This is a genomic window from Sphingomonas sp. CV7422 (assembly GCF_027945725.1).
GTDB lineage: Bacteria > Pseudomonadota > Alphaproteobacteria > Sphingomonadales > Sphingomonadaceae > Sphingomonas > Sphingomonas kyungheensis.
Window position 1 is genome coordinate 2853623 of sequence record NZ_CP115900.1, and the last position, 55328, is coordinate 2908950.

A 55328-nucleotide genomic window follows, 5' to 3' on the forward strand; every position below is an offset into this window, starting at 1 on the left:
CGGTTCCGCCACGCACGGCGAGCGTCGCCGGACGCCAGTTGGCGGTGATCGAACGGTCCTGTCCTGCCTTGCGCTTCATGCGACGCGCTTAGCCGCTGCAGCGCGGACGGTGCAAGGGTCCGCACGTTCCGGCAGGACGCGCGGGCGCTGGCGCGATGCCCGATCCGCCGCGTTTCGGTCTCGTGCCGACCGGGTCCCTCCCGGCTCTTACCGATCCGCGGGAGGGAAATCCTTGGTGTCGGGCGGCGAGGCATTTGCCCCCCCCTGCGCATCCCTCCCCAGCGACCGTTCGCAATTCGCGCCGTCCCGCTATGTCCTCCGCGCCTCCGCAAACCCGCTTCTCCGCGACTTCGCCCGACCCATCCTCGTTCAACCGTACATTCGCCCGGCGAGGATACAAACGGAGGCGCGGGGATTGCGTCGGGAACCGAGACTCGCTGCCGATTAGGAGAAGGAATGCGATCCGGCGGCGCGATGGGTCCGGCGATGCCCCAGCGCCGTTTGCCCCCTCTTGCCAATCGTGCGGGCGGCGGAGACAAGGTCGCGTGCGTCTGCTGTCCCGCCCCCTCCCCGCCGCGCTGACGATCGGGCTCGTCGCCGAACTGCTGTTCTGCTGGCGGCTGACGACGCCGCATATGCTGGTGTTCGACGAGGTGCATTACGTGCCGGCGGCGCGGATGCTGCGCGATCTCGCCGGTCCGGTGAACATCGAACATCCCTTGCTGGGCAAGACGCTGATCGCGCTCGGCATGCTGATCTTCGGCGACGGGCCGCTCGGCTGGCGGGCGCTGTCGACGGTGGCGGCGACCGGGGTGGTGGTCGGCGTGCATGCGATGCTGTGGCAGATCTTCCGACGGGTGCGCACCGCCAATATCGGCGCGGTGCTGGCGCTGCTCAACTTCACCGTCTTCATCCAGGCGCGGATCGCGATGCTCGACGGCTTCATGGCGGCCTTCGTCGTCGGCGGGCTGGCGATGCTGCTGTGGGCGATGCGGAGCGAGGGCGGCGCGGTCTGGCGGCGGTGGCTGGGCGGCACGGTGCTGCTCGGCCTGGCGATCGGCACCAAATGGACGGCGCTGCCCTATCTCGGCATGGCGGGCGCCGCCTTCCTGCTCGTCCGCCGCCGTCATCCGGATCTGTGGCCGGGGCTGCCGACGCTCGCCGGGCTGGCGCTGCTCGGCGGCGTCGCGGCGGCGACCTATTTCGCGACCTTCTGGCCCGCCTTCCTCTACGCCGACCAGCCGCTGACGCTGGCGCGGCTGCTGCCCTTCCAGATCGACATGTACCATCAGCAGACGCAGGTGCTGCCGCCGCATACCTATCAGTCGAACTGGTGGACCTGGCCGTTCGACTGGCGCCCGGTCTGGTATCTCTACGAGGCCGCCGACGGCGCGCAGCGCGGCATCCTGATGCTCGGCAATCCGGTGGTGATGTGGGGCGGGCTGGTCGCGGTGATCGCCTGCCTGATCGCCTGGGCACGCGGCCGCGACGCGCGCGCCGGCGGCATCGCCTTGCTGTGGATCGCCAGCGTCGCGATGTGGGCGCTGATCCCCAAATCGCTCGGCTTCTATTATTATTACTATCTGTCGAGCATCTGGCTGGCGCTGGTGATCGCCGCCGCCTTCGATCACTGGCGCGACCGGCTGCGCTATTGGGACGAGGCGTTCCTGGCAGCGAGCGCGGTGCTGTTCATCCACTTCTATCCCATCCTCTCCGCCGCGGCGCTGCGCGGGCCGCAGTCGTTCCACGGCTGGATGTGGCTCAAGAGCTGGATCTGACCCGGTTCGCGCACCAGCGCGGATCCTAATACCGCCCCCAGACGAACTTCGACGACAAAGCGTAATTCCACACCGCGCCGACGAGGATGCCGAGCAGCGCGGAGGCCGCCGCGCCCTCGTTGTGCACGTCGTGGACGAAGGCGGCGACGCCGACATTGGCGACGACGCCGACCGAGCAGACGACGCAGAAGGACACCCAGCCGTCGACCAGCGCCCTCGCGCCGCGCAGCCGCCGGTCGCGATAGGTGAGCGCGTTGTTGAGGAAGAAGTTGAACGTCATCGCCGCCAGCGCGCCGAGGATCTGCGCGAACAGGAAATGCGCGCCGGCGAGCATCGCCGCGGCGAGCACGCTCATATGCACGCCGACGCCGAGCACGCCGATGCCGGAGAACATCGCGAACCGCACCGGCACGAAGCGGCCGAACATCCGGTCGTAGAGCGCGATCAGATATTCCATCGCGACGACGTGATCGAGCTTCGACTCGCCCTCGCTGCGGCAGCGGAAGGTATAGGGCAGTTCGGCGAAGCGCAGCGGCTCGGGCGCCGCGGTCATCAGGTCGAGCAGGATCTTGAAGCCGATCGCCGACAATTCGGGGGCGAGCCGCCGCGCCTGCTGGGTGCGGATCGCGAAGAAGCCGCTCATCGGATCGCTGAGGTCGCCCTTGAGCACGCGCCGCGACAGGCGAGTGGCGAGGGCCGATTTGGCGACGCGGTCGCGATCCCAGTCGCCGGTGCCGCCACCGTCGACGAAGCGCGAGCCGACGACGAGGTCGAGCTCGGCATCCTGCTGGAGCCGGTCGAGCATCTGCGGCAGCAGCCTCTCGTCATGCTGAAGGTCGCCGTCGATCACCGCGACGACGGGCGCGGCGGTGGCGCACATCCCCTCGATACAAGCCGAGGACAGGCCACGCCGGCCGATGCGGTGGATCACCCGCACGCGGGGATCGACGCGGCCGATCTCGCGGGCAGCCTCGGCGGTGCCGTCCGGGCTGTCGTCGTCGACGAAGATCGCCTCCCAGCCGCGGCCGGCGAGCGCCTGGTCAAGCCGCGCGACCAGCAGCGGCACGTTGGCGCGCTCGTTGAACGTCGGGATGACGACGGCGATCTCGAGCGGGGCGCTCACGCGGGCGCGATCACAGACCGGCGAGCACCGCATCCCCCATCGCGGAGGTCGACATCGTCCCGCCGAGATCGGCGGTGCGCGCGCCGCCGCGGATCGCCTGCGCCACCGCCGCCTCGATCCGGTCGGCCGGCGCGGCCTGCCCCAGCGAATGGCGCAGCATCATCGCAGCAGAGAGGATCGCCGCGCACGGATTGGCCTTGCCCTGGCCGGCGATGTCCGGGGCGGAGCCGTGGATCGGCTCGTACAGCCCCTTGCCCGCGTCATCGAGGCTCGCCGACGGCAGCATGCCGATCGACCCGACGCACATCGACGCCTGATCGGACAGGATGTCGCCGAACAGATTGCCGGTGACGATGACGTCGAACTGACCCGGATCGCGCACCAGCTGCATCGCCGCATTGTCGACGTACATATGGGTGAGCGTGACGTCGGAATAATCGGCCGCGACCTCGACCACCACGTCGCGCCACAATTGCGAGGTTTCGAGCACGTTCGCCTTGTCGACCGAGCAGAGCCGGCCGCGCCGCTTGCGCGCCGTCGCGAAGCCGACGCGGGCGATGCGGCGCACCTCCGCCTCGCTGTAGCTCATGATATCATAGCCTTCGCGCTGGCCGTCGGCGGTGGTGCGGCGGCCCTTGTCGCCGAAATAGACGTCGCCGTTGAGCTCACGGACGATAACGAGATCGATCGCCCGCGCCACCTCGGGCTTGAGCGCCGAGGCGTCCTCCAGCCCGGCGAACAGCGTCGCCGGGCGCAGGTTGGAGAACAGGCCGAGATGCTTGCGCAGGCCGAGGATCGCCTGTTCGGGGCGCAGCGCGCGCTCCAGCGAGTCGCAGCGCGGATCGCCGACTGCGCCGAACAGCAAGGCGTCGGCGCGGCGTGCGAGATCGAGCGTCGCCTCGGGCAGCGGGTGGCCGGCCTGATGATAGGCGACGCCGCCGACCGGCGCCTCCTCGTAGCGGAGGTCGAGGTCGAGCGCGTCGAGCACGCGGCGCGCCTCTGTGATGACTTCGGGGCCGATGCCGTCGCCGGGCAGGAGTGCGATCAATGCCATGGCGCTGCCTAGCCGTGCCGCCGCTACTTACGCAACGGCCCTTTTGAGCATCGCGACCAGCCGTTCGCGCGCGACGAGCGGATCGGCCCGCCGCTCGACCAGCAGGTCGCGGGCGAGGAAATGGCCGGTGATCGCGAGTCCGGCGAGGATATCCGTCCAGTCGGCCGCACCGCCCTCGGTCAGAAAAGCGGGCAGCGCGAACAGCCGCTCCTCATAGCCGAACGCCGCGCCGCGGCTGACCGCACCCCCGCTGCGCGGGCTGACAAAGGCGAGATCGTCGCCGCCGCCGGTGACGACGCAGGCGCTGAGATCGAGGCCGAAGCCGAGCTCGGCGAGCAGCAGCAGCTCGTAGCGCGCCAGCGCGCTCGCCCAGCCGCGCGCCGCAGGCGCCGCCTCCACCGCATCGAGCACCGCGCCCAAGGCGTCGTAGAGCCGCGGATAGGGCTGCGCCTCGGGCAAGGCGGCAGCGGTCAGCGCGGTCAGCCAGGCGAGCGCCGCGGCGGGGAGCGGCTCGCCGTGCAGCGCGGCGCGACTGTGCAGCGGCTCGACGGTGAGCGCGGCGAGCTGTTCGCCGGTACGGGCGCGCCATTCGCCGGCGATGGCGTTGGCGGGCTGGAGCACCGGCCGCAGCTGCCGCGACCGGCCGCCGCGGACATAGCCCGGCTGGACGCCATCACCGCGGGTCAGTGCCCGCACCACCGCGCCATGCTCGCCATGCGCACGGGTCGCGAGGACGATGGCTTCGGCGCGCAGGTGCATTTGGAGGATATAGGCTGCGGAGGGCCAAGAGTCAGGGCGTGTTCCTTCGCCTGCGGTGCCGGCCTGAGAATGCCAGGGCACCGCCCCTGCGGTCCGTCGAATATGGACGGCTTCCGCGCGCCGGCCTATTCTTACCCAGCGGATCAGGAGTCGGATGATGATGCCAATATGGGTCTATGTCGCCGTCGCGTTCGTCATCGCCGGAGCGTCGTTCATCGTAGCGCAAATCATCCCCGGCGCCGGCATGACCTTCGTCACCGCTGCATGCACCATATGGGTCAGCTACGCCATCTGGCGCGGACGCCGTCGGGCCAGACTCGGCTAGCCTGGGGTGTAACCCGGACGAGACCTTGCCGGGCGGAAAGCGATTCGACCCTCGGAACGCCGTTTCTATCGGTTCAGCGATATCGGATATCCGTCATGATGGTCAGAAAACCCGCGGTTGCTCGGCGTCTACCGTCGCACTCTTCTGGCCAGAGCGGCGATGCGCGGATCAACGGCGGCGCGCTTCGCCCGCGCGATCATCCCGTCGAACGTCGCCAGCGCCAGCGCCAGCGCGCGATTCGACAGGGTCGGGCGCAGCAGCAGCAGGTCGACGCAGGCGATGCCGCCGGTGGCGAACTGGCGTTTGTGCTGGCCCTCGCCCTCGGTGAAGTCGAAGCGGGCGAAGCGGTCGCCGAACAGGTCGCGCAACGCCGCGGCGTGCAGCACGGTGCCGGGCGAGAGATCGCCATAGGCCGGATCGTGGCCGACATGATCGTAGCGCAGCGCGCTGCCCTGTGCGGTGCAGCAGAGATAGGCGACCGGTGCGTCGTCGATCCGCATCAGCCATGCGCGCAGCCCGTCTGCCGCGGCACAGGCGGCAAGGTGCGCAACCGCTGCCGGATCGTCGGGCAGGCCGGCGTCGAGCAGCCGCTCCTGATAGGTGGTCGCCGAGACGGCGCGGGCTAGCGGGTGGAAGGCCGCGAAGTCTGCGGCAGTCCGGTAGGCGCGGATCGTCATCCCCGCCGCCTCGGCCTTGCGAACCTTGCGGCGGAGCGTCGCGCGCGTCGACCCCGACAAGGAAGCGAGCCAGGCGTCATGGCCGATGGTGAGATCGGTGTAGAAGCGCGTGTAGCGCTGCCGCACCAGCGCCACCCGGCCGCTGCGATCGATCCGGTCGATCAGCGCGGCGGGAAGCGAGGTGATGAGGTAACCCTCGCCTTCCTGCGGCGGAAGCGACGGCACCGCGCCCGCGAGCGCCGCGTCGAGCGACAGCGCGAGGCGGGTCAGGCTGCGGTGGACGGTGAGGATCGTGCGCGCGCCGATCTGGAACCTCAGCGCGATCCGGCTCATCCGGCGCGTTCCCCCACCCAGTTCGACCAGAGCTGCTCCGCCTGCCGCAGCCGCCGGCGTAGCGCATTGGCGCCGAGCGGGCGGTCGTCGCGATCGAGCGCGAGCGTCGGACGGTCGGCGAAATGCGTCGTCGGCAGCGCCTCGGTGCGCAACGCAAGCAGCCGGCACAGCGTATCGAACCGACGGACATGAACGCCGTTGGCGCGCGTGCCCAGCCGGTTGGCGAGTTCGAAGCCGTGGCTGACGATCGTCACCGCGGCATGATCCTCCGCCACGGCATGATCGAGCGCGGCGGCGGTCTCCGCCCCGGACAGGGCGCACAATTGAAAGGTCCGCCACAGCCCCGGCGCATCCTCGATCACCGTCACCGGCACCTCGACCAGATGATGCGCGACCGGCGCGATCTGCGCCGGCGGCAGCGCGATACGGCTCTCCTCGGGTTCGCCGCCGTTATGGCTGCTGTCATAGACGAAGCCCAGATCGGCGAGTGCGCGCAGTGTATCCTCATTCGCCGCGTAGCCGCCCGCGCGGAAGGCGATCGGCAGCGGCGCCCCCGCCGCGACGAGCAGTTCCACCGCGCCGCGGAGCAGGTCGCGCTGCGCGTCTCGGCCATATTCGTACAATTGGAAGCGGCCGTGATGCGCGCCGCGATCGCCGACCCGCGCCGCGGTCCAGTTCGGATGGAGGTGAAGCTGCACCTCCTGCCCGGCGGCGAGGATCGTCTCGACCATCCGTTTGACCGGAGCGAGGCCGAAGACCAGCGCCGGCATCGGATCGACGAAGAAACAGGCCTTCAGCCCGTGCGCGGCGAGCCGTTCGAGCTGATAGCCGAGGCCGACGCCGGCCGGCTCGATCGAGCGCGCATAGATCGTCTCGACATCCAGCCCGGCGGCATGGTGCCGCCAGGCGAATTCGGTGTCGATGGTCAGGAAGACGCGCGTCGTCATACCCCGCCTTACGGCAGGAAGATGAACTATTGGTAGGCTTTCACCGCGCGTGGTAGAAGTCGTACACCTGCTGCGCGACACCCGCCGACACGCCCGGTGCCTTCTTGAGATCCTCCAGACTGGCGTTGCGCACGGCGCGGCCGGTGCCGAAATGCATCAGCAGCGCCTTCTTGCGCGCCGGGCCGATACCGGGGACTTCGTCGAGCGGGCTCGCGCCGATCGCCTTTGAGCGTTTGTCGCGATGCGCGCCGATCGCGAACCGGTGCACCTCGTCGCGCAGCCGCTGGAGGTAGAAGAGCACCGGCGCATTGACCGGCAGCTGGAACTCGCGCCCGTCGAGCATATGAAACACCTCGCGCCCGTCGCGACCGTGATGCGGCCCCTTGGCGACGCCGACCATGCACACGTCCTCGATCCCGAGATCCTCGAGCACCGCCTTGGCCGCGTTGAGCTGCGGCTTGCCGCCGTCGATCAGCACGAGGTCGGGCCAGGTGCCGTCGTCGCGATCCGGCGCCTCGTCGAGCTGGCGGGCGAAGCGGCGGCGGAACACCTCGCGCATCATGCCGACGTCGCTGTCGGTCGCGGCCTCGTTGCCCTTGATGTTGAACTTGCGATACTGGCCCTTGCGGAAGCCCTCCGGCCCGGCGACGACCATCGCGCCGAGCGCGTTCGTCCCCTGGATATGGCTGTTGTCGTACACCTCGATCCGGTCGGGCGGTTCGGGCAGATCGAACAGCTCCGCGACCTCGCGCAGCAGCCGCGCCTGCGTCGTGCTCTCCGCCAGCCGCCGTTCGAGCGCCTCGATCGCGTTGCGCTTGGCCTGGTCCATCAGCCGACGCCGGTCGCCACGCTGCGGCACAGACAGCGCCACCTTATAGCCGGCCCGTTCGCCGAGCGCCTCGCCGAGCAGCATGCCCTCGCCCAGCTCGCGATCGAGCAGGATCGTCTTGGGCGGCGGCACCTCCTCGTAGAATTGGGTGAGGAAGCTGACCAGCACCTCGTCTTCCGGCACGTCGTTGGTATGCTGCGGGAAGAAGCTGCGATGCCCCCAATTCTGGCCGCCGCGGATGAAGAAGGCCTGGATGCCGATCGTCCCGTCCTTGCAGGCGAGCGCGAAGACATCGGCGTCGCCGACCCCTTCCGCGTTGATCGCCTGCGATCCCTGGACGAAGGTGAGCGCCTTCAGCCGGTCCCGCAGCAGCGCGGCCAGCTCGAAGTCCATGTTCTCCGCCGCCGCCTGCATCTGCACGCCGAGCTTGGCCTGTACCTTGGTCGATTTGCCGGCGAGGAAGTCGCGGCAGTCGGCGACCAGTTCCTGATATTCCTCTTTGCCGACCCGCCCGACGCACGGCGCCGAGCAGCGCTTGATCTGATAAAGCAGGCACGGCCGGTCGCGGGTCTTGAAGAAACCGTCGGTGCACGAGCGCAGCAGGAACAGCTTCTGCAGCGCGTTGAGCGTGTTGTTGACGCTGCCCGCGCTGGCGAAGGGGCCGTAGTAATTGCCGGGCGCGCGGCGGGCGCCGCGATGCTTCTGCACGCGCGGGAAGTCATGATCGCCGCGCAGCAGGATGAAGGGGAAGCTTTTGTCGTCGCGCAGCAGCACGTTATACGCCGGGCGGTAGCGTTTGATCAGCTGCGCCTCGAGCAGCAGCGCCTCCGCCTCGTTGTTGGTGGTGACGATCGTCATCGAGCGGGTCTGCGCGATCATCCGCTGCAGCCGCTTGGTCAGCCCCTTGACCTGCGTATAATTGGCGACGCGCTGCTTCAGCGAGCGCGCCTTGCCGACGTAGAGCACGTCGCCCTTGGCATCGTGCATGCGATACACGCCGGAGCGGCTGGGCAAGGTCGACAGCACGTTGCGGATCGCCGCGACGCCCGCATCAAGATCCGGCGTATCGGACCCGCGGACGGTGAAAGTGGCGCGCTCTTCGTTGAATCGATCGGGGGGACCGTAACCGGACATCTGCGCCATGTAGGAGTCGACGGCGGGGAGGACCAGAGGCTTGGGGGGCGGAAGCGTCGCTGCGCGTTCGCCCGATGCCCTCGGGCGATCGGGTCGCCTACCGGCCGCTCGGGAGCGCGCGGCGCGTCTGGACCTTCGGCAGCGCCGGCTCGGGCGGCGCGCCCTCGATCGCGGCGAGGTCGGTGCCCAGCTTCTTGAGCAGCGCCGGCGTCATCTGCCCGCCGCTCAGCGGGGCGAGCTTGCGCAGCGACAGCGTCTGGAATTTGGGCAGATTGGGATCGTCGCTCATCCCCGGCACGTCGCGATCGAGAATCGCCTTGGTGCGCGAATCGGCGATCAGCTGCGCGATCGGCGTGTCGAGCGAATAGCCGCCGACCGGCGCCGGTGCCGGCGTCGTCACCGGCTGGGGCTCCTGCGCCGTGTTCGGTGACGGCCCGGGCGCCGCGGCGTCGCCCGCTGGCAGATCGAGCGCAAATTTGTCCGCCGCCTGCGCGGCCTGCGACGATTGTGCCTGACCCAGCGTCAGCGCGGCGAGCAGAAGGATCGACATCGGGCCACCTCGACAGCGGCGCATCGAGCCGCGCCGCACCGCCTTGTAGCAGCCCGGCGCGCGCGCGAAAGGGTCAGGCTTGCGCGAACAGCTTGGTGCCGACGATGCCGATCACGGTGAGCGCCATGAACGCCGCCTGCATCCCGCTGACCTTGTCGCCAAACAGCAGCACGCCGCCGATGATGACGCCGACCGCGCCGCAGCCGGTCCACACCGCATAAGCGGTGCCGGCGGGCAGCCCGCGCATCGCCAGCGCGAGCAGCCCCATGTTGACGAACGACAGGATGATCGGAACGCTCGACGCCTGCCACGACGCGACCGTCGCCGCCCATTTCAGGCTGAGCGCCCAGCAGATCTCGGTGAATACGGCAACGGCGAGGATGAGCCACGACATAGGATATCTCCTGTACGGGCTCATTCGGTCGGGACGGCGCCGGAAACCCGGGAAGAGACGCGCGTCGTGATCCTGCCCGGCAAGGACCACCGTGCGGCAGGTGGCGGAGGGGCTTCCACACGCGCTTACGCCTGCGGAAGCCCCCCTCCGTCAGCGCTGGCGCGCTGACACCTCCCCGTGCCGGGAGGATTAATTGGGTCGGCCGAGTCCGGCGATCGAGCGGTCGATCATCGTGCGGTCGGCCTGCGCGTCGAGCTGCTCGGCGATCAGTACCGCGGCGGCCTTGGCGGCCGTTTCGGCGGCGAGCGCGCGCACCTCGGCAATCGCGGTGCGCTCGGCGGCGGCGATCTTGTCCTCGGCGCGCTTGGTGCGGCGGGCCATCAGCTCCTCCGCATCATGCTTGGCCTTGGCGATGATCTGGTTCGCCTCCTGCTGCGCATGGTGGCGCATCGTCGCGGCGTCCGCCTCGGCGGCCTTGGCCTTGGCGGCATATTCGTTGCGCAGCACCTCGGCCTCGGCACGCAACTTCTTCGCCTCGTCGAGCTGCTGCCGCACCGCGGCGATCTGCTTGTCGAGGCCGGCGGCGATCTTGGCGGGCACCTTGACGACGATCATGCCGATCAGCACGACCAGCGCGGCGATACCCACCCAACCGGTGGTGTTGAAGCCGAGCGCGGTCGGCTCCACGACATGTTCCGCCGCCGGTTCGGAGACGTTGGCGGTGAGCTGGCTGCCGTCGCGGACGTCGCGCGGTTGCATCGCCTCCGACGACGCGGCGTCGGACAGATTGGCGGCGACGGTGGCGTTGGGGTTGCTGGCGGCATTAGCCATGCGCATTGCTCCGGCGCACCGCGTCTGCGGCGGCATCGATGCTGACGGTGAGCCCGGCGACCTTGGCGACCAGCTCCTGCGCGACATCCGCCGCGACCGACTGGAGGTTGAGCATCGCCTGCGCCTTGGCATTGCCGACCGCGAGGTCGTGATGCGCAAGCCGCTCGGCGAGCTCGGCGTCGGCCGAGCGGATCTGGCTTTCGGCGGCCTTGGCGGCCTGCGCCTTGGCGGCGCTGGTCTCGGCGAGCGCCGCGGCGCGCGCCTCGTCCATCCTCAGCCGCCAGGCGGCTTCGACCTGGTCGGCGGCGACACGCGCCTGTTCGGCCGCGGCGAGGTCCGCCGCGATCTGGCCTTCCCGCGCGTCCACGGTCGCGATGACCTTCGGCACCATGACCTTGCCGATCCCGAAATACAGGATGCCGAAGGTGATGAGCAGCCAGAAGATCTGCGAGGCGTAGGTAGCAGCGATCTGCGAAATCTGAGGCATTGAAGACCTTTAGCGCGACCGAGCGTCAGGCCGGGGACACCCCGGCCCGACAGCGAGGAATCAGGCGACGAACAGCAGGATGATCATCGTCACGAAGGCGAGCAGGCCGAGCAGCTCGGCGCCCGCGAAACCGATGAACAGACGGCCCTGCTGGCTGTCCGCGGCACCCGGATTGCGCAGTGCGCCCTCGAGGAACTTGGCGAACACGTTGCCCACGCCGAGCGAGGCCACGCCCATGCCGATCGCGGCCAGACCGGCACCGATCATCTTGGCGGCTTCTGCGTCCATGTCAAAACTCCCGTATCATATCAGTTAGGTTGGAAAGAAACTCAGTGCAGGTTGACGGCGTCGTTGAGATAGACGCTCGTCAGCAGCGCAAAGACATAGGCCTGGATGGCGGCGACCAGCAGCTCGAGCAAGGTGATGCCGATCATCAGCAGGAAGCTGGGCAGCGACACGAGCAGGCCATAGCCGATGCCGAGGTTGAGGCCGTTGATGACGAACGCCGCGAGCACCTTGAGCAGGATATGCCCGGCGGTCATCGCCACGAACAGTCGCAGGCCAAGGCTGAACGGCCGCACCAGGAAGCTCATCAGCTCGACGACGAAGATCAGCGGGATCATCAGCTTGGGCGTGCCGTGGGGCACGAACAGGCTGAAGAAGTGGAAGCCGTGCTTGCCGAAACCGACGATCAGCACGATCGCGAAGCTGATGATCGCCAGCACACCGGTGACGGTGAGGTGGCTGGTGATGGTGAACGGATGCCAGCCCGGCACCACGCCGACCGGGGTCAGGCCCCAGACGTTGGCGAACAGGATGAACATGAACAGCGAGAAGACATAGGGCACGAAGCGCTTGCCGGCCGGCCCGATGTTCGAGGTGAGCATGTTGGAGACGAAGCCGGTGAAGCCCTCCACCGCGGCCTGCCAGCGGCCGGGGACGAGCTCGCGCTTCATCCCGCCCAGCATGAACAGCCACAGGCTGACGAGCGTGATCACCATCCACAACGCGGAGTTGGTGAACGAGATGTCGTACCCCGCGACGATCCAATGCCGACCGAACAAAGGTTCGATCAGGAACTGGTGCATCGGATCGATCTTGCTGCCCGATTCTGCCGCCACGCGGGTCTTTCGCTCCCTAATACGACAAACGCCCGGTTATTCCGGGCGTTCGCCTGCAATCCGAATGATCTGCCTGAACGCGACGGCGATTCCGAGGAACAGCATCACGATCAGTGCCCAGGGCGTCGTGCCGAACCAGCGGTCAATACACCAGCCGATCAGCGCACTGCCGACCAGACTCCCGATCAAGGCGGCGAGCACGCGATTGCCGAGCGAATATCCCGCATCGGCCGTCGGCGCCCCCTGCCCCGTCCGCAACGCCTCCTGATGCCGGGCTTCCTTCAACCGCTCGTCGAGCGCGGAAAGCCGCGGATCGTCCGCGCTGGTGAAGTCTCGTCCGGTTCCGTCGTCCGCCACGCGCACCCCCTCGTCTGGTCTCGTCAGCCGGGGGAGAAAGCGCGCAGGGCGACCGATCCCGCCAAGGCAAGGGTCGTTTAGGTAAGGGGTGACAGGGTGTCAACCGTCTGGTTCCTGCCCCAATCCTCGCCGACACGGGGAGGTGGCGGCACGTCAGTGCCGACGAAGGGGGGCTTCCGCAGGCGCTACGCTGGTGGAGAGCCCCCTCGACCGGCGGCAGTGGTCCCCCTCCCCGCAGCCCAAAGGAACAGGCTTATTTGCAGCGCGGGTCGAGTTCCGGCGTGCCGGTATTCTCCTTCCACTGGCCCGACGGCGTCTTGTACATCTCGCCGCGCCCGACCTTGGCGACGAGGTTGCAACCGCTGGTGAAGGCGAATTGCTCCACCGTCGCGCCGCTCGCCTGCGCGCTCGCGGTATAAGCCGCCTTGCGCTTGATGTTGATGTCGCGGACCAAAGCCTGCACCGAGGCGCCGCCGCTCACCACGCCGAGATAGCCGTCGGGCTGTTCGCCGACCTGCTTGGCCTCGCGCGCCGCGGCATAGGCGGGGTCGCGCTGCGCGATCGCCGCCGTGGACAGCGCCGCCAGGGCGAGCGCACCGATACCGATCACCATCGTCTTCATCTTAGAATATCCCCGGATTCTGCTGGATCAGCGACTTCGCCTCGCCATCGAGGCGATAGACCACCTCCTGCGTCACGCTGATGTTGAGGTTGATCTCGATCGGCTTGTCGGGCGCCGACACGTTGATGCAGCCGCCCGTCGTCGCCGTCAGACCGATCGCCATCAGCCTCGTCATGCTTGCAAAGGTCGTGATTCGCTGCCCCATCTTCAATCCTGTTTCGCTTGTGGCATGGTTGCGCTTGCCGAAGGCTGAATGGGCGCGCCCTGTTGCCCTTGCTGCCGCTGGCGTTCGAGCAGGGCGGGCAGGTTGCGCTGGATCAACCGGCTCGGGTCGTAGAACGACTGCGCCGAATCGAGCAGCCCGCGGAACGGCGCCTTGATCCGGATATTGAACACGAACGGCAGCCGTTGCAGCCGCTTGACGATGAAGTTGCTCTTCGCCCCCTGCCCTTGCGTCACCCCGGCGAAGCGCACCTCGGTGATCATTTCGCCGGCGAGCGGCCCGTTCATGCCGATCGTCAGATTGCGATAGCGCAGCGACTTGAGCGCCTGGAACGCGATATTGCCCCACAGGCCGAGGTCCTTCTGCGACAGGTCGCCGACATAGGCGAGGCTGCCGCCGCCTTGCCGCACGACGAGCCGCCCGCCCTCGATTCGGCCGCCCTGGGCGTCGAACACCATCGGCAGCTCACCGTCGAACACGCCGGTGGCGGTGAGGTTCTTGAAGTCGAACTGTTCGAGGAACTGGTCGGCGGCGGCGCCCTCGATCCGGAAGGTCAGCCGCCGCGCTGCGGTCTCGGTGAAGTCGAGCGTCGTCGGCAGCAGCGTCATCGTGCCGCCGGCGAACGGCCAGCGACCGCCGTCGATGCCGACCTGCAGATCGGGGAGCAGCCGGTAGACGATCGTCCCGTCGGTGACGGCGATACCGGGATTGACCGTCTTGATCGTCGCGACCTGCGCCGGCGCGCTGACCAGGTTGAGCAGATCGGTGAAGGTCAGCGTCGTGCTGATGCCGGTGACCGGCCCGAAGGCGGCGGCAAGGTCGGTGTCCTTGGTAGCGAACCGACCGGTCGAGCGGACGCCCGCCGCATCCCAGCCGATATGACCTTCGCCGCTCACCGTGCCGCGCACGTCGGCGACGACGCCGAAGGTCAGCCGGGTGAGCAGATCGGGCTGGAACGTCTTGGTGAAGGTGATGCCGGGCACCGCGATATCCGCCTTGCCCTGCCCGCTCGCCAGCCGGTGATCGATCGTCACGTCGGCGACCTTGACGTCCGCGGTCGGCTCGAACAGCGTGCCGCGCGCGGCGATCGCGCCATCGACCAGCGACAGGGTGACGTCGCGCGCGGCGAGCGTCTTGAAGCGCGGATCGGGCGCGGCATCGTCGACGGTCATCGTCGCGGCGAGATTGAGCGCCCCCTTGCGCAGCGACCAATCCCCCGCCGCCGCACCGAGCAGCAACGGCACGTTGGCGATCTGCCCGGCGCCACCGGTGAACTGTCCGGCGACGCCGCCCGCGGTGATTCGACCGGTCAGCGCCGCAAGGTCGATCCGTGTCACCCGCTCCGGCGCGCCGAGCCGCGCCGCGACGCTGGTCAGCGTAAAGCCGCGGTCGGCGAGATGCACCTCCGCCCCGCTCGCCGCGACGCTGATCGGGGTCGTGCCGAGCCGCCCGGTCAATCGCGTCGCCGGCAGTCTCGCGCCACCCGTCAGCGCGCCGCGATCCAGCGTGACCAGCCCGCCCGACAGTGCGCACAATTCGCTGCGCAGCGGATCGAGCACCAGCCCGGCGATCGCGAGACGCGCGATCGCCAGCGGCGTGCACCCCGGATTGGCGACGAGCCGCCCGCGCTGCCAGCGCAGGTCGAGCGGCAGCGCCAGCCCGTCGACGCGCCCGTCACCGAGCGGCCCCGACAGCGTCGCGCGCGTCGTCACCTGCGTCGCGCCGCCCGGCATCGTCCGGAACAGGACGGGGGCGAGCGCGACGCGCGCCGCGCCGGCGGCATAAGGCGCGATCACCGCACGGCCGGAGATCGCGCCACCCGGCTTCGGCTGACTCAACGCGACCTGCGCGGTGGGCAGGCCGCCGCCCTGCAGCGCCAATCGGGTATCGAGCCGCAGCGGCATACCGGGCCAGCCGATGCTCACCCCGCTACCGCCGTTGAGATCGATCCGTGCCCCGCTCGCCGCCCGCGCCGTCGCCGCGGTGACCCGTGCCTGCCCGCGGCCGTTCGCCTGCACGAGCCTGACGTCGGCCTTGCCGTCGAAGCCCTGCGCGGCGCGGCGCAGCGCCTGGGTCGCCGCGGCGAGCAACGGCGCGACCGGCGTACCGGCGGCGGCGACCGGCGCGGGCAGTCGATCCGCGTCGATGACCGCACCCTGCACCGCGACGCTCCCCGTAAACGCCTGCTGCTCGCCGAGGCGATAGCGGCCGCGGAGCGCGGCGCGCCCGGCCTGCAGCGGCGCGACCGTCGCCTGACGCGCGACGAGGTCGACCGCGCCCTCGGTCGCCTTTGCCGATCCGGCGAAGCGGATCGTGCCGTCGATCCCCGCACTGCGCGCGCCCGCGCCTGCGATGGCGCCGCTGGCGAGCCGCAGATCGCCTTGCCAGCCATCGAGCGCCGGCGACAGCCGCACGTCGACGCTCGCGCCGCTCCGCGCCAGCGTCACCCCGGCGCAGCGGGCCGCGGCGACCTGCACCGGGCCGCTCAACCGCGGTGCGGCGGCGGTGACGGACACCTTCAACGCCGCCCGCACGCCCTGCGCGCCGCAGCCGCCTTGCGCGAGGCCATCGCTGACCACCGCCAGCGTCCCGGCGAAGCCGCCGTCGAGCCGGCCGCGCCCGGCCAGCCGCAGGCCCGCGACCCCATAAGGCGTTTCGAGACGCAGCCGCGCGTCGGCGAGCGCAACGTCGAGCGCGGGCAGCGCGAACGGCTTGCCCGATGGCGCGGGCAGCAATTTGTCGATCTCGCCCAGCGTCACCCGCCCGTCGACCATCCGCGCGCGCAGCCGGACGTGACCGGCACGCACGCCGGTCAGCTGCGCACCGTCGAGGCCGATCCGCGTCCGCGTCTCGAGCCAGTCGGCGACCAGATCGGGGTCACGCGGATCGCCGATGACGACATGGGTCAGCCGTTGCCGGCCGAAGCCGAGGTCGTGCACGTCATAGCGGGCGACAACGCCGCGCTTGCCGAGTTCCGAATCGATGACGCGGCCGGCGATCGGCTTGCGCTCGATCCACAGGCCGGCAAGCCCGACGAACAGCGTCCCGCCGACGAGCAGCGCGACCCGCTGTCGTCGCCGCCATCCCGCGACCCGCCGTGGCGGGGACGCTTCGGTCCAATCGTCCTCGCCCTCTCCCATCACCACCCCTCATAGGCGGGGGCGGCGCATCGACGCAATTGCGTCCGTCCCGGCACGACGATAGCCTCCGGCGCGATGGCCGCGCCCCCTCCCCCGCCGGACGACACCGCCGGTCACCGCGAACGGCTGCGCCAGCGCCTGCTCGGCGGCGGCGGCGAAGCGCTGCTCGACCATGAGCTGATCGAATATCTGCTGATGCTGGCGATCCCGCGGATCGACACCAAGCCGATCGCCAAGGCGCTGCTGCGCGAGTTCGGCGGCATCGGCGGGCTGCTCGCCGCCGATGCCGCGGCGCTCACCCGCGTCAAGGGCGTCGGCGCGTCCGCCGCGGCGGCGATCAAGATCGTCCAGGCGATCGCGGTGCGGCTGCTCCGCAGCGAGACGCTCGACCGGCCGATATTGAGCAACTGGCAGGCGCTGCTCGACTATCTGCGCGCCGACATGGCCTATGGCGGGGTCGAGCGGTTCCGCGTGCTCCACCTCAACACACGCAACATGCTGATCCGCGACGAGGTGATGAGCGAAGGCTCGATCGATCAGGCGGCGGTCCACGTCCGCGAGGTGCTGCGGCGCGCGATGGACCTGGGGTCGGCGGCGATCATCCTCGTCCACAACCATCCCTCCGGCGACCCCGCGCCGAGCCGCGCCGACGTCGCCGTCACCCGCGCGATCGCCGATGCGGGCGCGGCGCTCGGCGTCCTCGTCCACGATCACATCATCATCGGCCGCAACAGCCACGTCAGCCTCAAGGCACAGGGGCTGATCTGACGCGCGCCGGAGCATTTGTGGCGGCGCGGCGACGCTGCTAGGGGCGCGGCGGACTCCTGGACGAAGGAACATCATGGTCCCCCGCTATTCCCGCCCCGAGATGACCGCGATCTGGACGCCCGAGGCGCGCTTTCGCATCTGGTTCGAGATCGAAGCCCATGCCACCGATGCGCTCGCCGAGCTCGGCGTCGTGCCGAAAGACGCCGCCGAGGCGCTGTGGGCCTGGTGGCGCACGGATCCGGCGATCGACGTGCCGGCGATCGATGCGATCGAGGCGGTGACCAAGCATGACGTCATCGCCTTCCTCACCTGGGTCGCGGACAATGTCGGCGACCAGGCGCGCTTCATGCATCAGGGCATGACCTCGTCCGACGTGCTCGACACCTGCCTCGCGGTGCAGCTCGCGCGCGCCGCCGATATCCTGCTCACCGATCTCGACGCGCTGCTCGCCGTGCTCAAGCGGCGCGCGATCGAGCATAAGATGACGCCGACGATCGGCCGCAGCCACGGCATCCATGCCGAGCCGGTCACCTTCGGCCTCAAACTCGCCCAGGCCTATGCCGAGTTCGACCGCTGCCGCGCGCGGCTGGTGGCGGCGCGGGCCGATATCGCCACCTGTGCGATCTCGGGCGCGGTCGGCACCTTCGCGAACATCGATCCCTCGGTGGAGGAGCATGTCGCCGCCAAGCTCGGCCTGACCGTCGAACCGGTGTCGACACAGGTCATCCCGCGCGACCGGCATGCAATGTTCTTCGCAACGCTCGGCGTCATCGCCTCGTCGATCGAGCGGCTGGCGACCGAGGTCCGCCATCTCCAGCGTACCGAGGTGCTGGAAGCGGAGGAATATTTCTCGCCCGGCCAGAAGGGCTCGTCGGCGATGCCGCACAAGCGCAATCCGGTGCTGACCGAGAATCTCACCGGCCTCGCGCGGATGGTGCGCGGCTATGTCACCCCGGCGCTGGAGAATGTCGCGCTGTGGCATGAGCGCGACATCTCGCATTCGTCGGTCGAGCGCTATATCGGCCCTGATGCGACGATCACGCTCGACTTCGCGCTCGCCCGGCTGACCGGCGTCATCGACAAACTGCTCGTCTATCCGGAGCGGATGGACAAGAACCTCAACAAGATGGGTGGCCTCGTCCATTCACAGCGCGTGCTGCTCGCGCTGACCCAGGCGGGGGTGAGCCGCGAGGATTCCTATCGCCTCGTCCAGCGCAACGCGATGAAGGTGTGGGAGTCGGACGGGCAGCTGTCGCTGCTCGACCTGCTCAAGGCCGACCCCGAGGTGACCGCGGCGCTGTCGCCGGCGCAGCTCGAGGAGAAGTTCGACCTCGGCTATCACCTCAAGCACGTCGATACGATCTTCGCGCGGGTGTTCGGCTGAGCCACGGCTCCCCGGCACTGTATAGGGGCTTCCAGACGCGCCGCGCCTGTGGAAGCCCCCCTCCGTCACCGCTGCGCGGTGCCACCTCCCCGTGCCGGGGAGGATTTAGCTCACACCCATTGCGCCAGCCAGTCGGCGAGGCCCTGCGGCGACAGCGAGCGCGCATCCGCCAGCGCGGTCTCGCGTCCGGCGTTGACCAGCCGGTCGGTCTTCGGATCGACGACGAGCAGCGCCGGCACGCCGGCGAGCCGCCCCTTGATGCCGTAATGCGCCGGGATCGCGAGGTTCTTGTCGAACCGGCCGATATCGACGGTGACCACCTCATAATGACGCGCGACGAAGCCGCGCATCGCCGGCAGTTCCATCACCCCGGCAAGCAAGCGGCAGTCGAGGCACCAATTGCCGCCGAGATCGATCAGCAATTTCTTGCGGCCCCTGAGCGCCCGCGCCTTGGCCGCGGCGACCGCGGCGGTCGCATCGGCGCTGGCGTCATAGGGCAGAGGCAGCGGCTGCTTGAGCTGCTCGAACGAGGTCTGGGTCAGGCGCGGCGCGGCGACACGCGCGTCGGCGATGGCGGCGGGCGCCGCGGTCAGCGCGATCGCGGTGGCGAGGGACAGGGCACGGAACATGGCGGTCTCCGAGGACAAAGCGCCAGTCTGACAGCGCGCGGCGGACCGTGGCAAGATATGAGATCTACGCTGCGGCGCAGGTCTTGTTACGATTGCATGAGACGCATCCTCGCATGCAGGCAACAAAGTTGCGCGGCGAAGCAATAAATACCATCTCCCCCTTGCCGGATATTCCTCCGGCATCGGAGACCGTCCATGCGTATGTTTGAAACCGCGGCCAGCAGTGTGCTGGCGATCGCGGCTCAGGCGCTGGTGGTCGGGATGATCATCTCGACGCTGTAAGCCAGACCGACAGCCCCTTTGCCCGACTGGGCCGAGGGGCACAGTCGTTCAAGCAGGGCGCGCATAGCGTACGGCAAACTCCCGCTCCGACATGAAGAGATAGCGCAACGCGTCGATCAGCGCCCAAGGGCCGCTGACCAGCATGCCGACGACGGTGAAGGTCAGCACCAGCATCGTCACCGCCGATCCGGTGCGCCCCAGATAGAAACGATGCACGCCGAGCGTGCCGAGGAAAAACGCCAGCAGCGCGGCGACGAATTTGTTGCGGTCGCTTGCCACCACCCGCGTCGGCGGCGCAGCGAGGACGTGCCGATCGCCCCCGGGCACGGGCAGCGGAAAGACGTTGAGCGCATGGTCGCCGGCGGTTTCGAAATCGACGGTGACACCGATCGCGGGCTCGCCGCGCTGCGCCCAATCCGCCGGCGTGAAACGGTACCGCTGCCCATCCTCGCCGGCGACGAGTCCGTCGCCACTTCGCTGGTCGACCCCCAAAACCTGTCCGCGCATGCCACCCCCGTCAAGCCGAGCCGACATCTTCCGGATTTGCCGGACACGCGCAAGATGGCTGCGCCCGCCCGGCATGATCCTATTCCGCCGCGAACACGCCCTTCAGCTTGGCGAAGAAGCCCTGGCTGTCGGGACATTCGTCGCCCGTCTCCGTCTCGCGGAACAGTTCGAGCAATTCGCGCTGGCGCACCGACAATTTGGTCGGCGTCTCGACCTCGATCTGGATCACCAGATCGCCCTGGCCGCGGCCTTGCAGCACCGGCATGCCCGCGCCGCGCTGGCGCAACTGCTTGCCCGACTGGATGCCCGCCGGAATCTTGATGTCGTGCGTCCGCCCGTCGAGCCCCGGGATCGACAGCGCGCCGCCCAACGCCGCGGTGGTGAAGCTGATCGGCGCGCGCGCGAACAGCGTCGTGCCCTCGCGTTCGAAGATCGGGTGACGTTTGACATGGAGGAAGATGTAGAGATCGCCCGCCGGCGCGCCGCGCGGTCCCGCCTCGCCTTCGCCGGACAGGCGGATGCGCGTGCCCTCGTCGACGCCCGGCGGCACGTTGACGCTGAGCGTCTTGGTCTTGTCGACCCGGCCCTCGCCACGGCAGTCGCCGCACGGATCGGCGATGATCTCGCCCGCGCCCTGGCACACCGGACAGGCCCGCTCGACGACGAAGAATCCCTGTTGCGCGCGCACCTTGCCATGGCCGTTACATTGGCGGCAGGTCGACGCATGGGTGCCGGGCTTGGCGCCCGAGCCGTGACAGGTGTCGCATTGCGCCGACACGTCGACGGTGATTTCGGTTGCCTTGCCGTGATAGGCTTCCTCGAGCGTCACTTCCATGTCGTAACGCAGGTCGGCGCCGCGGCGCTGCTGGGCCCGGCCACCGCCGCGCGCCCCGCCCATGAATTCGCCGAATACCGATTCGAAGATGTCGGAGAAGCCGCTGAAATCCTGCGGACCGCCGCCGCCGCCGTTCTGGAAGGCGGCATGGCCGTAGCGATCATAGGCGGCACGCTTCTGCGGGTCCTTGAGCACCTCATAGGCCTCGCTGACCGCCTTGAACTTGGCTTCGCTGTCCTTGCATCCGGCGTTCTTGTCCGGATGGTATTTCATCGCGAGCTTGCGATAGGCGGACTTGATCGTCGCCCCGTCCGCGCCCCGCTCGCATTCGAGCAATTCGTAATAGTCGACTGTGCTGCTCATGCCGGTCCTCTAGCGCGAGACGATAGTCCGGGGCGGCGCCCCCGGAGACATGGCCCCCTCTCCACCGGAGAAGGGGCCTGACGTCACTTACGCCTTGTGGTCGTCGACTTCCGAAAATTCGGCGTCGACCACATCGTCCTTGGGCGCCTCGGCACCGGCGGACTCGGGCGCGGCATCGGCCTGACCCTGCTTGTAGATCGCCTCGCCGAGCTTCATCGCCGACTGGGCGAGCGCCTGGCTCTTCTCGGTCATCTGATCAGCATCGCCGGTCGCGACCGCCGCCTTGGCGGCATCGATCGCCGACTGGATCTCGCCCTTGAGCGCGGCATCGACCTTGTCGCCATTGTCGGCGAGCTGCCGCTCGGTGGTGTGGATCAGTGATTCGGCGTTGTTCTTCGCCTCGGCGCCGGCCCGACGCTTCTTGTCTTCCTCGGCAAAGCGCTCGGCGTCACGGACCATCTGGTCGATGTCGCTGTCCGACAGGCCGCCCGAGGCCTGGATGCGGATTTGCTGCTCCTTGCCGGTGCCCTTGTCCTTGGCGGAGACGTTGACGATGCCGTTGGCGTCGATGTCGAACGTCACCTCGATCTGCGGCACGCCGCGCGGCGCCGGCGGGATGCCGACCAGATCGAACTGGCCGAGCAGCTTGTTGTCCGCCGCCATCTCGCGCTCGCCCTGGAAGACGCGGATCGTCACCGCGCCCTGGTTGTCGTCCGCGGTCGAATAGGTCTGCGACTTCTTGGTCGGGATCGTCGTGTTGCGATCGATCATCCGGGTGAACACGCCACCCAGAGTCTCGATGCCGAGCGACAGCGGCGTCACGTCGAGCAGCAGCACGTCCTTGACGTCGCCCTGCAACACGCCCGCCTGGATCGCGGCGCCCATGGCGACGACCTCATCCGGGTTGACGCCGGTGTGCGGTTCCTTGCCGAAGAACTGCTTCACCGCCTCGCGCACCTTGGGCATGCGGGTCATGCCGCCGACGAGGACGACTTCGCTGATGTCGTCGGTCTTGACGCCGGCATCGGCGAGCGCCTTCTTCATCGGCTCGATCGTGCGCTTGATCAGGTCGTCGACGAGACGCTCCAGATCGGCGCGGCTGATCGTCTTGACGAGATGCTTCGGGCCGTTCTGGTCGGCGGTGATGAACGGCAGGTTGACCTCGGTCGAGGCGGCCGACGACAGCTCGATCTTCGCCTTTTCGGCCGCTTCCTTGAGGCGCTGGAGCGCGAGCTTGTCCTTGGTGAGGTCGATGCCCTCATCCTTCTTGAAGCCCTCGGCGAGATAATCGACCAGCTTGTTGTCGAAATCCTCGCCGCCCAGGAAGGTGTCGCCGTTGGTCGCCTTCACCTCGAACACGCCGTCGCCGATCTCGAGGATCGAGACGTCGAAGGTGCCGCCGCCGAGGTCGTAGACCGCAATCGTCTTGCCGTCCTGCTTCTCGAGGCCATAGGCCAGCGCCGCCGCGGTCGGCTCGTTGATGATGCGCAGCACTTCGAGGCCGGCGATCTGGCCGGCGTCCTTGGTCGCCTGACGCTGCGCGTCGTTGAAGTACGCCGGCACGGTGATGACCGCCTGCGTCACCGTCTCGCCGAGATAGCTCTCGGCGGTTTCCTTCATCTTCTGCAGCGTGAAGGCGCTGATCTGCGACGGCGAATAATCCTTGCCGCCGGCCTGGACCCAGGCGTCGCCGTTCGGACCACGGACGATATGGTACGGGACCAGCTCGGTGTCCTTCTTGGTGATCGGATCGTCGAACCGGCGGCCGATCAGGCGCTTTACCGCGAAGATCGTATTGTCGCCGTTGGTCACCGCCTGCCGCTTCGCCGGCTGGCCGACCAGCCGCTCGCCGTCCTTGGCGAAGGCGACGATCGACGGCGTGGTGCGCGCGCCTTCCGCATTCTCGATCACCTTGGGCTTGCCGCCCTCCATCACCGCAACGCAGCTGTTGGTCGTGCCGAGGTCGATACCGATTACTTTAGCCATGTGTGCTTGCTTAGCCCCTCACATACAAAAACCATGGAACCTTTGCCCCGTTACGGCAGCGGAAGGCTCCGATGTATGGCGGCGATATAGGTGGGGTTCCGCTTGCCGCAAGACGGCGTGCGCCATAGGGCTTGCGAAGGAAACGATCGCTTTTGCGGGAAGGAGCCGGGGATGCGCCGGACGGGAGTGGGAGTGGCGCTGGTGCTCGTCGCGGCGCTGGGCGGCTGCGGCGGGCCGGAGCGGGTCACGGCGGATGATGCCTGGATCCGGCTGCCGGCGGTGCCGGGTCGGCCGGGCGCGGCCTATTTCACGCTGCACGGCGGCCGCTCCGACGCGACGCTGATCGACGTTTCCGCCGACATCGCCGTCCGCGGCGCAATGCACGAGAGCATGACCGGGGCCGGCGGCGTGGCGGGGATGACACCGCTCGCCAGCGTCGCGGTCCCCGCCAAGGCCAAGGTCGTCTTCGCCCCCGGTGGCCGCCACGTCATGCTGTTCGACATCAACCCCAAGGCCAAGGCGGGGCGGATCTACAATCTGACGCTCAACTTCGCCAATGGCGGGCGCATCTATGTCGGCGCGACGGCGGTGGCGGCAGCGGCGCCGGCACCGTCGTTCTGAGAATGGGCGGCCGAGCCACAGTGTCCATCCGGCGCGGGCAGGTGCCTGTAGACACCGTAGGCGCGGCCGACGAACGACCGGTGCGTCCGGGTCCCCGCCTGTGCGGGGATGACGAAGAATGAGCGCCCCCGCCCGCCCGCTCACGCCCGCCGAACGCGACCTCGCCCGATCGGTCTTCCACGACACGATCGATTATGACGCGGTGCGGCTGTCGCGGACGAAATGGGCCTTCTTCCAGCCGCGCGACACGGTGATGGCGCCGCGCGGCTGTATCCATTTCCACCCCAAGGGCTCGCAGTGGCGCGACGATTTTGGCACCGCGGCGCTGACCGACCAGGGATTGTTCATCCACGAGATGGTGCGTCTATCATAAAGTAGCGCACCCCGCCGATAACGCGACCTTTATACAGGGTGAAACGGCAAGATGCTTTCCATCGTCGGCAAGGGCGGCGCACCGGGCACGACGACGCCGTGACGCATTAGAAAGGTATGCCGAACGATCTCAGCCTGTTGCTCCAGGCCGTAGCGATCGAGCGTCCATCCGGGTTTAATCGCATAGTGGTAACGGCAGAACGGGTGCCGGCGCAGCACGAGATTTATGCCGCGCTGATATTGCCAGACGTGAACCAGCTCGTGGATCAGATGCCCCTGCCACCCGATCGAACTGCTGGCGAAGCAGTCGCGATAGCTGTCGCCCTTCGGATGAAAATGTATGTTGCCGCATGGGGCCATGGTCACATTGCGCGGCTGGAAGAAGGCCCATTTGCGCCGAACGATCCGCACCGACGCATAATCTATGGCGGCACCGAAAACGCCCTGAGCCAGCGTGATCTCGGCTTGGGTTAGCGGGCGGCTGATCGGGTCGATTGCGGTCACGCCTCGGAGATAGGTGATCCCGGTGAATACCGCACGAACCACCACCGGCTAACAGCAATTCAGAACTGCTCTTTTTTTTGCTTGCGCTGCCAGCGAGAGGCGCCTAAAGGCCGCGCCACCACGAGCCGAAGCGGTTTTCCGCATCACCTTGCTCGTCGGCAGATCGACCCCGCGAATACGCACCTCACGACACAGGAAAGCTGTGTCCGATGCGTATCGTGACATTTGGCTGGGTTGGCCTGACGACAAGAAAGGTCGATAGAATGCTCGTTAATCCTGAAAATCTGACGTCCTCGGCGCTGGTGCGAGTTTCGTCCGGGCCGGAAACGCCTCGCCCGTTCATGCTCGCGGACGAGATTGCCCTTCGGCATCTCCAAACGCGCCACGGCAGTGTAACGCGACTGGAAGGGAACGCCGTTCACCGGCGCGCGATGCTCATGCGGGACCAGCATCGGTTCGTCGCCAAATATGGCACCGCCTCCATCAACGCCTTTGCCCAAACGCAAGGCTTCGTGCTGACGTCGATATCGCTGGTTCATCACCTTGCGGCGCAACTGCTGCTCAACATCAACATGCAGAACGTAGCCGACGATGCGCGCGATGCCTGTCAGGGCGAAGTGTCGCAACTGGCCCGCGCGCTTGCCGATCTCCATGACCGTGCGAAGGAGCACAACACGCTGAGCGACGAGGAGTTTGTCGCATGGTATCGAGAGCAAGGCCGGATTAGTGGGCTTGCCAAAAAGCATCTCGCGAGCAAGCGGGTGGCGAAACCGTCCCTGGTGGACGTCGGCAAGACCAGCGGCCCGGCCCCGAAGACACCGGCCGAACAGGTGGACGAGATGTTCGCCAACCCGGCCGGGTTCGACATCAGCGCCGTGGCTGCGATCACGTCCGGCAAGGAAGGCCTTTTCGCGTATCGGCAGGAAGGCCAGACGATCCGGCTGATCCCGCTCGAAGCGGACGCGAACACCATCATCGGCCTATCAGGCCATGCGCCCTGTCCGTTCGCGGCGATGCCGTCCGATCTGCGCTTCTACCGTCAAATGCTGCTCGCCGGCGTCGCCTTCGTGCCCGACGAGATGAGTAATATTCCTATCGAACAGGTGCCGGAAGGCGATGTTGCCAACGGCAGTTATGACATGCTGCCGGCGTCCGCGATGTATCTGGTGGAGCGCGATCTGTTCAGCATCGCACATGCGCGCCGCGACGATGGCCTGATTGTGGAAGTGGCTCCTAGCATCGACCTCGGCTATTCGATGAAGGGCGACTGCTTTATCGACAATCTGACGCGGCGCCGGGTCGGTGAAAGGCTGCTCGGCGAGGCGGATGCTGCCCGGTTCGGGCAAACGCCGGTAGACGGCATGGCGGCCCAGTTGAGCATTGCCGGCCGCACCAAGACGCTGACGTTCACGGACGGAGCGGAAGACAAGTCCGTCAACCTCATCATCAAGGAGCGACGCATCGGCTCGATCTGGACCTATCGGGTCAGTTCAGATTTCGCGGTATCAGCTTCGGCGGCGATGACGACCAACGAGGTTGAGGCGTTTGACGCGGCGTTTATGCCGGTGCTGCTGAAGAAGCAGAAGGACCGGCCGGTCACGATCGCGGTCGGGCGCAACGGCATCAGTTTCGCCAACGACAAGGCGCTGGCAGCGCCGTTCGCCGCCACGGTGAAGGGCACCGCCAAGGTTCAGGTCATGCTTCATGATCTGCGGCGGGCGATGGTAGGGCTAATAGCATTGCCCCGCATCGGCGGCCTGACATGGCACCTCGATCCGAATGGCCTGTTGCTTGTCGAGGCGACAACGGAAGTGGCGACCTATCGCGTCTTCGTTCAGACGCTTGAGCCAAACCGCGACCAGCCGACCCGCTCGCGCGCATTGCGCGAGAGGGTGGAGAGCTTGCCTGCCGTCGACGCCGGTGCCGGTGCCGACGTGGCTGCCGCCTGATATAATAATCACGCCCATGTGATAAATCACATAGGCGTGATCCTGCCGAGGATCATTCCCGACGACACGTGACTACTCGTCGCGCGGCAAGAACCGCGCGCGCTACCTTTTTGCCGGCCAGTCTTCCACGCACCGGACCCCCTATCGTGCCTCGGGCACGCTGCGGGCAGGTGGCTTGCCGGTATGGCTGAACGGTTCTGCCGATCTCGATTACATGGACGCCGCCAACCCGTTCTTCTTCAATGACCGGGCGCTTCATTCGGCCGGCCAGTATATCGGCCAGGTCAAACCGCTCGATATCGGCACCTTCTCACGTCGATCCGGCAACACGATCCTGTTCGACAGCGGGGGGCTTCAATTCGGGCGCGACCCAACGAGATGGCAGGGCGACGCGTCGCGGGCTTGGGCGTTGCGCTTCCTCGAAACACACGCCGATGAAGCAATCACGCTCGACGTGCCCACGCGCGTCATCACGCCGGGGATACTCCCCTTCGACAGCTTCAACACGGCGTTGGCGACGACCGTGGATAACAACCGCTATTTCGCTCGACATCGATCTGGCGGAGTGCGGTTCCTATCCGTGCTGCAGGGCGAGACGAGCGCCGATGCCGTCGCGTGGTATAACGCGGTGAAGGTCCATCCGTTCGAGGGCTGGGCCTTCGGCGGCTCCCTTCGTGTCGATTACGTTCACGTTGTCGCGATGCTGCTGCGCTTAATCGCGGATGGGCTGCTGACGCCGGAGCGAAATCGGCTCCATTTCCTCGGCGTCGGCACGCTGACCCATGCCGTCATGTTGAGTGCGATCCAGCAAGCGTTGCGCGAGCATCTTGGCGATGACCGCCTGCTCATCACGTTCGACACCAGCTCGCCATCGCATCTGGCGACCAACGGCCTGATCTTCGGCTACCCGAACATCACGCCCACGTCCTTCGCCATGTCGATGCTGAAGCCGCCGGCCGATCCGGTTCACCGGGATTGGCAGACGCCCTTTCCGGTGACGAGCAGCCGGATCGCGGAGCGTTTGCTGGTCGGCGACCTATGCGTGCCCGCGATCACACGCCAATCGGGCTGGGACGCACTGGGGCATGAAATTGTGGTCAACCACAATCACGAAAGCCTGCTGCGCGGCATTGATGACGCGAATTCGATTGTGGAGATGCCAAGCGCATGGTCGAGCGCCCTTGCGCCAGACCACATCATCAAGGCGCATCGCGCATTGCGGACGATGTTCAGCTACGCCGACCCGCTCGCCCATGTCCGGCGACAAAGCGCGCATTTCGTGACGATCAGTAGGTCGAAGGCGAAGGAGGGGCAGTAACATCTATGCCGCGCCAGCCTTGCCCATAAGGCGATACACGCTGGCGCGACCAATACCCATGTCGCGCGCAATAGCGGCGGGGGTCATCCCGGCCGCTATTAGCGTTTCGATGCGGGCAATGTCGATGGTGGGGCGACGTCCGCGATAAATGCCTTTGGCCTTCGCACGCTCGATCCCGTCACGTTGGCGGTCGCGGCGAATATCGGCCTCGAACTCCGCCACCGCGCCGAGAATAGAGAGCGTAAGCTTGCCGGTACTGGTGGTGGTGTCGATGCCGGACTGCTGGAGGACGCGGAAACCGCAGCCCTTGACTGTCAGCCGCTCGATAAGCCGGTGCAGGTCCACAACAGATCGCGCGAGCCGGTCGAGCCGCGTCACAGCCAGAACGTCGCCTTCGCGCACGAAGTCGATCGCGTCAGCCAGCGCGTCACGGCCTTCGGTTGTTCGCCCGCTGCGCTTTTCGGCGAACACCTTTTCGCAGCCAGCCACCTCTAGATGCTGGTGCTGGACCTCCAGGCTCTGGCTGCTGGAACTGACGCGCGCGTAACCGATGATCATGGCACCTCCTGTCTCGGACGGGTCTGGACCATCGGCACGATGCGTCTCGGATATGCCGCGTCAACCGAAACAAGACGCGCGGCCACGTCTCGACGCTGCGTCTCGGGCGGGTAAACCGTAAGCAAACGGCCCCGAAACGGGCAGCAACGCAATACAGACTTCAACCTTGATCGATCATGTCGGCTTGAGCAGTCTTGTATCGATCGGGATGTTGCTGGCATTCTTCCCGCACGCGGTTTAGCCAAGTGTCATACCAGCACCATTGATTGCCAACGGCGATCGCGCCGTAACCCTTCGCCGGGTCTTTTGCCCCGAGACGCTTCCAAAGCCGGGTATGGCTATCCATCGTAAAGGCGTCGAAATCCTCGTCCTTCATCGCCTTCACGATGGCGGCGGGCAGATACTTCTTCTTCTCCACCTCGTTCAGGGCCATGTTGAATTTCTGATCGACGTCCGATCCCGGCGGCACGATTTCCACGGCAAGATCAGCGCCGGGCGCACGGTTGGCAGTCTTGTGAACCATGAATACACGGAACGCGAACCGTGGGTCGGCCTGCTGCTCCGGCGTCAACTTCTGCTCGAAATTGTCCATGGTGGTTTCGACGTGACGCGGCAGCGTGCGCGCCTTTTTCAGGATCGCGCGCTGATCCGGGCTGAAGGTCACGAATTGCAGCGCGATGGGTAGGCGGCGTTCCAGCGCATATTGCGCGCCGAACATGCTCTTGATGGCATCGTTGAAGTTGATGCAGCAGGCTTGCAGCTTCGCGCTGAGCGCATCATCAATGCGGCTGGTCGAGCGGTGTTCGATCTCGTGCCGGATTTCCAGCAGCAGGTTCAGGTTGTCCTTCGCACCCTGCTCGATCGGTGAGCGGGCGTGTTTCAAGCACTGCCCCAATTCCCAATATTTTTCCGCGCCGCTTGGCGTCTTTACGACAACTTTTTCGCCGTTCACGTTCTTCGTGTGGCGGTAGTCGATCCCCTCGCGCTTGAACCAAGCGTGCATCAGGTAGGTCCACGCGATCACGGCAGTGACGATGAACAGTTCGGCACGAAAGGTCAGGCCCGCGCTGTTGAAGGTATGGACGGCGCTGATCATCGCTTCCCGCGCCTTGATCAGCAGTTCGTCGCCACGCAGGCTAAGGCCCGTTTCCGGGTCCACCTCTGGCCACGACCCGATGAACGCCTCAAGCTCGTCGGCGGTCGCCACCTTGATGGCGGCGTGCTTGGCATTGCCACGGATTTCGCTGATAGCGCGGTGATTGATCGAGCGCGTCGGTCGGGTGAAATAGGCGAGGATGTCCTGATCGTTCGGCCATCGCCCGTCCGCCACCATGGCCTTGATGAGGGCTATTTCCCAACGCTCAAGTTTGTTGCCACGGCGACGGACTGGCATGGTCAGGCAGGCTCCAACGCGTTGTGCAGGACGGCTTCCAGCAAGCGGGAGCGGGTTTGCTCGCCCGTGGTGATGCTGGCTTCGAGTTGGTCGCACAGGGCCATCAGTTCATCGACCTTGGCGACGATGCGGTGCTGTTCGGCAAGGGGGGGCAGGGGAACGATCAGCTTTTCCATCTTTTCTTTGGTCATGTGGACCATCGAGACGCCATGTCCTGCCTCTTTTATTTCGCGGGTCTTTTGTAGGAGGAAGTTGTAAAGGTACCGTTTGTCCAAGTCTGCTTCGCTTATCAGGGGCAGTTTCCAAATGTGGTAATGATAGATCACTCTAGGCCCATTCCAGATAAAGGGGCCAAATGATGCTGACCATGCATAAATCAGGTCGCCAGCGTCACAATGCTTGTCGTCATCAAGTGCCAGGTCTGAATAATACCAATGGTTTGAGGTGAAAAGATTGCCAACGCGGAGGACGGGGGTGCCTTTATCCAGCAATTCCTGCTGTTTGTATGCTCGACCATTGAGAACGCGCACAAGTTCGCCAAGGCTGGCGAAGGTCCACCCCGGGGGCGCGTCGAATGGGATGTCCTCCAGGGCGTTGCTTGCAGATGTGTTCCGTGCCCTTCCTCGGCGCTTCTGGCCGTCTTGAGCATTCGCCTTGATCCGCACCAACAACTGTGATGCAGGCTCGTCATCCGCATTCTGCTCGACCAGTTGGCCTCGAACAGCGAGGTCGAGGACGAACCGCCGTAATCTTGTAATTGCGGCGGGGCTTGCACAAATTCGATCAAAATGCGCCATTGCTTCACCCAAGTTTCTTTTGAGCTTGGCGCGCAAGTCAGCAGCTTGAGCCTCGGCTTTGTCCAGATTGTCCAGCAATTCCGCTGGATCGCCGTGGTCGGCTTCCTCAACGTGAGGGTTCTTGAAATCAAGGTTGTAGCCCCGCGCCTTCACCTCGTCGATGCTGACTTTCCATGCTTGAGGGCCTTCCTCGCGGCCTTTGCGTTCAGGCCCGCCCCACCACTCTACGCAAGGCGCAAAATGCTCCTGTCGGATGGGCTTGGTCATCGAATAAGCCTTCTGCTCCGCTGGCACCCGATGTTCGTAAAACCAGATGTCCTTGGTAGGCTCGCCCTTCTCAAAAAACAGCAGGTTGGTGCCGATGGAGGCGTAGGGCTTGAACACGGAGTTGGGCAGACGGACGATGGTGTGGAGGTTGCACTCTTCCAGCAGCGCCTCTTTCAATCGGGTCTTCACGCCTTCGCCGAACAAGGTGCCGTCAGGCAACACGATCGCCGCCACGCCGCCCTTGCGCAGCAGGCGGATGAACAGGGCCAGGAACAGGTCCGCCGTCTCGCGCGTGCGGAAATGCTGGGGAAAGTTGCTTTCGATGCCGTCCTCTTCCTTGCCGCCAAAAGGCGGGTTGGTGAGGATCACATCGACGCGGTCCTTCTGCTCCCACGAGATGTAGGGCCGGGCCAGCGTGTTGTCGTGGCGCACGAAGCTGGGGTCTTCGATGCCGTGGAGCAGCATGTTGGTGACGCAGAGCATGTGCGGCAGCGGCTTCTTTTCGACCGCACGCAGGGATGCCTGCATAAGCGCCTCGTCCTCAGGCCGCTTCACATAGTGGTCGCGCATGTGCTTCATCGCGCAGGTTAGGAAGCCGCCAGTGCCGCAGGAGGGGTCGAAGATGATCTCGCCAGGTTTGGGGTCGATACGGTCCACCATGAAGGCGGTGACGGCGCGGGGGGTATAGTATTCGCCGGAGTTGCCCGCCGATTGCAGGTCGTTGAGCAGTTGTTCGTATACGTCACCGAAGTGCTGGCGTTCGGATAGGTTGTTGAAGTCGATGTCGTTGATCTTGTTGACCACCCGCCGCAGCAACTGGCCAGATTTCATGTAGTTGTAGGCATCCTCGAATACATCGCGGACGACGCGGCGGCGGTCACCGGGCTGACCGGTGGGCTTCAGGCCCTTCATCGCCGGGAACAGTTCCTCGTTAACGAAGGCGAGCAGCGCCTCGCCGGTCAGTCCTTCGGGATCGGCGGCCCAATTGCGCCACTGGAATGGCGATGGCACCGGTGATTGGTAGCCGTCGCGCATCAGCTCGAGTTCCTGATCTTGATCGTCGATGATCTTCAGGAAGAACAGCCAGCAAAGCTGGCTAATGCGCTGAGCGTCACCGTCGACGCCGCTGTCCTTGCGCATAATGTCTTGAATGGATTTGACGAGAGTGCGAACCGACATTGATTAAGCAACTTCCTGATAAAGTTCGTTTTGCAGGGCGTGGACGGCATCTTCAAAGCCTGCCTTGCCGCCGAACGCCTTGATGAGTTGGACGGGCGTACCGAGCGTGTTCAGCGGCGGGATGCGCAGCACGTTGGTATCGTCAAGATTGAGCACCCCCTCGTCGGCATACTTGTCGAGCAGGGCGCGCAATACGGCGCGGGCCTGCTCGCCATATTTGGCGAAAACATCGCGTTTCTGCACATTTTCCGCTCGCTCGCGCCGGGTCAGCGGCTTGCGATCAAAGGCGATGTGGCAAATTAGATCGAACGGGTCGAGGTCTTTGCCGAGTTCATCCGCGATGAAATCGAGCGCGAGGCCTTCCGCTGATATTTCATCGACCAGCGCCTGTTTGCGTTCGGCACCATTCCACCGGGTAAGGAATTCATCCAAGCTGGCGAAATGCTTGCGCAAGGCTTTTTTCGTGAAATCTCGCAGGCTTTCGGTAACGAGCTTTCCGCTTTCGTCCAGATATTCTACGCGCTCGGCCACGATGACGACGGGCACGCCATCGACATAGACCTTGCCACGCCTGCCGCCGTCATCTGTGATGGTAATGTCCGGCGTTTCGCCATCGTCGATGATGGTTTCGTCCTCGCCCGGTTGGTCGCTTTGATCGTCGCCGGGGTCGCCGACAGTGCTGTCGTCATCGGGTGGCGTAACAGGATCATCCTCGCCCGGCTCATATATTTGAACGGGTTCGCCATCGAAATCCGGGTCGGCGAAGTGGTTCGTTGCCCCTCGGAAATCCATCAGCGTGAAAAAGAATTTGCGACTGTCTTCGTGAACGCGGGTGCCGCGCCCGACAATTTGCTTGAACTCGGTCATCGACCCGACGTCGCGGTCAAGGACGATCAGGCGGCAGGTCTGGGCATCGACGCCGGTGGACAGCAGTCGTGACGTTGTAACCAGCACCGGGTAGCGGCTCTCGGGGTCGATGAAATTCCCGAGTTGCGCCTGACCCTCGGGATCGTTGCCGGTGATCCGCATGACATAGCGGGAACTCTCCGCCACGAGGTCGGCGTTCTCATTGATCAACGCCTGTCGCATACGCGCCGCGTGTTCCTGATCGACGCAGAACACGATCGTTTTCTGGTAGCGGTCGCCGCTTTCCTTCAAGAATTCCGTTACCTTACGCGCCACGAGCTTGGTCCGGTCATCCAGTACCAACGTCCGATCAAAATCGCGCGTATTGTAGATGCGATCTTCGACCTCGTTGCCGTCGCGATCAAGCTGGCCCTTCTCGGGGCGGTAGCCCTGAATGTCGCGATCCACATGGACCTTGATGACTTTGTAGGGCGCTAGGAACCCATCGCGGATACCTTGCTTCAGGGTGTAACTGTAAGCCGGTTCGCCGAAATAGTGGATGTTGGACGCATACCGGGTTTCTTTGGGCGTGGCCGTCAAACCGATCTGCGTGGCATCAGAAAAATGCTCAAGAATTTCGCGCCACGCGCTGTCCTCCGCCGCGCTACCACGGTGGCATTCGTCGATAACGATGAGGTCGAAGAAGCCGGGCGAGAACTCCTTGAAAAGCTTCTGCCGTTCCTCCGGCCCGGTGATGGCCTGATAAAGCCCGAGATAAATCTCGTATGCCGTATCGACGCGCCGCTTCTTATCCATGGCGATCGGCAGGTCGATGCTCGTGCCGTCATCACGTTCGATCGTTTTTGCGTTGGCGGAAAGCTTCGCCATTGCTGGGCCGAAAGGCCGGAAATCGTTGACCATCGTCTGATCGACCAGCACGTTCCGGTCAGCGAGAAACAGGATGCGCTTTTTGTGCCCGCCCTTCCACAACCGCCAGATGATCTGGAATGCGGTGTAGGTCTTCCCGGTGCCGGTCGCCATGACAAGCAGAATGCGATCTTGCCCAGTCGCGATGGCTTCCATGGTCGCGTTGACGGCATTGACCTGATAATATCGCGGCTGCTTGCCGCTGCCGTCGTCATAATAATCTTCGAGGACGATCTCCTCGCCTTCTGGCGTCAGGCCCTTCCAAGCGGCATATCGCCGCCATAGCTCACCCGGCGACGGGAAAGCGTCGAGGGGCAACGTGATTTCGCGCGCATCGCCTGCGCCCGTGCGGTCATGGAATGCGAACCCATCGCCATTCGTCGCGAACACGAAGGGAATATCGAGGGTTTCGGCATAATCCAACGCTTGCTGCATGCCCGCGCCCATGGGCTGGGTATTGTCCTTTGCTTCAATCAGCGCCAGCGGGACGTTCGGCTTGTAGTAAAGGATGTAATCGGCACGCTTACCTTGGCCACGGCTGACCATCTTTCCGCGAACAATGATGCGGCCTTTTGTGAAGCTGACTTCTTCTCTGATCTGCGTCATCTCATCCCATCCCGCCATTTTAACGGCGGGTGTGATAAACTTGGTACAGATGTCGCGTTCACTTAAGGATCGTTTGTTGAGCATGCATTCACCCCGTTAAGGGCGATCCTACGTTCAAGAGCATCATCTCGCCAGAGAATGTTCGAAAATTTCCGCAGCGATCGGCAGGAGGCGCAGGGGCGGAAACTCGTTTTGACGGCCCGCAAAAATCGTGGTGCTGACACGGCCCAATTATCGTCATCGGCACCGCGTTAGCGCCCGTGTCATAACCCTGTGGGACAGCAGAGCAGCCGTTTCCCGCGCGGCTGCGCACGGGACCGCTTGGGCGAGATCGTGAAGGCACATCGCAACTTTGAGGAGCGACCGTAGGCTGGGTGCCGCCCCCGAGCAGCGCAGATAATCATAATAGCGCGCCGAGTGCCCAAGATAATCGGTTGAAAAGTTGGCGTGGGTAAGCGCGTGGCCACCATTCTTCAGGAATAGATAGACTTCGTCGAGGATCACAGGTCTGGCCTCCGTTACAAGTGTTCCTGTATTTATTGTCGACGATCTGATCAGGGCGGCGGCGCCGGATGATAAATAAAAAATACGGGCTCTCTAACATTCCCGGCCGCTAGGAGAACAAGATGGCACAAGCCACATCAACACCCCTTACAAGGGCAGAAAGATACCGGGCGGAATGCGTCCGATGGATGACCGATTTCGAGCCGAACCTGTTCGTCACCTTCGCGATCAATCGCTGGGTCAGCGTGGACGAGGCGCAACGGACGTTCGAGGAATTCCACCAACGGCTCGATCGCAAGCTGCTCGGCCGGTCATATTTCGACCGTCCGGGCGACCGCACCGCCTATATCGCCGCCATCGAGAAGCCTGACACAAACATCCATATCCACGCACTATTTCGCATGACAACGGAACAGGCGGCGCGTTTCGAAGATGTCGCACCCGGCCTTTGGACGAAACTGATAGCGGCTGGAAACCTCGACATTCAGCCGGTCCGTCATACCGAAGGGGCGGCGCGCTATGTCACGAAGGCGTTGCGCCCTGAAACCAGCGACCGCTTGCTGACCCCACCGCACATGGAGACGACAACAAAGATTGCTGCCTAACGGGAGGACTGCCGCAACGCGAGGTCCATGGCTTACGAAGCCATCCTGTTCAAGCGGGTGCCGGTGACGGACCCGCAGTTATACCTATCACCAAATGACAGTGAAGATGAAGAAGATCAAGTAACGACTGAAAGCTAATAAAGCTGGATATGGGTAAATTAGAAGAGCGATTAATCCGTCAATAGATATTCCGTTACCGTCCCCAACGGCTCAAGAACCGTGGTGATGGTAGCGGAATTATTTTTGACTGAATTTCCGCATCAAGCCTCCAATCATCGGTCGCTCTTTTGATCCTCGACATTACGGCTCGATCTGTCCGAAACCAGATAGGAGCCCTCCATGTCGATCCTCAAGTCCTTGAAGCTGGCCGCCGCTGCGCCAGCTCTTCCCTCCGACACCGAATATGGCTTTCGCACCAAGCTGTTGGGCTGGCTCGCTGAGCAGAAGGCGATGGCGGAGGCGGAAATCACCGGCAAGCCGTTCACCGCGACGCGGCGCGTAACGCGCACCAATGACGCCGGCGAAAAGGTTCGTGTCGAAGCGCCGCGCCATGTCCGCAAGGGGTGGTTCACCGACACCGCCGGCAAGATGTTCATGCAGGTTCGTTACGGTGCGAAGCCGATCGAACTCGCGAAGGGCATGAATGCGGTCGAGGTTCAGAACCTCGCGGCACTGCCCGCCGTGATCGGGGCGATCAGCGATGCGGTGAATGCAGGTGAGCTGGATACCCAACTTCAGGCGGCGATCAGCGATCGGAAGGCGAACTTCAAGCCGCGCGCGAAGAAGGCCGCTGCCTGATGGCGACAATCATGAGGCGGGCGATCTCCGCCCGCCTCAACGATCACTTTCGCGGCACCGGACAGGACGGATGGACCTTCCTGTCTGCCGGCGTCGTCGCCCTTCCGATTTCAACCAAGGATGCGATCATCCGCGCGGTGCGGCTGTTTCGCGACTTTACGCCGGATAACGACCCTTGCGGCGAACATGATTGCGCGGTCCTAACCGTTGGGAAGCATCGGATTATCTGGAAGATCGACTATCACCCTCGGGCTGGGTGCCACGGCGTCGATCCAGATGTTGCCGATCCGCGCACCGTGCGGAGGATCATGACGATCATGCTGGCGGAGGAATATTGATGCGGCGCTACAACATCGCCGACCTGACCGATGACGACCTCCGCCGGCTGCGGATGCTGGTTCGAATAGAGCGCGCGACGGCGCATGTCGTCGTCAGAACGAATTATGCTTGGCCGATCCCGATCCAGACCCGATCACGCCAGTGGCAAGAACCGGCGATCGGCGACGCGATCAACTGATCCACCGAAAGATCGGTCGATCGCGTTGGCGGTAACGCCTATGGTCAATGACATGGCGAGCATCGACATTCACTCCACGCATTCCACGCTCCGCGAGCGGATCGTGGAGCATGTCTTCGTGGGCGAAGCTCTCCGCGCGCTTTGGCGGCGCGGCATCACCGATGTCGAAGTCCTGCGGTCGGAGTTTGATGCTCACGGCTACGACTTGGTGATGGGTCGGGGGCAGATCGTCAGGCATATTCAGTTCAAGACCGGCGTGCGGAACAAGCCGTCGCCCGTATCAGTCGGTAGCGCGCTCGCAGAAAAGCCGAGCGGTTGCGTGATCTGGATTTCCGTGACGCTCGAACTGGACATGGGACCATTCTGGTGGTTCGGCGGCGAGCCGGGCGAGCCACTTCCTGATCTTTCCGATTTCGCCAGTCCCAAACGCATCGGCAGAAACAAGGAAGGTGAGCGGCCCCTGCGGGCAAATCATCGAAAGGTGCCTGCTCGATACTTCCGACGCATCGACACTATCGACGCCATGCTGGAGACGCTGTTCGGGCCGCTACCGACTGGGCAGGCGCCAGTCATTGTCGAAAACGGCTAAGGCAGGATCAACGCGGACAACAGGTTGCCACGTCCGACGAGGCGACCAAGCCGATCGCGGGTCTGATCTTCGCGGGAGCTATACCACCCGACAAGCCGGCCCAGCCGATCGCGACCTTCGATCCTATCTCCGCGACTATCCAGCCAGCCCAGCGGGCGGCCAAGCCGATCTCGTAATTCCTGTCGCATACCGTGCCTCCCAACTGTCGAGGCTTTCCGATCGAACGCCAGACTGGCGGAAGGTCAAGCTCCCCGGCTGCCGGGCCAATGCGCCCCGCTGAGGGACGAACGGCACTACGGGGGCACATGGACGCCCGGCAGTGCGCGTGGCCCTGTATGACCCGCGTAGGGGCTATGCGGTGCGACGGGAGCGCCCTCGCTTCAACACGGTGTCGAGCCGGGCAGCAGCGTCCCGCTTTTCACTCGCGGCAGCATCGGCTTCCTCTTCCGAGGCCGATAGGCGCACAGGTCGGTTCAGCAGCGCGTCTCGCAACGCATTTGCGTTCGTGCTGACCGTCGTGCCGTCCCGCAGAGTATAGGATGCGCCGCCGGCCGCCAATTCCGGAAGAAAATTGAAAGTCCCGATCGTGTTGCCCTGATTGTCGAACTTGATGCCGGCGGCATTGCCCGCCATCAGCAAGGTGAGGGTTCGGGTTGGAACGCCACCAATCATTTCGACTGGATCACACCACACGACATCCACTACGTTGCGGATCGCCTCGCGCACCTTCAACCGAGCATCACGCATCGCCTCGGGATCACTCGGATCGTTGATCGCTTCGCGGACTTCCAGAACACGCTGTAGGTGGACGTTCGGCGGCAGATGTCCGCGTGCGGCCTGAAGCTCCTGCGCCACCTTGGCGCATTCCGCTTCCAAGGCGCGTTGTTCCTGCTTCACGGCACGAAGCACATCGTCAAATTCGTCGCGATCTTCGTCATCGAACTGCGCCATTTTCCGCACGAGCCGCTTGGCCTCGGCCTTCTTATTCTCGATGGCCCGTTCGATCTCCGCCAGCCGGATCGCCAGCGGGCCGGACAGATCATCGCGTTGGAAGAAGCGACCATCGAGCGCGAGGTGGAGCATCGCATCGAGCGCCGCTTTCTCGAAAACGCGATGGTTGAAAAATTCGGGACGATTGCAGCCGGTGTGACGGGCTGCGCTATCGCATTGCAGGTAGCGATAGCGGGCATCGACCTCGGCGCGCCCGCGCATGGTCATCAGCCCGCCGCAATGCCGGCACCGTGCGAGGGTCGAAAACAGGTTACGGGCATAAGCCGCATAGCGGCCGGATCGGGTCTGCCAGCGTTTCGACGCGCTGGCTCTAGCCCGTGCGACAAGGTCGGCGTCAATGGCTCGTGGGAAAACATTTTCGATGCGCTCGCCAGTCTTCTTGCGCTTGCCGCTCTCCGTAATGCCGGCGGGATGATATTCGCCATCGATAGCCGGGTGCTTCAGCAAGATACCGACATAGCTCCATCCCCAACCTTTGTTGGTCGTGGTGCTACGCGCCTTGCCCCAACTCGGCACGCCTTGTTCATTCAGGCGCTTCGCGATGCCCCAGTAGCCAATGCCGTCGGCCGCCCATTCGTATATCTGCTTCAGCACCGCCACGCGCTCGGGGATCAATTCGTATCGGCGGTAATCCTGATCCTTATCGATCCGCTCGCCGACGACCCGCAGCCACGCCGGCGGTCTGGCAGACAGAACTTTGCCCTGCCGGGTAAGTTGCTGCTTCCTGCGCCAGGCATCTGCAACCAGCTCGCTTTTCTTTTCGCTCTCCTTGTGGCTGACCGTCGCGTGCATGACGATCTCCATGATGCCCATCAGCGCCATCGGCCCCTTCAAATAGGCCTCGTCAAAGAGGCGTTCGCCATCGACGGTGGCAATCCTGATGCCCAGATCGCACAGATCCTCCATCCACCGTTGCGTCACGCGAGGTTCGAGGCGGCTGAGGCGATCGAGTTTGTGGACGACGAGCGTCGTTCCCGGCGCGACATCGCCAGCATCGACGCGCTTGCGCCATTTGCCGAGATTGCCGACGCTCAGGTGATGGCCCTTCCAGGCCGATCGTCCAAGGTCTTCCACCACCTCGACCACGTTCCAGCCCTTGCGGCGGCAAAATTCCTCGCACTCCTCAAGCTGCCGCTCTTTCGAGAAGCCCTTTTCCTGCCGCTTGGTCGAGAAGCGAATATAGATAACGGCGTCGGGCAAGCCTATCCTCCGGCGATGACGCCTATGTTTCGGCCTTATGTGTTACTTTTGGCTAAACGGTGCACATCTGGCAGCATCAGCGCGGCATCTTCCTGCCGCTCGCGCGCCATCCCTGGTGCCGTTACGATTATGCGATCAAGCCCGGCCAGCCGCTGCACCGCTATGGGATCGAACAGCAGGGCGAGATCGTCCGCCACGCCTTCCTCCTCCGCCATGGCGCCCTCGTCCCCGGCGCACCGCCGCTCGCGCAATATGAGACGTTGCTGCCGTTCGGCTGAGGGACGGCGGGCGGTTTCGGATCCTCCGATCCGAATCCTCTGACGTCGAAAGAGGCCCTCTCATTTTCGTCATCCCGGCGCAGGCCGGGATGACGAAGGTTGGGGGATGACGAGGGTTGGGGGGTGACGCGTCACCCCTCCCGAAGCCTTGCGCCCCCTTCACAAGGCGTCGAAGTCGATCACCCCATGCCGGTCGAGCGTCCGCGGCGCTTCGGGCATCGGATATTTGAGCCCGGTCGCGCAATTGAACAGCACGACGCGCTCCTCCTCGTCGACCTCGCCGGTCCGCAGCGCATCGCGATAGGCGGCGAGCGTCGCGCCGCCCTCGGGGCAGAGCAGTAGTCCATCCTTGCGCGCCGCATCGTCGACCGCCTTGAGGATCGCGGGATCGCCCACGCCCACCGCCTTGCCGCCGCTCGCCCGCACCGCGCGCAGGATCAGGAAGTCGCCGACCGCGCGCGGCACGCGGATGCCCGCGGCGACGGTATGCGCGTCCTCCCAGCGCTCGGCATGCTCCTCGCCCGCCTCGAACGCGCGGACGATCGGCGCGCAACCGCTCGCCTGCACCGCATACATGCGCGGCCGCTTCGATCCGATCCAGCCGAGCGCTTCCAGCTCGTCGAACGCCTTCCACATCCCGATCAACCCGGTGCCGCCGCCGGTCGGGTAGAAGATCGCATCGGGCAGCTGCCAGCCGAATTGCGCGGCGAGCTCCAGCCCCATCGTCTTCTTGCCCTCGATCCGATAGGGCTCTTTCAGCGTCGAAAAGTCGAACCAGCGCCCTTCCGCCGCGCCCTTGCCGACGATCGCGCCGCAATCGTCGATCAGGCCGTTGACCCGCCACACCCGCGCGCCCTGCATCGCGATCTCGCGCACGTTCACCTCGGGCGTATCCTCCGGGCAGAAGACGATCGTCTCGATCCCCACCCGCGTCGCATAGGCCGCCAGCGCCGCGCCGGCATTGCCGTTGGTCGGCATCGCGATGCGGGTGACGCCGAGCTCCTTGGCCATCGCCACCGCCATCACCAGTCCGCGCGCCTTGAAGCTGCCGGTCGGCAACCGCCCCTCGTCCTTGACCCAGACATCGGGGCCGTCGACGCAGCGCCGCAAGGGCACCAGCGGCGTCTCGATCTCGCCGAGGCTGACGATATCGTCCGTCCGCCGCACCGGCAGCAGCTCGCGCCACCGCCACAGATCGGTCGGCCGCGCCGTCAGCGCCTCGCGCGACAGGCTCGCCTGCACCCCTGCCAGATCGTAGCGCACCAGCAACGGCCGCCCGGCGCGCGACAGGCCATGCAGCCGGTCCGCCTCATAACGTTCGCCGGTCAGCGAGCATTCCAGATGCGTGACGAAGGTCGGGCGATCGATGGTGAGATTGGGGTTCATGGCAGCGATCCTAGCCGGATCAGGCACATAGCGTCCACTTGATTGACGGTCTAATCGTAGTTACAATCAGCCACGGACGTCACGTTCGATCCGGCCAAGGACGTGATCAACCGCGCCAAGCACGGCGTGCCGCTGGCGTTCGGCGCGCGGATCTTCGCTGACGCTGGCGTGCTGCGCATTCCATCCCCGCGACCGGAAGATGGCGAGGTGCGTTGGAAAGCGGTCGGCATGGTCGACGACCGCCTGTGGACGGCCGTCTTCGTCGAGCGCGCAAACACGACGAAGTTCATCTCGGTGCGGAGAAGTAACGATGCAGAAGCTCGCGGATACCATCGCAATCCCCGCTGATCCGAACGATCCTGAGGACTTTGACATCACCGAAGAAGCGCTCGAACAGGCGCTGATCGAGCGGCGCGAGCGGATGCGGATGCGCGGCGCGCAGGCAGCGCCGACCAAGCAGCAGGTGACGCTACGCCTCGACCGCGACGTGCTCGCCAAATTTCGGGAGACCGGACCCGGCTGGCAGGCGCGGATCAACGCGGTGCTCAGGGCGGCGCAGGTCTGACGACCTGTTGGTCCTCATGGCCGACAGGCAAAGGGCCTCAGTCAAACCCACCGCGCGTCGACCTCGCGCTCGAACCCGGCCGGCCCACGAAGGCCGGCCGATCCGCCTTACGCCGGCTTCTTCGCCACGCCGACCAGCGCCGGCCGCAGCAATCGGTCCTTGAGCATATAGCCCGCCTGCATTTCCTGCACGATCGTGCCGGGCTCGGCATCGCTTGCCACTTCCATCATCGCCTGATGCTTGTTGGGATCGAGCAGCGCGCCCATCGCCTCGACCTTGGTGATGCCATTGCGCGCGAACACGCTCTCCAGCTCGCGCCCGGTCGCTTCCAGTCCGGTGATCAGCCCCTTGAGCCGTTCGTCCTCCCGCAGATCGGCGGGGATCGCCGACAGGCCGCGGGCCAGATTGTCGGCGACCGACAGGATGTCGCGCGCGAACGAGGTGGTCGCATAGTTACGCGCGTCGGCCACTTCCTTCTCGGCGCGGCGACGGACGTTCTGAATTTCCGCCTGCGCGTACAGCGTCTGCTGCTTGGCATCGGCGAGCTGGTTTTCGAGGTCGGCGATCCGCGCGGCGCTATCGTCATGCTCGGCCACTTCCGGAGCGGCCTCCGCCGTATCCTGGCGCAGCGTGTCCACGTCGATCTTGGTGTCTTCGGTCATGTAGGTCCCTGTGTTCAGCCCATCAAACGGGCGAGCGTTGCCGCCGTGAAATCCACCATGGGCACGACGCGCGCATAGTTCAACCGCGTCGGGCCGATGACCCCGACCACGCCGATCACCCGTCCGCCCGCCCCGCGGAACGGCCGCGCGATCACCGACGAGCCCGACAGCGCGAACAGATTGTTCTCCGCGCCGATGAAGATTCGGGTGGCGTCACCGGCGCTGGCGCTGTCGAGCAGGCGCGCGATGTCCTGCTTGCCCTCGAGATCGTCGAGCAGGTCGCGCACCCGGTCGAGATCCGCGGCGGCGGCGGCGTCGATCAGCCGCCCCTGCCCGCGCACGATCAGCACCGGGCGGCGCGCGCCATCCTCGCTCCACACCGCCAGCCCCGCCTCGACCAGCGCGCGCGCCGCGCCGTCCAGCGCCGCCTCGCCCTCGGCGAGTTGCCGCCCGACGCGCGCGCGCGCCTCGGCGAGTGTCAGGCCGGACAAGGTCGCGGTCATGTAATTGCCCGCCTCTATCAATGCCGAGGGCGTCATGCCCGCCGGCAATCGGATGACGCGGTTCTCCACCGATCCGTCTTCGCTGACCAGCACTGCCATCGCCTGATCGGGCGACAGCGCGACGAAGCCGATCGAGCGCAGCGCCAGCTCGCGCTTGGGCACCATCACCAACCCGGCGCAGGCCGACAGACCGGACAGCGCCGCGGTGGTCGCGGCGAGCGCCTCCTCGACCGGGCCGCGATGGCCGGCGCGCGCCTCGATCGCCGCGCGTTCCTCCGCCGACGGTTCGAGCGCCTGCATCATGCCGTCGACGAACAGCCGCAGCCCGCGTTCGGTCGGGATGCGGCCGGCACTAGTATGCGGGCTGGCGAGCAGCCCCAGCTCCTCCAGCTCCTGCATCACCCCGCGGATCGACGCGGGCGACAGGTTGAGCCCCGAGGCGACCGCGATCGTCTTCGACCCCACCGGCATCCCGCTCGCGACATAGCCGTCGACCACCGCGCGGAAGATGTCGCGCGCACGATCGGTCAGTTCGGTGACGGGCGTAGCCATGACTCCTTATGTAGACGTGCCGCGCGATGCGGCAACAGCGGCGGCTGGCCGTTCGCCATCTGGCGACTGGCGCGGGCCCGCCCCGCCGTCTAGGGCTGCGCAAAGAGACCCACGAGGAGAATTGCATGCGCCCCAGCGGCCGCGCCCCGGACCAGATGCGCACGATCAGCATCGAACCCAATTTCACCCGCCATGCCGAAGGATCGGTGCTGGTCGGCTTCGGCGACACCAAGGTGCTCGTCACCGCCAGTCTCGAAGAGCGGGTGCCGCCGTTCCTGCGCGGCAAGGGCGAAGGCTGGGTGACCGCCGAATATGGCATGCTGCCCCGCGCCACCCACACCCGCGGCAGCCGCGAAGCCGCCAAGGGCAAGCAATCGGGCCGCACGCAGGAAATCCAGCGGCTGATCGGCCGCTCGCTGCGCTCGGTGGTCGACATGAAGCTGCTCGGCGAACGCCAGATCACGCTCGACTGCGACGTGATCCAGGCCGACGGCGGCACGCGCACCGCGGCGATCTCGGGTGCCTGGGTGGCGCTGCGCCTCGCGGTCAACACGCTGCTGACCAGCGGCAAGCTTACCGCCGATCCGATCCGGCAGAAGGTCGCCGCGGTCAGCTGCGGCATCTACCAGGGTACGCCGGTCCTCGACCTCGATTATGCCGAGGATTCGGCGGCGGATGCGGACGGCAATTTCGTGCTGCTCGAAAACGGCAATATCGCCGAGGCGCAGGCGACCGCCGAACACGCCACCTATGACGAGGAGGCACTGCTCCGCCTGCTCCGCCTCGCGCGGATCGGCTGCGCGGAGATCTTCGCGGCGCAGGACCGGGCGAGCCGATGAGCGGCGAAGGCGATACGCCGCAGGCGATCCGCAAGCTCAGCCCCGGCCGGCTGGTGATCGCCAGCCACAATGCCGGCAAGGTGCGCGAGATCGCCGAATTGCTCGGGCCCTACGGCATCGAGCCGGTGTCGGCGGGCGAACTCGACCTGCCCGAGCCCGAGGAGACCGGCACCACCTTCGTCGCCAATGCCGAACTCAAGGCGTTGCAGGCGGCGGACCTGTCCGGCCTGCCTGCGCTCGCCGACGACAGCGGCCTGTGCGTCGATGCGCTCGGCGGCGATCCCGGCATCTTCTCGGCGCGCTGGGCGGGGGACGCCAAGGACTTCGATCTGGCGATGCGGCTGGTCGAGGATCGGCTCAACGAAGAGCCCGACATGCCGCGCGCTGCGCATTTCGTCTGCGCGCTGGCACTCGCCTGGCCCGATGGCCATGTCGAATGGTTCGAAGGCCGCGTCGACGGCACGTTGGTATGGCCGCCGCGCGGCGGCAACGGCTTCGGCTATGACGCGATGTTCCTGCCGATCGGCGGCGAGCAGACGTTCGGCGAGATGGACGCCGCCGCCAAACATGCGATCAGCCACCGCGCCGATGCCTTCCGGCAATTGGTCGCCGCGGTGCTGTAAGGCGATGGCGGGCGTCGATCCGGTCCTGGTGCGGGGCTGGCTCGCCGCCCGCTCGCTGTCGCGCGACCTGCCCGCGCCGGTCGACAATCACGGCGGCTGGCGCGTCGACACCGGCGGCGCGATCGAGCGCCGGCGCTATCTCTTCGCCACGCCGGGGCCGGGCCTCACCACGCTGCTCGGGTCGATCGATGCGCCGGGCATCTTCGTCAAATTATGCGCCGACGCGGCGACGTTTCGCGCGCTGCTGCCGCCCGGCTGGACGATCACCGACGCCAATTGCATGATGGTGCCCGATCGGCCGGTGGCGGCCGCCCCCGTCCTCCCAATGGATTACCGGCTGAGCGTGACGCGACGTGGCGCGGTGATGCATGCCGTCATCACCACCGACGATGGCGCGGCGGCGGCGAGCGGCTATGCGGCGCAGCATGACGGCATCTTCGTCTACGACCGGATCGTGGTGGGAGACGCGCATCGCCGCCGCGGCCTCGGCCGTGCGCTGATGCTCGCGCTGGGCGCGCAGGCCGATCCCGCCGCGCGGCAGGTGCTCACCGCGACGCAGATGGGCGCCGCTCTGTACGCGACGCTGGGGTGGCGGGTCTATGCGCCCTATACGACGGCGACGATTGGATAGCCTCGGCCGGGTGCCGTTTCCTCCATAACGGCGCGGTCTTTCGCCCCTCGCCGACCGTCATCCTGCACAAGGGTGATCGGACGAGGCAAGCGGCGGTAAATCCATGTTCAACCTGGTGATGATGGGACGCGACGAGGATTGGGACGTACCGATCGGCGAGCCGCATGCCGCCAGTTTCCCGCTCTCCCGCTATCTCGAATATACCGACGTCGCGATCGCCGAGCGGTTGAAACCGGTCGATGCGGCCAGTCTGGCGCAGGTCGGCAGCTTGCCGGCCGTGTTCATGAGCGAGTTGCGCTTCACCGACGCCGGCACCCTCTATGTCACGATGCGGACCGGCCGCATCACCGATCTGCGGGTCGACCGCAACGTCATCCGCTACACCTTCGCGCTCGACCGTCATTTCGGCTGCCTGCCGGTCGAGGACCGCGACGCATTCGAAGCGGCGCTGCATCTCGGCAAATGGGAATTCACCCGCACGCATTGGGCGATCAAGGATGGCGCACTGGAGGACAGCCTCCTCGCGCTCGGCTTGACCGATCGCCGTCACGGCGCCGCGGTGCCGCCCGTGACGCTCGCGACGAGCGGCGAGGCGCCGGTCCCTTATCCGGTCGCCGACAGCGTCGAGAGCTTCCTGGCCCATGTGCTCGGCGGGACCATGGATGCCGATGACGTCTTCTACCGCGGCCATGCCGATCATCGCTTTTCGCTCGAACCCTCGCTGTTCCGGCGCAATCCGGACGGCGGCGTGCCGCGATATCTGCGCAACGAGGCGGTGATGGTCCGCGAGTTGCTGACCGCGCATCCCGACGAATTCCGCTCCGACACCTTCATGATCGACCGGCTGGTCCGCATGCAGCATTACGGCCTGCCGACCCGCCTGCTCGACGTGACCTCCAATCCGCTCGTCGCGCTCTATTTCTGCTGCTCGGAGAGCATCGTCGACGCGGCGGGCGAGGAGGTCGACGGCCAGGTCGTCATCATCACCACCAAACGCGCCGACATCAAATTCTTCGACTCGGACACCGTCAGCTGCATCGCCAATCTCGCGATGCTGGAAGACGACCATAAGAACAAGATGCGCACCGATCTGTCGATCGACGAGTTCAATGAGACCGACGAAGCCAAACGCCTGCTGCACGTCATCCGGGCGGAGAAACCGTATTTCAAGTCGTGCATCAACCCTGCCGACCTCAGTCGCATCGTCTTCATCAAGGGGCGCAACACCCATGCGCGGATCGCCTCGCAATCCGGCGCCTTCCTGCTCTTCGGTCACGACGCGCTGCTGCCCGAAACCGGGCACAGCAACCTGGAGGTCCGACGGATCACGATCCGCAACAAGGCGGCGATCCTCGCCACGCTGCACCGGATGAACATCAAGTCGAGCACCATCTATCCGGGCATCGAAAAGACCAGCGGCGAGATCGCCAGACGCTACGAAAACCGCGGGTGAGCGGCCTCAATAGGCGATCGACCCCCAAACGTTGCCCGGCGGCGAATAGCGGCAGACGACATAATCGTCCTTGGCATTGCTGGCGATCGCGCAGCCGACTTGCGTCGTGCCGCGCCAGACGATCTGCGAATAATGGCCGATGTCCTGCCAGCGCCCGGTGCGGCTCGACTGCGGCACGGGCAGGTTGAGGAAGTCCTTCTTCTCCGCGACCCAATGGCCGACCATCTCGTCGAACCGATAGGCGCCGCGCGATCCCATCCACAGGTTTTCGCCCTGCCGGGTCATCCCCTGCGGCTGGTCGGCATGCGCGAAGCGGCCGGTGCGGGCCATCTCCTGCGCATAGGACAAAGCGGCGGCGGCGAGCGGCTCGCTCCACGTCAGCGGCGGCACACCGACATCGGCCCGCGCCGCATTCTGGCCGGCGAGCATCGCCTGCCGCAGCAGCAGCGATCCGCGCGGGGCGGGCCCTTCGGCGGCGCGCGGCTCGACCACCCGTTCGGGCCGCTCGGGCACCTGCGAACAGCCGAGCAGCAGCATCGCCGCGGCGAGCCATGAGTGGCGTTTTGCGATCATCGCCGCCATATCGGCGTCATCATGGATTCCGACAAGACGCCGCTCGCGCTCTACGTTCACTGGCCGTTCTGCGTGTCCAAATGCCCCTATTGCGACTTCAACAGCCACGTCCGCGACAGCGTCGATCAGCAGGCGTGGCGCGACGCGCTGCTCGCCGATCTGGCGCATGAGGCGCGGGCGCTGCCGGGGCGGCGGCTCGGCTCGATCTTCTTCGGCGGCGGCACGCCGTCGCTGATGCCGCCTGCCACCGTCGCCGCGATCCTCGACGCGGCGCAGCGCTACTGGCCGCCGACCGCGGATATCGAGATCACGCTCGAGGCCAATCCCTCCTCGGTCGAGGCGGCGCGCTTCGCCGACATCGCCGCGGCGGGGGTCAACCGCGTCTCGCTCGGGTTGCAATCGCTCGACGAGGCGGCGCTGCGCTTCCTCGATCGCGCGCATGGCGTCGACGAGGGGCTGGCGGCGCTCGCCACCGCGCAGGCGGCGTTCGCGCGCGTCAGCTTCGATCTGATCTACGCCCTGCCCGGCCAGCGGCTGGCGGACTGGGAGGCGGAGCTCGCCCGCGCGCTGGCGCTCGGCACCGAGCATCTCTCGCTCTACCAGCTGACCATCGAGCCGGGGACGCGCTTCGCGACGGAGGCGGCGAAGGGGCGGCTGGTGCTGCCGGACGGCGATGCCGCCGCCGATCTGTTCGAGGCGACGCGCACGCTGACCGACGCCGCCGGCCTGCCCGCCTATGAGACCTCCAACCACGCCCGCCCCGGCGCGGAGAGCCGCCACAATCTCACGTATTGGCGCTACCGCGACTATGCCGGCATCGGCCCCGGTGCGCACGGCCGCCGCGGCGGCCTCGCGACGCAGCGCCACAAGAAGCCGGAGAATTGGCTCGCCGCGGTGGCACGGAACGGCCACGGCCTGCAGATCGAGGAGCCGCTGATCGCGCACGACCGCGCCAGCGAGGCGCTGGTGATGGGCCTGCGACTGCGCGAGGGCGTCGACCTCGCCCATGTCGCCGCGCTCGCCGGCGGCGAGGCGCCGGTCGACTGGAGCGCGGTGGCACGGCTTGAGACGCAAGGCCTCGTCGCCCGCACCGACGCCCGACTGATCGTGACGGCGGCAGGCACGCTGCTGCTCGACGCGATCCTGCCGCTGGTGGTGCGCGATGCGGTGCTGGCGTGAGTGGGTGATCGGGGGGCGCCCGCTGGCGTCCCCGTGGCCGGTTTCGTCGTGCATGCGGAGGTGCGAGGATAGGGCTGGCCGCCAGTCTTCACGGCGATGCCGCGAAGCCGCGTCCTTTCATTTTGCGACGACGATTGCTCAAGGTGCAGTATTCCCGCGCGGGCAAGACCTCTGCAAAAGTCCTGGCCTCGCCCAAAATGCGCCGTCACCCCCGATGTGTTCCGGGGTCCACCGTGCCGCGAAAGCAACGCCTTACGCTCTAGCGGAGCAATGGATGCCGAGACACGTCCGGGATGACGTTTCGCAGTATTTCCGCGCAGGCGGGAATCCAGTGGCCAAGCAGAGCAATGGCTGACGGCGTGAAGGACACTGGGCTCCCGCCTCCGCGGGAGCACTGATGCAAGATCAACGCTCTCGCGCGATAGCAATATTCCAACGTCGCTTCGTACCGTCAGGGAAAGCCAGCACCCTTCCCGATCGCGCCTCCGCGCCTCCGCGTGAGTCAAAATGCCGATCGCGCAGCGTGCCGACGCCGGGTCATTCGTGCGAAGCCGCCAGGACACGACGAAACAGATGGTCACGCGGAGGCGCGGAGGCGCGGAGAAGATGCACGACACGATAGCGCGCGGTCCCACCGTCGATGGTGCAAGTGCAGCACGGCACTCACGCGCACCTTCTTCGCGTCGTCGCGTCTTCGCGTGAACCCAAACCCCGCGGATCAGCCGCCGGTCACCCGGCCGGCCACCCTACTTCCCGAACCCGGCCGGTGCCGGCGAGACCGTCACGGTCGTGCCGTTCTGGATCTCCTGCACCTCCAGCGCCCGCTCGGCGATGCCGTCCCGGCCGAAGCGGAAGGCGCCGTCGATCCCGGCGAAGCCGTCGGCGTCGCGCAGGCGCGCCTCGGGGAAGGGCCGCCCGACCGGCCAGTCGCGCGAGATCCGTACCGTCAACAGGACCGCGTCATAGCCCAGGCTCGACAGGCGATAGGGCGCGGCATTGTAGCGGGCGCGGTATTTGGCGGCATATTGCCGATAGAGCCCGTCGGCGACGCTCGCGAACCAGGCGCCGTTGAGCGCCGGCTTGGCGGCGATGCTCGTCTCCGAATTCCACAATTCGGTGCCGAGGATGTGCGTCGTCGCACCGCTGCCGCGCTTGATCAGCGGTGCAGCGGTGGCGGCGCTCGTGCCGCCGTCGGCGATTAGCACCGCGCCATAGGGCGCCTTGGCAGTGAGCCGCGTCACCGCGCCGGCGATGCCGCCCGCGGTGCGGCCATAGGTCTGCAGCGAGACGACCGATCCCCCCGCCCCCTCGACCGAGCGGAGGAAGGCGGTCGAGGCACGCTCGCCGTACAGGCCGTTGGGGATCAGCCCGGCGAAGCTCGTCACGCCGCGACCGGCGGCATAGCGCACCACCCGATCGATCGACTGCGACGGCGCATAGCCCATCAGATAGGTGCCGTTACCCGCCACCGACGAATCGTTGGAGAAGCTCAGCACCGGCACGTTTGCCGCCTTGGCGATCGGCGCGACCGCGCGCACGTCGTCGGCAAGCAGCGGCCCGAGGATCAGCTGCGCGCCCTCCGCGATCGCGCGATTCGCCGCCGCCGCCGCACCGGTCGCGGTGTCGTAATTGGTGATCCGCACCTTGTCGGTGCCGGTATCGAGCACCGCGAGCATCGTCGCATTGGCGATCGAGCGGCCGACGCCGGCGTTGCTGCCCGACAGCGGCACGAGCAGCGCGACGCGGTTGCGCTGCGTATCGCGCGGCAGCCCCGCCTCGACCGGCTCGGGGCGATTGACCGCCGGCCGGGTCGGCCGGTCGGGCGCGGTCACCGGTGCACGCGGCACCACCGTCGAACAGGCCGCGAGCAGGCTCGCCGCGACCAGGGCGACGCTTCGCCGCAGCCAGCGCCGGGTCATCCCCGGCTGTCCAAGTGTCGCTGCCTCTGCCATGACGTCCCCCGTGGCCATATCCGAACCTTTAGAAGCCGGGCTCTACATCGTCGCGACGCCGATCGGCAATCTTGCTGACCTATCACCGCGCGCCGCCGACATTTTGTCCCGCGCCGACGTGATAGCGGTGGAAGACAGCCGCGTCACCGCCGGGCTGCTCCGCCATATCGGCGTCAAGCGGCCGATGATCCCCTATCACGACCATAATGCGGAAGGCATGCGCCCCGGCCTGATCGCGCGCATGGCGACCGAGTCGGTCGCGCTCGTCTCCGACGCGGGAACGCCGCTGATCTCCGATCCGGGCTATAAACTGGTGCGTGATGCCCGTGCCGCCGGACGGCATGTCGTCACCATCCCGGGGCCGTGCGCGGCGATCGCGGCGCTGACGCTCGCCGGCCTGCCGACCGATCGCTTCCTCTTCGTCGGCTTCCTGCCGAGCAAGGCCCAGGCGCGGGCGCAGGCGATCGCCGAGATCGCCCCGGTGCGCGCGACGCTGGTGCTGTACGAGTCCGGGCCCCGACTCGCCGCCTGCCTCGCCGCGCTTTCGGAGGGACTTGGCAATCGCGACGCGGCGGTGACGCGCGAGATCAGCAAGCGGTTCGAGGAAGCCGTCACCGGGACGCTCGACCAGCTCGCCGCCCGTTATGCCGATGCGCCGCCCAAGGGGGAGATCGTCATCGTCGTCGCCCCGCCGATCGCACCGCCGCCGCCGGACCCGCTCGACGCCGACGCCGCGCTCGCCGAGGCGCTGACCCGGCTCCCCGTCGCCAAGGCGGCGGGCGAGGTCGCCAAGGCGTTCGGGCTCGATCGCAAGATCCTCTACGCGCGGGCGCTGGCGATGAAGGGATAGCTCGTACCGGGCCGCCGGGACGCGGCGACCCGCCCTGGTCGCATTCGCTCACCCCTGGAAGGACCGCTGACATCGACGGTCACGCCGCCTGCGCCACGTCTTGCGACGAAGCGGTGACGCGGCACGCCCGGGTTTGCCGACGCCGCGCCGAACCGTGCCAACAGGGCGACAAAAGCAACGTTCTAACAAGACCTTGGCAATAATCCCCCGGCTAGACTGGCGGCCATGCAGATCGCCAGGACCAGCGCCGCAACCGCCCTTCTGATCGCGCTCGCCGGTTGCGGCGGCGGCGGCGGCGACACCAGCACGGCCGGTACTCCGGTCGCGGTCGTCACCACGCCGACCGCGACACCGACGCCGAGCGCCACGCCGACCCCGACGCCGACTCCCGCGCCAACACCGACGCCAACCCCTGCGCCGACGAGCTGGGCCGCCGCCGCCGGCGCGCTCTACGACGTCGCACCCGATGCCGCGACCTGTCGCGCCGGCACGCTCAAGGCGAGCGTCAAGGCGGATTTCCTCGCCAAGCTCAACGCGATCCGCGCGCTCCACCAGCTCCCCGCCGTCACCTATTCCGATACGGAAGATGCGCAGGAGGCCGATTCGTCGCTGATGATGGCGGTCAACAAACAGCTCAGCCACACGCCGCCGACCAGCTGGACCTGCTATAGTGCGAGCGGCGCCACCGCCGCCGGATCGAGCAACCTGATCGGCGGCTGGGGCAACGGCCTCGGCTTCGACAGCGAGGATGACTATCTCGGCCTGTGGCTGACCGAGGGCGGCAGCGCGTCGATCGGCCACCGCCGCTGGATCCTCAACCCCTTCCTCGGCAAGACCTCCTACGGCCGCGTCGCCCTCGTCCTGCCCGACGGCAGCCGCGCCAGCGCCGCCTCGATGCGCGTGTTCAACTTCACCGGCGGCATAGCGGCACCGGCGAGCGTGCCCGGCTATGTCGCCTATCCGTCGGGCGACTATCCGGCGCGCTATTTCAGCTTATCGAGCTATCTGTCGTTCAGCGTCATCGCCGGGACGACGAGCACCTTCGGCGCCAATGCCAACGTCCGCTTCACCAACGCGACGATCACCGTCACCGGCCCGTCCGGCACGCTCGCCGTCACCGACGTATCAAACGACAACGAAGGTTATGGCGTCGCCAACAACATCCAGTGGCGCGTCACCGGCCTGCAAGCGGGCGTGCGCTACACGGTGCGCATCGCCGGCGTCACCGGCGCGCCGCAGAGCGAATATAGCTATACGTTCCGGGTGGTGAGCTGAGCCGCAGCATAGCGAAGCACATCGCTCGCCCTCTCCTCGGCAGCCGGCAGGGCGGCCATAGACTCATTGGGCGGATCGTCATCCCGCCCCATCTTGCCCCGCCCCCGGCCCTGCGGCACCATCGCCGCATGCGCCCGCCCCGCCGTATCACCACCACCGCCCGTCGCTCGGCCGAAGCGGCGGGGCGGCGCGGCGAGCGGCTGGCCGGGTGGTGGCTGCGGCTGCACGGCTGGACGATCCTCGCCCGCCGCATCCGGACGCCCGCCGGCGAGGTCGACCTGATCGCGCGCCGCGACGCGCTCGTCGCCTTCGTCGAGGTCAAGACGCGGCGTACCCCTGCCGAGCTCGATCGGGCGATCGACGAACGCCGCCTCGCCCGCGTCGCCGCCGCCGCCGAAATGCTGATGGCGGAATACGCCGGACCGGGTGACGACATCCGCATCGACGTCATCCTGCTCGCCCCCGGCACGCGGCCGCGGCATATCGAGAATGCCTGGATCGGCAGCTGAGTGCGGGTGACATTCCGCCACCGCCACCCTAAGTCCCGCTCCCAGACCAACAGCCGCGCGAGACCCCGATGCCCCTTACCGTCGCCGTCCAGATGGACCCGCTCGACAGCATCGCCATCGCGGGCGATTCGACCTTCGCGCTGATGCTGTCCGCGCAGGCGCGCGGGCATCGGCTGTTCCATTATGCCGCCGAAGACATCAATTACAGCGACGGCCGAGTCTGGGCGAAGGCGCATCCGGTCACCGTGCAGCGCGTCGAAGGCGACCACTTCCGCTTCGATACGCCCGTCAGCCTTGATCTCGGCGCGCAGGCGGACGTGGTGCTGATGCGGCAGGATCCGCCGTTCGACCTCGGCTATATCACCGCGACGCACCTGCTCGAACGGGTCGCCGACCGCACCCTAGTGGTCAATGATCCGGTCAGCGTCCGCAACGCGCCCGAGAAGGTGTTCGTGCTCGATTATGCGCGCTTCATGCCGCCGACGCTGATCACCCGCAGCCTCGACGAGGCGCGCGCCTTCCTTGCGCAGCATGGCGAGATCGTCGTCAAGCCGCTGCACGGCAACGGCGGCAAGGCGATCTTCAAGGTCGGCAGCGACGGCGCCAATCTGTCCGCGCTGATCGAGGTGTTCAACCAGACGTGGCGCGAACCGCACATGGTGCAGGCGTTCCTGCCCGCGGTGGCGAAGGGCGACAAGCGGATCGTGCTGGTCGACGGTGTCGTCGCCGGCGCGATCAACCGCCTGCCCGGCGAAGGCGAGATCCGCTCCAACCTTGCGGTCGGCGGTTCGGCGGTGAAGACCGAGCTGACGGCGCGGGAGCGCGAGATTTGCGAGGCGCTCGGGCCGGAGCTCAAGCGCCGCGGGCTGATCTTCGTCGGCATCGACGTGATCGGCGGCGAATGGCTGACCGAGATCAACGTCACCAGCCCGACCGGCATCGTCGCGATCGAGCGGTTCGACGGCACCGATGTCGCCGCGCTGATCTGGGAGGCGATCGAGCGCCGCGTCGCCGAACGCGGCTGACGCCACCGCGCCGCTGGCGATCATGACCGACCTTATCCTCGATGCGATCGCCTGGGGCGGCTATCTCGGCATCGCGCTGCTGATGGCGCTGGAGAACATCATCCCGCCGATCCCGTCGGAGGTGATCATGGGGCTCGGCGGCATGGCGGTGGCGCGCGGGCAGATGGCGATGGTGCCGCTGGTGGTGGCCGGCACTATCGGTTCGACCGCGGGCAATTACGTCTGGTATCATCTCGGCCGCCATATCGGCTATGCCCGCTTCCGCCCCTTCGTCGACCGGCACGGCCGCTGGCTGACGATGGAATGGGAGGATGTCGAGGCGCTGCACCGCTTCTTCGTCCGCCGCGGCGGCGGGGTGGTGTTCGTCTTCCGCTTCATGCCGACCTTTCGCACGATCGTCTCGCTGCCGGCCGGGATCACCGGCATGCCGGTAGGGCGGTTCCTCGTCTGGACCTTCGCGGGCAGCCTGATCTG

Annotated in this window: 58 protein-coding genes and 1 pseudogene (2 of these 59 running past the window's edge); 26 read left to right on the forward strand and 33 right to left on the reverse strand. The window is 66.3% G+C overall.

The annotated features are described in order from the left end of the window. On the reverse strand, positions 1-79 hold the 5' portion of the coding sequence (locus tag PBN85_RS13505; protein WP_271299323.1) for a trans-sulfuration enzyme family protein. 1127 nt of this gene lie to the left of the window's left edge; the window shows 79 of its 1206 coding nt (coding positions 1-79); it begins with the start codon at positions 77-79; the stop codon falls past the left edge of the window. Positions 80-545: 466 nt separating this feature from the next. Between PBN85_RS13505 and PBN85_RS13510 the strand changes: the two genes are divergently transcribed. Continuing rightward, positions 546-1778: a phospholipid carrier-dependent glycosyltransferase gene (locus tag PBN85_RS13510; protein WP_271299324.1), complete on the forward strand. Its 1233-nt coding sequence runs from the start codon at positions 546-548 to the stop codon at positions 1776-1778. Positions 1779-1803: 25 nt separating this feature from the next. Here PBN85_RS13510 and PBN85_RS13515 read toward each other — a convergent pair whose 3' ends face one another. The 3 genes from PBN85_RS13515 to recO are packed head-to-tail and all read right to left on the reverse strand — an operon-like array spanning position 1804 to position 4714. Next, positions 1804-2901, reverse strand: coding sequence for a glycosyltransferase family 2 protein (locus PBN85_RS13515; RefSeq protein ID WP_271299325.1), 1098 nt, complete (start codon positions 2899-2901; stop codon positions 1804-1806). Between the two features lie 10 nt (positions 2902-2911). Beyond that, positions 2912-3955 (reverse strand): 3-isopropylmalate dehydrogenase, encoded by a 1044-nt coding sequence (gene leuB, locus PBN85_RS13520; RefSeq protein WP_037534228.1) that lies wholly within the window; start codon positions 3953-3955, stop codon positions 2912-2914. Between the two features lie 27 nt (positions 3956-3982). Then, positions 3983-4714, reverse strand: coding sequence for a DNA repair protein RecO (gene recO / locus PBN85_RS13525; RefSeq protein WP_271299326.1), 732 nt, complete (start codon positions 4712-4714; stop codon positions 3983-3985). Positions 4715-4868: 154 nt separating this feature from the next. Here recO and PBN85_RS13530 point away from each other — a divergent pair, with 154 nt between their 5' ends. Beyond that, positions 4869-5039 (forward strand): hypothetical protein, encoded by a 171-nt coding sequence (locus PBN85_RS13530; protein WP_271299327.1) that lies wholly within the window; start codon positions 4869-4871, stop codon positions 5037-5039. A 128-nt stretch (positions 5040-5167) separates the two neighbouring features. On the opposite strand, the gene PBN85_RS13535 is transcribed toward PBN85_RS13530, so the two are convergent. From PBN85_RS13535 to PBN85_RS13595, 13 genes are all read right to left on the reverse strand, one after another. Then, positions 5168-6049, reverse strand: a complete 882-nt coding sequence (locus PBN85_RS13535; RefSeq protein WP_081793039.1) for a GNAT family N-acetyltransferase — start codon at positions 6047-6049, stop codon at positions 5168-5170. Further along, on the reverse strand, positions 6046-6996 hold the full coding sequence (locus PBN85_RS13540; protein ID WP_037534230.1) for a polysaccharide deacetylase: 951 nt from the start codon (positions 6994-6996) through the stop codon (positions 6046-6048). The genes PBN85_RS13535 and PBN85_RS13540 overlap by 4 nt, the downstream gene beginning before the upstream one ends. Positions 6997-7036: 40 nt before the next feature. Beyond that, complete coding sequence (gene uvrC, locus PBN85_RS13545) at positions 7037-8959, reverse strand: excinuclease ABC subunit UvrC (RefSeq protein WP_037534279.1); 1923 nt, start codon at positions 8957-8959, stop codon at positions 7037-7039. A gap of 97 nt (positions 8960-9056) precedes the next feature. Continuing rightward, positions 9057-9509 (reverse strand): hypothetical protein, encoded by a 453-nt coding sequence (locus PBN85_RS13550; protein WP_271299328.1) that lies wholly within the window; start codon positions 9507-9509, stop codon positions 9057-9059. Between the two features lie 73 nt (positions 9510-9582). Further along, on the reverse strand, positions 9583-9903 hold the full coding sequence (locus tag PBN85_RS13555; RefSeq protein ID WP_037534234.1) for a DMT family transporter: 321 nt from the start codon (positions 9901-9903) through the stop codon (positions 9583-9585). A 189-nt stretch (positions 9904-10092) separates the two neighbouring features. After that, complete coding sequence (locus tag PBN85_RS13560; RefSeq protein WP_271299329.1) at positions 10093-10734, reverse strand: F0F1 ATP synthase subunit B family protein; 642 nt, start codon at positions 10732-10734, stop codon at positions 10093-10095. Further along, a complete protein-coding gene (locus PBN85_RS13565) occupies positions 10727-11221 on the reverse strand; it encodes a F0F1 ATP synthase subunit B family protein (RefSeq protein ID WP_037534236.1) in 495 nt (164 codons plus the stop codon). Before PBN85_RS13565 ends, PBN85_RS13560 begins: the two co-directional genes overlap by 8 nt. Before the next feature lie 60 nt (positions 11222-11281). Continuing rightward, complete coding sequence (locus tag PBN85_RS13570) at positions 11282-11509, reverse strand: F0F1 ATP synthase subunit C (RefSeq protein ID WP_037534237.1); 228 nt, start codon at positions 11507-11509, stop codon at positions 11282-11284. A gap of 41 nt (positions 11510-11550) precedes the next feature. Further along, positions 11551-12342 carry a F0F1 ATP synthase subunit A gene (locus PBN85_RS13575; RefSeq protein WP_037534239.1) on the reverse strand — a complete coding sequence of 264 codons (792 nt, stop codon included), beginning with the start codon at positions 12340-12342 and terminating at the stop codon, positions 11551-11553. 36 nt (positions 12343-12378) lie between these two features. After that, positions 12379-12705, reverse strand: coding sequence for an AtpZ/AtpI family protein (locus tag PBN85_RS13580; protein ID WP_037534241.1), 327 nt, complete (start codon positions 12703-12705; stop codon positions 12379-12381). 247 nt (positions 12706-12952) lie between these two features. Continuing rightward, a complete protein-coding gene (locus tag PBN85_RS13585) occupies positions 12953-13321 on the reverse strand; it encodes a YdbL family protein (RefSeq protein WP_037534243.1) in 369 nt (122 codons plus the stop codon). A gap of 1 nt (position 13322) precedes the next feature. Further along, complete coding sequence (locus PBN85_RS13590) at positions 13323-13496, reverse strand: YnbE family lipoprotein (RefSeq protein WP_235199728.1); 174 nt, start codon at positions 13494-13496, stop codon at positions 13323-13325. A 32-nt stretch (positions 13497-13528) separates the two neighbouring features. Beyond that, positions 13529-16684, reverse strand: coding sequence for a YdbH domain-containing protein (locus tag PBN85_RS13595; RefSeq protein ID WP_271299330.1), 3156 nt, complete (start codon positions 16682-16684; stop codon positions 13529-13531). A 75-nt stretch (positions 16685-16759) separates the two neighbouring features. Between PBN85_RS13595 and radC the strand changes: the two genes are divergently transcribed. Together radC and purB are read left to right on the forward strand one after the other, a co-directional pair. Beyond that, a complete protein-coding gene (radC, locus tag PBN85_RS13600; protein WP_037534245.1) occupies positions 16760-17452 on the forward strand; it encodes a RadC family protein in 693 nt (230 codons plus the stop codon). 73 nt (positions 17453-17525) lie between these two features. After that, positions 17526-18836, forward strand: coding sequence for an adenylosuccinate lyase (purB, locus tag PBN85_RS13605; protein WP_271299331.1), 1311 nt, complete (start codon positions 17526-17528; stop codon positions 18834-18836). A 110-nt stretch (positions 18837-18946) separates the two neighbouring features. Here purB and PBN85_RS13610 read toward each other — a convergent pair whose 3' ends face one another. The 4 genes from PBN85_RS13610 to dnaK all read right to left on the reverse strand — a co-directional run bounded on the left by PBN85_RS13610 (position 18947) and on the right by dnaK (position 23438). Next, the gene (locus tag PBN85_RS13610) at positions 18947-19465 is read right to left on the reverse strand and encodes a thioredoxin family protein (RefSeq protein WP_271299332.1); all 519 of its coding nucleotides are present in this window, start codon (positions 19463-19465) and stop codon (positions 18947-18949) included. A 330-nt stretch (positions 19466-19795) separates the two neighbouring features. Next, positions 19796-20254, reverse strand: a complete 459-nt coding sequence (locus PBN85_RS13615) for a TM2 domain-containing protein (protein ID WP_037534249.1) — start codon at positions 20252-20254, stop codon at positions 19796-19798. Positions 20255-20333: 79 nt separating this feature from the next. Further along, entirely contained in the window at positions 20334-21452 is a 1119-nt protein-coding gene (gene dnaJ / locus PBN85_RS13620; RefSeq protein WP_037534251.1) for a molecular chaperone DnaJ, read from the reverse strand. Positions 21453-21539: 87 nt separating this feature from the next. Beyond that, complete coding sequence (gene dnaK, locus PBN85_RS13625) at positions 21540-23438, reverse strand: molecular chaperone DnaK (protein ID WP_037534253.1); 1899 nt, start codon at positions 23436-23438, stop codon at positions 21540-21542. 171 nt (positions 23439-23609) lie between these two features. On the opposite strand from dnaK, the gene PBN85_RS13630 reads away from it, so the two are divergent. Next, positions 23610-24059 carry a copper chaperone PCu(A)C gene (locus tag PBN85_RS13630; RefSeq protein WP_271299333.1) on the forward strand — a complete coding sequence of 150 codons (450 nt, stop codon included), beginning with the start codon at positions 23610-23612 and terminating at the stop codon, positions 24057-24059. Between the two features lie 118 nt (positions 24060-24177). Next, positions 24178-24432, forward strand: a complete 255-nt coding sequence (locus tag PBN85_RS13635) for a hypothetical protein (RefSeq protein ID WP_333781832.1) — start codon at positions 24178-24180, stop codon at positions 24430-24432. Between the two features lie 29 nt (positions 24433-24461). Here the strand turns inward: PBN85_RS13635 and PBN85_RS13640 are convergent, their stop codons facing one another. Next, positions 24462-24935, reverse strand: a complete 474-nt coding sequence (locus PBN85_RS13640; RefSeq protein ID WP_443026748.1) for a vgr related protein — start codon at positions 24933-24935, stop codon at positions 24462-24464. 209 nt (positions 24936-25144) lie between these two features. On the opposite strand from PBN85_RS13640, the gene PBN85_RS13645 reads away from it, so the two are divergent. Both PBN85_RS13645 and PBN85_RS13650 read left to right on the forward strand, forming a co-directional pair. Beyond that, complete coding sequence (locus PBN85_RS13645; RefSeq protein ID WP_271299334.1) at positions 25145-26884, forward strand: hypothetical protein; 1740 nt, start codon at positions 25145-25147, stop codon at positions 26882-26884. A 214-nt stretch (positions 26885-27098) separates the two neighbouring features. Continuing rightward, complete coding sequence (locus PBN85_RS13650) at positions 27099-28202, forward strand: hypothetical protein (RefSeq protein ID WP_271299335.1); 1104 nt, start codon at positions 27099-27101, stop codon at positions 28200-28202. A 3-nt stretch (positions 28203-28205) separates the two neighbouring features. On the opposite strand, the gene PBN85_RS13655 is transcribed toward PBN85_RS13650, so the two are convergent. From PBN85_RS13655 to PBN85_RS19020, 5 genes are all read right to left on the reverse strand, one after another. Next, a complete protein-coding gene (locus PBN85_RS13655) occupies positions 28206-28760 on the reverse strand; it encodes a recombinase family protein (RefSeq protein ID WP_271299336.1) in 555 nt (184 codons plus the stop codon). Between the two features lie 160 nt (positions 28761-28920). Next, positions 28921-30153 carry a DUF3644 domain-containing protein gene (locus tag PBN85_RS13660; protein ID WP_271299337.1) on the reverse strand — a complete coding sequence of 411 codons (1233 nt, stop codon included), beginning with the start codon at positions 30151-30153 and terminating at the stop codon, positions 28921-28923. 2 nt (positions 30154-30155) lie between these two features. Next, complete coding sequence (locus PBN85_RS13665; protein ID WP_271299338.1) at positions 30156-32396, reverse strand: N-6 DNA methylase; 2241 nt, start codon at positions 32394-32396, stop codon at positions 30156-30158. Between the two features lie 3 nt (positions 32397-32399). Continuing rightward, positions 32400-34859 (reverse strand): EcoAI/FtnUII family type I restriction enzme subunit R, encoded by a 2460-nt coding sequence (gene hsdR, locus PBN85_RS13670; protein ID WP_271299339.1) that lies wholly within the window; start codon positions 34857-34859, stop codon positions 32400-32402. Between the two features lie 153 nt (positions 34860-35012). Beyond that, a complete protein-coding gene (locus PBN85_RS19020) occupies positions 35013-35279 on the reverse strand; it encodes a DUF6626 family protein (RefSeq protein WP_443026749.1) in 267 nt (88 codons plus the stop codon). Between the two features lie 188 nt (positions 35280-35467). Between PBN85_RS19020 and PBN85_RS13675 the strand changes: the two genes are divergently transcribed. From PBN85_RS13675 to PBN85_RS13695, 5 genes are all read left to right on the forward strand, one after another. After that, a complete protein-coding gene (locus tag PBN85_RS13675; protein ID WP_271299340.1) occupies positions 35468-35884 on the forward strand; it encodes a hypothetical protein in 417 nt (138 codons plus the stop codon). A 339-nt stretch (positions 35885-36223) separates the two neighbouring features. Beyond that, positions 36224-36682, forward strand: coding sequence for a hypothetical protein (locus tag PBN85_RS13680; protein ID WP_271299341.1), 459 nt, complete (start codon positions 36224-36226; stop codon positions 36680-36682). Beyond that, positions 36682-37020, forward strand: coding sequence for a DUF3768 domain-containing protein (locus PBN85_RS13685; protein WP_271299342.1), 339 nt, complete (start codon positions 36682-36684; stop codon positions 37018-37020). Before PBN85_RS13680 ends, PBN85_RS13685 begins: the two co-directional genes overlap by 1 nt. Beyond that, positions 37020-37199, forward strand: coding sequence for a hypothetical protein (locus tag PBN85_RS13690; protein ID WP_271299343.1), 180 nt, complete (start codon positions 37020-37022; stop codon positions 37197-37199). Before PBN85_RS13685 ends, PBN85_RS13690 begins: the two co-directional genes overlap by 1 nt. 52 nt (positions 37200-37251) lie before the next feature. Then, positions 37252-37788, forward strand: coding sequence for a hypothetical protein (locus PBN85_RS13695; protein ID WP_271299344.1), 537 nt, complete (start codon positions 37252-37254; stop codon positions 37786-37788). 351 nt (positions 37789-38139) lie between these two features. Here the strand turns inward: PBN85_RS13695 and PBN85_RS13700 are convergent, their stop codons facing one another. Continuing rightward, a complete protein-coding gene (locus PBN85_RS13700; RefSeq protein WP_271299345.1) occupies positions 38140-39999 on the reverse strand; it encodes a recombinase family protein in 1860 nt (619 codons plus the stop codon). A gap of 62 nt (positions 40000-40061) precedes the next feature. Here PBN85_RS13700 and PBN85_RS13705 point away from each other — a divergent pair. Beyond that, positions 40062-40277 (forward strand): annotated as a pseudogene (locus tag PBN85_RS13705) (vgr related protein); the annotation flags it as partial. Positions 40278-40436: 159 nt separating this feature from the next. On the opposite strand, the gene PBN85_RS13710 reads toward PBN85_RS13705, so the two are convergent. Next, on the reverse strand, positions 40437-41663 hold the full coding sequence (locus PBN85_RS13710; protein WP_271299346.1) for a threonine synthase: 1227 nt from the start codon (positions 41661-41663) through the stop codon (positions 40437-40439). 102 nt (positions 41664-41765) lie between these two features. Between PBN85_RS13710 and PBN85_RS13715 the strand changes: the two genes are divergently transcribed. Continuing rightward, entirely contained in the window at positions 41766-42011 is a 246-nt protein-coding gene (locus tag PBN85_RS13715; RefSeq protein ID WP_271299347.1) for a BrnT family toxin, read from the forward strand. Beyond that, positions 41974-42228 (forward strand): BrnA antitoxin family protein, encoded by a 255-nt coding sequence (locus PBN85_RS13720; protein ID WP_271299348.1) that lies wholly within the window; start codon positions 41974-41976, stop codon positions 42226-42228. Before PBN85_RS13715 ends, PBN85_RS13720 begins: the two co-directional genes overlap by 38 nt. A gap of 107 nt (positions 42229-42335) precedes the next feature. Here PBN85_RS13720 and grpE read toward each other — a convergent pair whose 3' ends face one another. Both grpE and hrcA read right to left on the reverse strand, forming a co-directional pair. Then, positions 42336-42890 (reverse strand): nucleotide exchange factor GrpE, encoded by a 555-nt coding sequence (grpE, locus tag PBN85_RS13725; RefSeq protein WP_037534260.1) that lies wholly within the window; start codon positions 42888-42890, stop codon positions 42336-42338. 14 nt (positions 42891-42904) lie between these two features. Next, positions 42905-43945 carry a heat-inducible transcriptional repressor HrcA gene (gene hrcA, locus PBN85_RS13730; RefSeq protein WP_037534261.1) on the reverse strand — a complete coding sequence of 347 codons (1041 nt, stop codon included), beginning with the start codon at positions 43943-43945 and terminating at the stop codon, positions 42905-42907. 125 nt (positions 43946-44070) lie between these two features. On the opposite strand from hrcA, the gene rph reads away from it, so the two are divergent. The 4 genes from rph to PBN85_RS13750 all read left to right on the forward strand — a co-directional run bounded on the left by rph (position 44071) and on the right by PBN85_RS13750 (position 47491). Continuing rightward, positions 44071-44784, forward strand: a complete 714-nt coding sequence (rph, locus tag PBN85_RS13735; protein ID WP_037534263.1) for a ribonuclease PH — start codon at positions 44071-44073, stop codon at positions 44782-44784. After that, positions 44781-45407, forward strand: coding sequence for an RdgB/HAM1 family non-canonical purine NTP pyrophosphatase (rdgB, locus tag PBN85_RS13740; protein ID WP_271299349.1), 627 nt, complete (start codon positions 44781-44783; stop codon positions 45405-45407). Before rph ends, rdgB begins: the two co-directional genes overlap by 4 nt. Before the next feature lie 28 nt (positions 45408-45435). Then, complete coding sequence (locus PBN85_RS13745) at positions 45436-46038, forward strand: GNAT family N-acetyltransferase (protein WP_271299350.1); 603 nt, start codon at positions 45436-45438, stop codon at positions 46036-46038. A 103-nt stretch (positions 46039-46141) separates the two neighbouring features. Continuing rightward, complete coding sequence (locus PBN85_RS13750; protein ID WP_271299351.1) at positions 46142-47491, forward strand: FRG domain-containing protein; 1350 nt, start codon at positions 46142-46144, stop codon at positions 47489-47491. 6 nt (positions 47492-47497) lie between these two features. Here the strand turns inward: PBN85_RS13750 and PBN85_RS13755 are convergent, their stop codons facing one another. Then, entirely contained in the window at positions 47498-48064 is a 567-nt protein-coding gene (locus PBN85_RS13755) for a CAP domain-containing protein (RefSeq protein WP_333781833.1), read from the reverse strand. Positions 48065-48085: 21 nt separating this feature from the next. Between PBN85_RS13755 and hemW the strand changes: the two genes are divergently transcribed. Beyond that, positions 48086-49243, forward strand: coding sequence for a radical SAM family heme chaperone HemW (gene hemW / locus PBN85_RS13760; protein WP_271299352.1), 1158 nt, complete (start codon positions 48086-48088; stop codon positions 49241-49243). Between the two features lie 746 nt (positions 49244-49989). On the opposite strand, the gene PBN85_RS13765 is transcribed toward hemW, so the two are convergent. Continuing rightward, a complete protein-coding gene (locus tag PBN85_RS13765; RefSeq protein ID WP_373276444.1) occupies positions 49990-51195 on the reverse strand; it encodes a penicillin-binding protein activator in 1206 nt (401 codons plus the stop codon). Here PBN85_RS13765 and rsmI point away from each other — a divergent pair. The 5 genes from rsmI to PBN85_RS13790 form a co-directional block, all read left to right on the forward strand. Further along, positions 51194-52045: a 16S rRNA (cytidine(1402)-2'-O)-methyltransferase gene (gene rsmI / locus PBN85_RS13770; RefSeq protein ID WP_271299354.1), complete on the forward strand. Its 852-nt coding sequence runs from the start codon at positions 51194-51196 to the stop codon at positions 52043-52045. The genes PBN85_RS13765 and rsmI overlap by 2 nt on opposite strands. A 225-nt stretch (positions 52046-52270) precedes the next feature. Further along, the gene (locus PBN85_RS13775) at positions 52271-53320 is read left to right on the forward strand and encodes a CAP domain-containing protein (RefSeq protein ID WP_271299355.1); all 1050 of its coding nucleotides are present in this window, start codon (positions 52271-52273) and stop codon (positions 53318-53320) included. 128 nt (positions 53321-53448) lie between these two features. Further along, entirely contained in the window at positions 53449-53829 is a 381-nt protein-coding gene (locus PBN85_RS13780) for a YraN family protein (RefSeq protein ID WP_271299356.1), read from the forward strand. Between the two features lie 68 nt (positions 53830-53897). After that, complete coding sequence (gshB, locus tag PBN85_RS13785; RefSeq protein ID WP_271299357.1) at positions 53898-54854, forward strand: glutathione synthase; 957 nt, start codon at positions 53898-53900, stop codon at positions 54852-54854. Between the two features lie 22 nt (positions 54855-54876). Beyond that, positions 54877-55328, forward strand: partial view of a DedA family protein gene (locus PBN85_RS13790; protein ID WP_271299358.1) — the 5' portion only. The gene runs 151 nt beyond the window's last position; only the first 452 of its 603 coding nucleotides appear in the window; its start codon is at positions 54877-54879; its stop codon lies beyond the right edge, outside the window.

Bases quoted from the DNA above. Each gene is read 5' to 3' on its own strand.
- PBN85_RS13665 (WP_271299338.1), bottom strand. From the start codon at position 32,396: ATGTCGGTTCGCACTCTCGTCAAATCCATTCAAGACATTATGCGCAAG.
- recO (WP_271299326.1), bottom strand. From the start codon at position 4,714: ATGCACCTGCGCGCCGAAGCCATCGTCCTCGCGACCCGTGCGCATGGC.
- rph (WP_037534263.1), top strand. From the start codon at position 44,071: ATGCGCCCCAGCGGCCGCGCCCCGGACCAGATGCGCACGATCAGCATC.
- PBN85_RS13615 (WP_037534249.1), bottom strand. From the start codon at position 20,254: ATGCGCGGACAGGTTTTGGGGGTCGACCAGCGAAGTGGCGACGGACTC.
- radC (WP_037534245.1), top strand. From the start codon at position 16,760: ATGGCCGCGCCCCCTCCCCCGCCGGACGACACCGCCGGTCACCGCGAA.
- PBN85_RS13755 (WP_333781833.1), bottom strand. From the start codon at position 48,064: ATGATCGCAAAACGCCACTCATGGCTCGCCGCGGCGATGCTGCTGCTC.
- PBN85_RS13645 (WP_271299334.1), top strand. From the start codon at position 25,145: ATGCGTATCGTGACATTTGGCTGGGTTGGCCTGACGACAAGAAAGGTC.
- purB (WP_271299331.1), top strand. From the start codon at position 17,526: ATGGTCCCCCGCTATTCCCGCCCCGAGATGACCGCGATCTGGACGCCC.
- gshB (WP_271299357.1), top strand. From the start codon at position 53,898: ATGCCCCTTACCGTCGCCGTCCAGATGGACCCGCTCGACAGCATCGCC.
- PBN85_RS13710 (WP_271299346.1), bottom strand. From the start codon at position 41,663: ATGAACCCCAATCTCACCATCGATCGCCCGACCTTCGTCACGCATCTG.
- PBN85_RS13555 (WP_037534234.1), bottom strand. From the start codon at position 9,903: ATGTCGTGGCTCATCCTCGCCGTTGCCGTATTCACCGAGATCTGCTGG.
- PBN85_RS13630 (WP_271299333.1), top strand. From the start codon at position 23,610: ATGCGCCGGACGGGAGTGGGAGTGGCGCTGGTGCTCGTCGCGGCGCTG.
- PBN85_RS13780 (WP_271299356.1), top strand. From the start codon at position 53,449: ATGCGCCCGCCCCGCCGTATCACCACCACCGCCCGTCGCTCGGCCGAA.
- PBN85_RS13660 (WP_271299337.1), bottom strand. From the start codon at position 30,153: ATGCCAGTCCGTCGCCGTGGCAACAAACTTGAGCGTTGGGAAATAGCC.
- PBN85_RS13535 (WP_081793039.1), bottom strand. From the start codon at position 6,049: ATGAGCCGGATCGCGCTGAGGTTCCAGATCGGCGCGCGCACGATCCTC.
- PBN85_RS13540 (WP_037534230.1), bottom strand. From the start codon at position 6,996: ATGACGACGCGCGTCTTCCTGACCATCGACACCGAATTCGCCTGGCGG.
- leuB (WP_037534228.1), bottom strand. From the start codon at position 3,955: ATGGCATTGATCGCACTCCTGCCCGGCGACGGCATCGGCCCCGAAGTC.
- dnaJ (WP_037534251.1), bottom strand. From the start codon at position 21,452: ATGAGCAGCACAGTCGACTATTACGAATTGCTCGAATGCGAGCGGGGC.
- hemW (WP_271299352.1), top strand. From the start codon at position 48,086: ATGGATTCCGACAAGACGCCGCTCGCGCTCTACGTTCACTGGCCGTTC.
- PBN85_RS13655 (WP_271299336.1), bottom strand. From the start codon at position 28,760: ATGATCATCGGTTACGCGCGCGTCAGTTCCAGCAGCCAGAGCCTGGAG.
- PBN85_RS13765 (WP_373276444.1), bottom strand. From the start codon at position 51,195: ATGGCAGAGGCAGCGACACTTGGACAGCCGGGGATGACCCGGCGCTGG.
- uvrC (WP_037534279.1), bottom strand. From the start codon at position 8,959: ATGTCCGGTTACGGTCCCCCCGATCGATTCAACGAAGAGCGCGCCACT.
- grpE (WP_037534260.1), bottom strand. From the start codon at position 42,890: ATGACCGAAGACACCAAGATCGACGTGGACACGCTGCGCCAGGATACG.
- PBN85_RS13650 (WP_271299335.1), top strand. From the start codon at position 27,099: ATGGACGCCGCCAACCCGTTCTTCTTCAATGACCGGGCGCTTCATTCG.
- PBN85_RS13560 (WP_271299329.1), bottom strand. From the start codon at position 10,734: ATGGCTAATGCCGCCAGCAACCCCAACGCCACCGTCGCCGCCAATCTG.
- PBN85_RS13570 (WP_037534237.1), bottom strand. From the start codon at position 11,509: ATGGACGCAGAAGCCGCCAAGATGATCGGTGCCGGTCTGGCCGCGATC.
- PBN85_RS13695 (WP_271299344.1), top strand. From the start codon at position 37,252: ATGGCGAGCATCGACATTCACTCCACGCATTCCACGCTCCGCGAGCGG.
- PBN85_RS13595 (WP_271299330.1), bottom strand. From the start codon at position 16,684: ATGGGAGAGGGCGAGGACGATTGGACCGAAGCGTCCCCGCCACGGCGG.
- PBN85_RS13750 (WP_271299351.1), top strand. From the start codon at position 46,142: ATGTTCAACCTGGTGATGATGGGACGCGACGAGGATTGGGACGTACCG.
- PBN85_RS13590 (WP_235199728.1), bottom strand. From the start codon at position 13,496: ATGACGAGGCTGATGGCGATCGGTCTGACGGCGACGACGGGCGGCTGC.
- hsdR (WP_271299339.1), bottom strand. From the start codon at position 34,859: ATGCTCAACAAACGATCCTTAAGTGAACGCGACATCTGTACCAAGTTT.
- PBN85_RS13685 (WP_271299342.1), top strand. From the start codon at position 36,682: ATGGCGACAATCATGAGGCGGGCGATCTCCGCCCGCCTCAACGATCAC.
- PBN85_RS13530 (WP_271299327.1), top strand. From the start codon at position 4,869: ATGATGATGCCAATATGGGTCTATGTCGCCGTCGCGTTCGTCATCGCC.
- PBN85_RS13680 (WP_271299341.1), top strand. From the start codon at position 36,224: ATGTCGATCCTCAAGTCCTTGAAGCTGGCCGCCGCTGCGCCAGCTCTT.
- rdgB (WP_271299349.1), top strand. From the start codon at position 44,781: ATGAGCGGCGAAGGCGATACGCCGCAGGCGATCCGCAAGCTCAGCCCC.
- dnaK (WP_037534253.1), bottom strand. From the start codon at position 23,438: ATGGCTAAAGTAATCGGTATCGACCTCGGCACGACCAACAGCTGCGTT.
- PBN85_RS13690 (WP_271299343.1), top strand. From the start codon at position 37,020: ATGCGGCGCTACAACATCGCCGACCTGACCGATGACGACCTCCGCCGG.
- PBN85_RS13610 (WP_271299332.1), bottom strand. From the start codon at position 19,465: ATGTTCCGTGCCCTGTCCCTCGCCACCGCGATCGCGCTGACCGCGGCG.
- PBN85_RS13585 (WP_037534243.1), bottom strand. From the start codon at position 13,321: ATGAAGACGATGGTGATCGGTATCGGTGCGCTCGCCCTGGCGGCGCTG.
- PBN85_RS13550 (WP_271299328.1), bottom strand. From the start codon at position 9,509: ATGTCGATCCTTCTGCTCGCCGCGCTGACGCTGGGTCAGGCACAATCG.
- rsmI (WP_271299354.1), top strand. From the start codon at position 51,194: ATGACGTCCCCCGTGGCCATATCCGAACCTTTAGAAGCCGGGCTCTAC.
- PBN85_RS13565 (WP_037534236.1), bottom strand. From the start codon at position 11,221: ATGCCTCAGATTTCGCAGATCGCTGCTACCTACGCCTCGCAGATCTTC.
- PBN85_RS13635 (WP_333781832.1), top strand. From the start codon at position 24,178: ATGAGCGCCCCCGCCCGCCCGCTCACGCCCGCCGAACGCGACCTCGCC.
- PBN85_RS13720 (WP_271299348.1), top strand. From the start codon at position 41,974: ATGCAGAAGCTCGCGGATACCATCGCAATCCCCGCTGATCCGAACGAT.
- PBN85_RS13775 (WP_271299355.1), top strand. From the start codon at position 52,271: ATGCAGATCGCCAGGACCAGCGCCGCAACCGCCCTTCTGATCGCGCTC.
- PBN85_RS13675 (WP_271299340.1), top strand. From the start codon at position 35,468: ATGACCGATTTCGAGCCGAACCTGTTCGTCACCTTCGCGATCAATCGC.
- hrcA (WP_037534261.1), bottom strand. From the start codon at position 43,945: ATGGCTACGCCCGTCACCGAACTGACCGATCGTGCGCGCGACATCTTC.